The 57,671-nt window shown below is 36.7% G+C and carries 57 protein-coding genes and 1 tRNA gene (1 of these 58 running past the window's edge); 38 read left to right on the forward strand and 20 right to left on the reverse strand.

Going from position 1 to position 57,671, the window contains the following annotated elements; genetic code table 11:
* Positions 1–3,195: hypothetical protein (locus B9N66_RS09630; protein WP_087579369.1), on the forward strand; the 3,195-nt coding region annotated here is incomplete at its 5' end.
* Between the two features lie 464 nt (positions 3,196–3,659).
* Here B9N66_RS09630 and B9N66_RS10025 read toward each other — a convergent pair.
* The 3 genes from B9N66_RS10025 to B9N66_RS00015 all read right to left on the reverse strand — a co-directional run bounded on the left by B9N66_RS10025 (position 3,660) and on the right by B9N66_RS00015 (position 6,504).
* The gene (locus B9N66_RS10025) at positions 3,660–3,956 is read right to left on the reverse strand and encodes an ABC transporter substrate-binding protein (protein ID WP_307772179.1); all 297 of its coding nucleotides are present in this window, start codon (positions 3,954–3,956) and stop codon (positions 3,660–3,662) included.
* Positions 3,950–4,297 carry a hypothetical protein gene (locus B9N66_RS10030; RefSeq protein WP_307772180.1) on the reverse strand — a complete coding sequence of 116 codons (348 nt, stop codon included), beginning with the start codon at positions 4,295–4,297 and terminating at the stop codon, positions 3,950–3,952. The genes B9N66_RS10025 and B9N66_RS10030 overlap by 7 nt, the downstream gene beginning before the upstream one ends.
* 371 nt (positions 4,298–4,668) lie before the next feature.
* Positions 4,669–6,504 (reverse strand): aryl-sulfate sulfotransferase, encoded by a 1,836-nt coding sequence (locus B9N66_RS00015; protein ID WP_087579370.1) that lies wholly within the window; start codon positions 6,502–6,504, stop codon positions 4,669–4,671.
* Between the two features lie 278 nt (positions 6,505–6,782).
* Here B9N66_RS00015 and B9N66_RS00020 point away from each other — a divergent pair, with 278 nt between their 5' ends.
* The 7 genes from B9N66_RS00020 to B9N66_RS00050 all read left to right on the forward strand — a co-directional run bounded on the left by B9N66_RS00020 (position 6,783) and on the right by B9N66_RS00050 (position 12,797).
* Positions 6,783–7,529, forward strand: coding sequence for a carboxymuconolactone decarboxylase family protein (locus B9N66_RS00020; protein ID WP_087579371.1), 747 nt, complete (start codon positions 6,783–6,785; stop codon positions 7,527–7,529).
* A gap of 115 nt (positions 7,530–7,644) precedes the next feature.
* Entirely contained in the window at positions 7,645–8,301 is a 657-nt protein-coding gene (locus tag B9N66_RS00025; RefSeq protein ID WP_087579372.1) for a thiol:disulfide interchange protein DsbA/DsbL, read from the forward strand.
* A gap of 8 nt (positions 8,302–8,309) precedes the next feature.
* Positions 8,310–8,930: a protein-disulfide oxidoreductase DsbI gene (gene dsbI, locus B9N66_RS00030; protein ID WP_087579373.1), complete on the forward strand. Its 621-nt coding sequence runs from the start codon at positions 8,310–8,312 to the stop codon at positions 8,928–8,930.
* Between the two features lie 45 nt (positions 8,931–8,975).
* A complete protein-coding gene (locus B9N66_RS00035) occupies positions 8,976–10,625 on the forward strand; it encodes a sensor histidine kinase (protein WP_087579374.1) in 1,650 nt (549 codons plus the stop codon).
* Between the two features lies 1 nt (position 10,626).
* Complete coding sequence (locus tag B9N66_RS00040) at positions 10,627–11,307, forward strand: response regulator transcription factor (RefSeq protein WP_084109786.1); 681 nt, start codon at positions 10,627–10,629, stop codon at positions 11,305–11,307.
* Between the two features lie 90 nt (positions 11,308–11,397).
* Positions 11,398–11,967 (forward strand): hypothetical protein, encoded by a 570-nt coding sequence (locus tag B9N66_RS00045; RefSeq protein WP_087579375.1) that lies wholly within the window; start codon positions 11,398–11,400, stop codon positions 11,965–11,967.
* 92 nt (positions 11,968–12,059) lie between these two features.
* Entirely contained in the window at positions 12,060–12,797 is a 738-nt protein-coding gene (locus B9N66_RS00050; RefSeq protein ID WP_087579376.1) for a hydroxymethylpyrimidine/phosphomethylpyrimidine kinase, read from the forward strand.
* 3 nt (positions 12,798–12,800) lie between these two features.
* On the opposite strand, the gene B9N66_RS00055 is transcribed toward B9N66_RS00050, so the two are convergent.
* Genes B9N66_RS00055 through purM form a run of 3 tightly spaced genes read right to left on the reverse strand, consistent with a single transcriptional unit; the run spans position 12,801 to position 14,465 of the window.
* The gene (locus B9N66_RS00055) at positions 12,801–13,223 is read right to left on the reverse strand and encodes an RDD family protein (RefSeq protein WP_084109783.1); all 423 of its coding nucleotides are present in this window, start codon (positions 13,221–13,223) and stop codon (positions 12,801–12,803) included.
* Position 13,224: 1 nt separating this feature from the next.
* On the reverse strand, positions 13,225–13,482 hold the full coding sequence (locus B9N66_RS00060; protein WP_084109782.1) for a hypothetical protein: 258 nt from the start codon (positions 13,480–13,482) through the stop codon (positions 13,225–13,227).
* Positions 13,482–14,465 carry a phosphoribosylformylglycinamidine cyclo-ligase gene (gene purM / locus B9N66_RS00065; RefSeq protein ID WP_084109781.1) on the reverse strand — a complete coding sequence of 328 codons (984 nt, stop codon included), beginning with the start codon at positions 14,463–14,465 and terminating at the stop codon, positions 13,482–13,484. Before purM ends, B9N66_RS00060 begins: the two co-directional genes overlap by 1 nt.
* An 80-nt stretch (positions 14,466–14,545) precedes the next feature.
* Here purM and coaE point away from each other — a divergent pair, with 80 nt between their 5' ends.
* Positions 14,546–15,142 carry a dephospho-CoA kinase gene (gene coaE, locus B9N66_RS00070; protein ID WP_084109780.1) on the forward strand — a complete coding sequence of 199 codons (597 nt, stop codon included), beginning with the start codon at positions 14,546–14,548 and terminating at the stop codon, positions 15,140–15,142.
* A gap of 50 nt (positions 15,143–15,192) precedes the next feature.
* Positions 15,193–15,936, forward strand: coding sequence for a diaminopimelate epimerase (dapF, locus tag B9N66_RS00075; RefSeq protein ID WP_087579377.1), 744 nt, complete (start codon positions 15,193–15,195; stop codon positions 15,934–15,936).
* Positions 15,937–16,164: 228 nt separating this feature from the next.
* Here dapF and rplT read toward each other — a convergent pair whose 3' ends face one another.
* Positions 16,165–16,521, reverse strand: a complete 357-nt coding sequence (rplT, locus tag B9N66_RS00080) for a 50S ribosomal protein L20 (RefSeq protein WP_004317321.1) — start codon at positions 16,519–16,521, stop codon at positions 16,165–16,167.
* Positions 16,522–16,620: 99 nt separating this feature from the next.
* Positions 16,621–16,812 carry a 50S ribosomal protein L35 gene (gene rpmI / locus B9N66_RS00085; RefSeq protein ID WP_012000969.1) on the reverse strand — a complete coding sequence of 64 codons (192 nt, stop codon included), beginning with the start codon at positions 16,810–16,812 and terminating at the stop codon, positions 16,621–16,623.
* 202 nt (positions 16,813–17,014) lie between these two features.
* Between rpmI and B9N66_RS00090 the strand changes: the two genes are divergently transcribed.
* The 22 genes from B9N66_RS00090 to B9N66_RS00200 all read left to right on the forward strand — a co-directional run bounded on the left by B9N66_RS00090 (position 17,015) and on the right by B9N66_RS00200 (position 40,638).
* Positions 17,015–18,511: a C69 family dipeptidase gene (locus tag B9N66_RS00090; protein WP_087579378.1), complete on the forward strand. Its 1,497-nt coding sequence runs from the start codon at positions 17,015–17,017 to the stop codon at positions 18,509–18,511.
* Positions 18,512–19,051: 540 nt separating this feature from the next.
* A complete protein-coding gene (gene metE, locus B9N66_RS00100) occupies positions 19,052–21,325 on the forward strand; it encodes a 5-methyltetrahydropteroyltriglutamate--homocysteine S-methyltransferase (protein WP_087579380.1) in 2,274 nt (757 codons plus the stop codon).
* A 64-nt stretch (positions 21,326–21,389) separates the two neighbouring features.
* The gene (locus B9N66_RS00105; protein WP_087579381.1) at positions 21,390–22,277 is read left to right on the forward strand and encodes a DNA-binding protein; all 888 of its coding nucleotides are present in this window, start codon (positions 21,390–21,392) and stop codon (positions 22,275–22,277) included.
* A gap of 111 nt (positions 22,278–22,388) precedes the next feature.
* On the forward strand, positions 22,389–23,759 hold the full coding sequence (locus B9N66_RS00110) for a mannose-1-phosphate guanylyltransferase/mannose-6-phosphate isomerase (RefSeq protein ID WP_087579382.1): 1,371 nt from the start codon (positions 22,389–22,391) through the stop codon (positions 23,757–23,759).
* 3 nt (positions 23,760–23,762) lie between these two features.
* Positions 23,763–24,905, forward strand: coding sequence for a GDP-mannose 4,6-dehydratase (gmd, locus tag B9N66_RS00115; protein WP_087579383.1), 1,143 nt, complete (start codon positions 23,763–23,765; stop codon positions 24,903–24,905).
* A 3-nt stretch (positions 24,906–24,908) separates the two neighbouring features.
* Positions 24,909–25,970, forward strand: coding sequence for a GDP-L-fucose synthase family protein (locus B9N66_RS00120; protein ID WP_087579384.1), 1,062 nt, complete (start codon positions 24,909–24,911; stop codon positions 25,968–25,970).
* A complete protein-coding gene (locus B9N66_RS00125; protein WP_087579385.1) occupies positions 25,970–26,713 on the forward strand; it encodes a cupin domain-containing protein in 744 nt (247 codons plus the stop codon). Before B9N66_RS00120 ends, B9N66_RS00125 begins: the two co-directional genes overlap by 1 nt.
* A 30-nt stretch (positions 26,714–26,743) precedes the next feature.
* Positions 26,744–27,625, forward strand: coding sequence for an N-acetylneuraminate synthase family protein (locus B9N66_RS00130; protein WP_087579386.1), 882 nt, complete (start codon positions 26,744–26,746; stop codon positions 27,623–27,625).
* 2 nt (positions 27,626–27,627) lie between these two features.
* On the forward strand, positions 27,628–28,791 hold the full coding sequence (locus B9N66_RS00135; RefSeq protein WP_087579387.1) for an acylneuraminate cytidylyltransferase: 1,164 nt from the start codon (positions 27,628–27,630) through the stop codon (positions 28,789–28,791).
* Positions 28,792–28,971: 180 nt separating this feature from the next.
* Positions 28,972–30,204 carry a lipopolysaccharide biosynthesis protein gene (locus tag B9N66_RS00140; RefSeq protein ID WP_087579388.1) on the forward strand — a complete coding sequence of 411 codons (1,233 nt, stop codon included), beginning with the start codon at positions 28,972–28,974 and terminating at the stop codon, positions 30,202–30,204.
* A gap of 20 nt (positions 30,205–30,224) precedes the next feature.
* Positions 30,225–31,082, forward strand: coding sequence for a hypothetical protein (locus tag B9N66_RS00145; RefSeq protein WP_087579389.1), 858 nt, complete (start codon positions 30,225–30,227; stop codon positions 31,080–31,082).
* Complete coding sequence (locus B9N66_RS00150; RefSeq protein WP_087579390.1) at positions 31,079–31,879, forward strand: TIGR04325 family methyltransferase; 801 nt, start codon at positions 31,079–31,081, stop codon at positions 31,877–31,879. Before B9N66_RS00145 ends, B9N66_RS00150 begins: the two co-directional genes overlap by 4 nt.
* A complete protein-coding gene (locus B9N66_RS00155; protein ID WP_087579391.1) occupies positions 31,864–32,808 on the forward strand; it encodes a class I SAM-dependent methyltransferase in 945 nt (314 codons plus the stop codon). Before B9N66_RS00150 ends, B9N66_RS00155 begins: the two co-directional genes overlap by 16 nt.
* Complete coding sequence (locus B9N66_RS00160) at positions 32,801–33,748, forward strand: glycosyl transferase (protein ID WP_087579392.1); 948 nt, start codon at positions 32,801–32,803, stop codon at positions 33,746–33,748. The genes B9N66_RS00155 and B9N66_RS00160 overlap by 8 nt, the downstream gene beginning before the upstream one ends.
* On the forward strand, positions 33,749–34,108 hold the full coding sequence (locus tag B9N66_RS00165; RefSeq protein ID WP_087579393.1) for a sugar 3,4-ketoisomerase: 360 nt from the start codon (positions 33,749–33,751) through the stop codon (positions 34,106–34,108).
* Positions 34,109–35,194 carry a DegT/DnrJ/EryC1/StrS family aminotransferase gene (locus B9N66_RS00170; RefSeq protein WP_087579394.1) on the forward strand — a complete coding sequence of 362 codons (1,086 nt, stop codon included), beginning with the start codon at positions 34,109–34,111 and terminating at the stop codon, positions 35,192–35,194.
* Positions 35,191–36,066: a glucose-1-phosphate thymidylyltransferase RfbA gene (gene rfbA, locus B9N66_RS00175; protein ID WP_087579395.1), complete on the forward strand. Its 876-nt coding sequence runs from the start codon at positions 35,191–35,193 to the stop codon at positions 36,064–36,066. The genes B9N66_RS00170 and rfbA overlap by 4 nt, the downstream gene beginning before the upstream one ends.
* A complete protein-coding gene (gene rfbB, locus B9N66_RS00180; protein ID WP_087579396.1) occupies positions 36,063–37,076 on the forward strand; it encodes a dTDP-glucose 4,6-dehydratase in 1,014 nt (337 codons plus the stop codon). The genes rfbA and rfbB overlap by 4 nt, the downstream gene beginning before the upstream one ends.
* A gap of 21 nt (positions 37,077–37,097) precedes the next feature.
* A complete protein-coding gene (locus tag B9N66_RS00185; protein ID WP_180382040.1) occupies positions 37,098–37,850 on the forward strand; it encodes a glycosyltransferase in 753 nt (250 codons plus the stop codon).
* A 10-nt stretch (positions 37,851–37,860) separates the two neighbouring features.
* Positions 37,861–38,841 (forward strand): glycosyltransferase family 2 protein, encoded by a 981-nt coding sequence (locus B9N66_RS00190; protein WP_087579398.1) that lies wholly within the window; start codon positions 37,861–37,863, stop codon positions 38,839–38,841.
* 21 nt (positions 38,842–38,862) lie between these two features.
* Positions 38,863–39,993, forward strand: coding sequence for a glycosyltransferase family 4 protein (locus B9N66_RS00195; RefSeq protein ID WP_087579399.1), 1,131 nt, complete (start codon positions 38,863–38,865; stop codon positions 39,991–39,993).
* 569 nt (positions 39,994–40,562) lie between these two features.
* Positions 40,563–40,638, forward strand: a tRNA-Val gene (locus B9N66_RS00200).
* A gap of 74 nt (positions 40,639–40,712) precedes the next feature.
* Here the strand turns inward: B9N66_RS00200 and B9N66_RS00205 are convergent.
* The 3 genes from B9N66_RS00205 to B9N66_RS00215 all read right to left on the reverse strand — a co-directional run bounded on the left by B9N66_RS00205 (position 40,713) and on the right by B9N66_RS00215 (position 44,476).
* Positions 40,713–42,131: an alanine/glycine:cation symporter family protein gene (locus B9N66_RS00205; protein ID WP_087579400.1), complete on the reverse strand. Its 1,419-nt coding sequence runs from the start codon at positions 42,129–42,131 to the stop codon at positions 40,713–40,715.
* Between the two features lie 627 nt (positions 42,132–42,758).
* Positions 42,759–43,925: a replication-associated recombination protein A gene (locus B9N66_RS00210; RefSeq protein ID WP_257639732.1), complete on the reverse strand. Its 1,167-nt coding sequence runs from the start codon at positions 43,923–43,925 to the stop codon at positions 42,759–42,761.
* A 20-nt stretch (positions 43,926–43,945) separates the two neighbouring features.
* Positions 43,946–44,476 carry a pyridoxamine 5'-phosphate oxidase family protein gene (locus B9N66_RS00215; protein WP_087579402.1) on the reverse strand — a complete coding sequence of 177 codons (531 nt, stop codon included), beginning with the start codon at positions 44,474–44,476 and terminating at the stop codon, positions 43,946–43,948.
* An 80-nt stretch (positions 44,477–44,556) separates the two neighbouring features.
* Here B9N66_RS00215 and B9N66_RS00220 point away from each other — a divergent pair, with 80 nt between their 5' ends.
* Entirely contained in the window at positions 44,557–44,850 is a 294-nt protein-coding gene (locus B9N66_RS00220; RefSeq protein ID WP_087579403.1) for a hypothetical protein, read from the forward strand.
* Position 44,851: 1 nt separating this feature from the next.
* Here B9N66_RS00220 and ung read toward each other — a convergent pair whose 3' ends face one another.
* Complete coding sequence (ung, locus tag B9N66_RS00225) at positions 44,852–45,544, reverse strand: uracil-DNA glycosylase (protein ID WP_087579404.1); 693 nt, start codon at positions 45,542–45,544, stop codon at positions 44,852–44,854.
* 65 nt (positions 45,545–45,609) lie between these two features.
* Here ung and B9N66_RS00230 point away from each other — a divergent pair, with 65 nt between their 5' ends.
* From B9N66_RS00230 to infC, 3 genes are all read left to right on the forward strand, one after another.
* Positions 45,610–46,176, forward strand: a complete 567-nt coding sequence (locus B9N66_RS00230; protein ID WP_087579405.1) for a YbaK/EbsC family protein — start codon at positions 45,610–45,612, stop codon at positions 46,174–46,176.
* A 351-nt stretch (positions 46,177–46,527) separates the two neighbouring features.
* Positions 46,528–48,348 carry a threonine--tRNA ligase gene (gene thrS / locus B9N66_RS00240; RefSeq protein WP_087579407.1) on the forward strand — a complete coding sequence of 607 codons (1,821 nt, stop codon included), beginning with the start codon at positions 46,528–46,530 and terminating at the stop codon, positions 48,346–48,348.
* Positions 48,345–48,863 carry a translation initiation factor IF-3 gene (gene infC / locus B9N66_RS00245; RefSeq protein WP_085657966.1) on the forward strand — a complete coding sequence of 173 codons (519 nt, stop codon included), beginning with the start codon at positions 48,345–48,347 and terminating at the stop codon, positions 48,861–48,863. Before thrS ends, infC begins: the two co-directional genes overlap by 4 nt.
* 1,320 nt (positions 48,864–50,183) lie before the next feature.
* On the opposite strand, the gene gdhA is transcribed toward infC, so the two are convergent.
* Positions 50,184–51,542, reverse strand: a complete 1,359-nt coding sequence (gdhA, locus tag B9N66_RS00250) for an NADP-specific glutamate dehydrogenase (protein WP_087579408.1) — start codon at positions 51,540–51,542, stop codon at positions 50,184–50,186.
* 198 nt (positions 51,543–51,740) lie between these two features.
* Positions 51,741–52,325 (reverse strand): SMI1/KNR4 family protein, encoded by a 585-nt coding sequence (locus tag B9N66_RS00255; protein ID WP_087579409.1) that lies wholly within the window; start codon positions 52,323–52,325, stop codon positions 51,741–51,743.
* 327 nt (positions 52,326–52,652) lie between these two features.
* Here B9N66_RS00255 and B9N66_RS00260 point away from each other — a divergent pair, with 327 nt between their 5' ends.
* Positions 52,653–52,892, forward strand: a complete 240-nt coding sequence (locus tag B9N66_RS00260) for a PQQ-binding-like beta-propeller repeat protein (RefSeq protein ID WP_087579410.1) — start codon at positions 52,653–52,655, stop codon at positions 52,890–52,892.
* 45 nt (positions 52,893–52,937) lie between these two features.
* Entirely contained in the window at positions 52,938–53,120 is a 183-nt protein-coding gene (locus B9N66_RS00265; protein WP_087579411.1) for a hypothetical protein, read from the forward strand.
* 2 nt (positions 53,121–53,122) lie between these two features.
* On the opposite strand, the gene B9N66_RS00270 is transcribed toward B9N66_RS00265, so the two are convergent.
* From B9N66_RS00270 to glmM, 6 genes are all read right to left on the reverse strand, one after another.
* Positions 53,123–54,562, reverse strand: coding sequence for an acetyl-CoA carboxylase subunit A (locus B9N66_RS00270; RefSeq protein ID WP_054195976.1), 1,440 nt, complete (start codon positions 54,560–54,562; stop codon positions 53,123–53,125).
* A gap of 116 nt (positions 54,563–54,678) precedes the next feature.
* A complete protein-coding gene (locus B9N66_RS00275) occupies positions 54,679–55,224 on the reverse strand; it encodes a hypothetical protein (RefSeq protein ID WP_087579412.1) in 546 nt (181 codons plus the stop codon).
* 9 nt (positions 55,225–55,233) lie between these two features.
* Entirely contained in the window at positions 55,234–55,668 is a 435-nt protein-coding gene (locus B9N66_RS00280) for a CopD family protein (protein WP_004317437.1), read from the reverse strand.
* Positions 55,669–55,677: 9 nt separating this feature from the next.
* On the reverse strand, positions 55,678–56,040 hold the full coding sequence (locus B9N66_RS00285) for an NINE protein (protein ID WP_087579413.1): 363 nt from the start codon (positions 56,038–56,040) through the stop codon (positions 55,678–55,680).
* Positions 56,030–56,482: a signal peptidase II gene (gene lspA, locus B9N66_RS00290; protein WP_087579414.1), complete on the reverse strand. Its 453-nt coding sequence runs from the start codon at positions 56,480–56,482 to the stop codon at positions 56,030–56,032. The genes B9N66_RS00285 and lspA overlap by 11 nt, the downstream gene beginning before the upstream one ends.
* Positions 56,475–57,671, reverse strand: the 3' portion of a protein-coding gene (glmM, locus tag B9N66_RS00295; RefSeq protein WP_087579415.1) for a phosphoglucosamine mutase. Its footprint extends 144 nt past the window's final position; 1,197 of the gene's 1,341 nt are visible here — the last part of the coding sequence; its start codon lies off the right edge, out of view; it ends in the stop codon at positions 56,475–56,477. The genes lspA and glmM overlap by 8 nt, the downstream gene beginning before the upstream one ends.

Genomic DNA, 57,671 nt, shown 5'->3' on the forward strand with positions numbered 1-57,671 from the left:
GGAGGCCACATTAGTAACATCAACGCTAATGTAGGAAGCATAGATGCTTTATCTCTAGCAGCAGGTGGAGATAATAACTTTGGTGTAAGTGGAGGAAGTGCTGTTGGGGCTGGAATTGAAGCAACAGGACCTGCTTTACCAGCAGGAAGTATAAAAATTCCATTGTCGGCGTATCTAAACGAAAATATAAACGACGGATTCGTTTTTCATATGCGAAGTCTAGTACATGATATGCCTTATGCCGGATCTACTTTGAATGGATATAGTATAGTTAGATGGATAGACGGTAGGGATTATCTAGTTCCTAACGCTGGAGTAAATACATTTACCCTTCAAGATGGCTGGTTTAAAAGTAATGATGGCAAGTTAGCTATTGGTCAAGATGATGCTAAAGACTTGGTGCTAACAAGTAGTGCTAATTCGGCAAATCATACTGGAGATGTGGCCAAAATAGTAAATCCTTCAAGTGATCTTAGCGTATTTGGCGGAGATAATGGAAGTAAGATTACTTCAGACGGTACTAATATAGATACTAAAATTTATAGCAGCGTAAAGGGTGACGAGATCAATATAACTTCTGACGTAACAGGTACCGGTACTTATGAAATAGATCCGTTTACTCATGAATACATAGGCGGTCAATCTTATATAAGCACCGGTTCAAGTTCGGACAACTTAAATATAGCTCCTGGCGTCACTTTAACTAATACTATAATAAATATGGGTGCTGGAAGCGAAACCGTAAATTTAAAAGGAACCGCTACGGATAAGATTAATTTTAAAGGATCTATCTTGATGACCGGTGCCGATAACGATGTAATAAATATCGAAAACGCTTCGTTTGACGTAACCGATGAGAGAGTTAGTGTGATAGACGGCGGAAGCGGTAATGACATTATAAACGTAAATTCCGGAGCCGAGCTAAAAAAAGGTACCATGATCAAAAGCGGAAGCGGCAATGACACTATAAACGTAAATTCTGGAGCTAATATTCACGGTACCCGACATGAAGGGGCTCTTATACATATGGGTAAGTCTGCTAGTCCTTTAGATAAAGGAGAACAAGGTAATACTTCTGAGCTAAACGTGAAAAACGGAGCATTTATGTCTAATGCTAAAATAGAAGTGGTAGCCAAAGAAAATACGATAAATTTTGAAAAAGGAGCTACTACTACTGGTGTTAACATCATAGCGGAAGATGTTGGTACAAAAAGTACGATCAATATTAAGACCGATCTAAAAAAATCGGTGGAAGGTAGGAGATCTAGTATTAGCACCGGAGCCGGAGACGACATCGTAAATGTGAGTGATAAAGCTGAGCTAACCAGAGTCGAAATGAAATTAGGAGAAGGCCTAAATAAAGTAACTATAAACGATGCTACTATGAAAGGTGGTAGTATAGAAAACGGTAATGGCGGTAACGAAATAACATTAACCAATAATGCGGTATTTAGTGAAGCTTATATAAGCACTGGAGATGGTAAAGATATCATAAATATAAACAACGGTTCAAAATTCGGAGGACTAGGTTCTGGTATAAGTACTAATGCTGGTAAAGACGAGATAAATATAAATAACTCTACAGTAGAAGGCGTAGATGAATACGATACCGTAGAAGTAAATACTGGTGATGATGTCGATATGATAACTATCAAAGACTCTAATATAAAATATACCGATATTAATACCGGAAACGGTGATGATGTCATTCAAGTATTTGATGGATCATCTTTAAATTCTACAAAAATAGAAACCGGAGAAGGCAATGATATAGTTACGTTTGAGCATCATAGTGAGAATTATGATTCAGATCCGACTCAGCCTTATTCAAAGCCTATAGCTACTAAAACCGAGATAAATACGGGCAACGGCCGAGATACTGTACTACTAAGCGGTCTAGGCAATAGCGGTAACTATGCAAATAGAGTAGTATCAGATTTTGACGATGTAAAGATAAATATGGGTGACGGCGATCATAAGCACGTACAGATACACAAAGCTAAAGTCGAAAAGACTACGATAACTACCGGTAGCAAAGACGATTTGGTGCAAATACAAAGTGACTCTTTAATGGAAGGCGAAAATAGCATAAATACCGGTGCAGGAGAAGACGACCTAGAAATTAGGGATTCTAAACTTAATGGTACCGCTACCGCAAAAACAGTTATAAATACCGGTGCCGACAAAGATCACGTGGTGATTAACAATTCTACTTTAACGCATGCGGTAGTTGATGCGGATAAAGGCGACGATGACGTCGATATCGAAGAAGGAACAATATTTAACTATAGTACTATAAATACTTCAGAAGGTAAGGATACTATAACTATTAATCGCGACCCTAGCGATGCTCGCATAACCTTTCAGAGCTCTGCTTTAAATACTGGCGATGGTAACGATACGGTAGAAGTTACAAATACTACGTTCTTAAAACTTGCCGATGGTAACCTATCTGCTATAGATACTGGCAATGGCGACGACACAATCACTATAAAAGACGGCACTATATTCCAAGACTTCTCTTATATAGCTGCTGGAAATGGTGTAGATACTATAAATCTAGAAAGTGGAGCTAAATTTAATCAAGCTAATGTATATGCAGATGCCGGCGACGATATAATAAATGTTAACGGAGCAGAATTTAAAGGCGAAAATGCAGGCAATCATAATGCCGGCGTACACGGCGGAGCAGGAGACGATAGAATTTTCGTTAACTCTGGAAAATTTGATAATGCTAAAGTAGAGGGTGATGCTGGTAATGACACAATCCATATCAAATCTGGAGCTAGATTTGAAAATGCTTCTATATATGGTGATAGCATAGATGGTCTAACGACCGGTAACGATACTATCATAGTTGAAAAAGGCGCAACGCTAATTAATACGACTATCGACGGCGGAGCTGGCTTTGATACATTAAAAGTAGCTGATAATAGCATAGACTTTAGCCATGTTAAAAATATCGAAAAACTAGATATGACTAATGGAGAAAAGACAACCTTATCTCTTACAGCTAGCAATGTTCAAGATATATTACGTGATAGTAACGAGAATAAGCTAAAAATAGATGGTGATAGTAATGATGAGCTTACTCTTGGAAGTAGCTGGACTAAAGGTGCTAGTTCTGGTGGTTATACTACTTATACTAGTGGTACAACTACAATCGAAGTTCAAGATCAAATACACGTACTTTAATATCTATACTTTTAATCCCAAAGGAAATTCCTTTGGGATATTCTTTTATCTCACTAAAATTTATAATTGTTCTAGACTTAAAACCAAAATAAGATCAAGAAATAAATCTATCAAGCCAAAAGAGTTGCTAAGATAGTGCTGTTAGAGACAAGTTTTATAAAAATTCGGAGATAAATAAAAGCCAAGTGATTTAAAATTTAGCGAGCAAGAGCTTTTTAAAACCCACACTCGCTATAAAATTTTTATTTTCCCTCTGGGTCTAGACCATTTAGGATATAGTTAACTTCATCATCGCTTAGCTCGTAGTGTAAAAATTCTTATAAAATTTCTTCGTTTCGGCTGCTATATCTATATCTTTAAAAATTTCAGGATGTAATATCTTAGCTGCCCATAAAATTTGCAATGCCCCCTCGGCGCCGTATCTATCCCAGCTAAAAACGCCGGTAGGATTTACGTAAACTCTTTTATTTTTTTACAGCGTTAGTGTCTGCGTAGATAGGGTTTTCATATATTTTTTTCAAAATTTCTGGAGCTTTAGCTCTGCCTATGATGATCACATCAGGGTTCATATTTGGTATCTCTTCAGCATTGATTTCAAGCATATTTCCAGCTTTTTGAACCGCGTTTTGGCCGCCTGCGACACTTATCCACTCGTCTATGATCGTATTTGCGCCGTCAACCTTAAATAAATTCTTGCCATCTGCTATGTGAAGCACTTTTGGTCTATCTGACGCAGTGATCTTATCCGTTTTACTTAGCACTTTTTTAGGTTGCCGTCAAAATACTTATTAAATTTCTCCGCGATCTTCGGCGCGTCGCCTCCTATGGCTTCTGCCATTATAGATACGCTTCTTTTCATATCCGCATGATTCGTAAATGACGGATAAAGGACGTTAAAGCCATTTTTTGTTAGTTCCTCTTTGTTCTTTTTGTCTGCGGCTATGACTATATCAGGGCTTAGTTTGACCAGCTCTTCTACTTGCAGGCTCTTGCCGTTTACGCCATTTGGAATGCTTGAAATTCTAGGGTATATATGTGCGAACCATTTGTTGTTTTTTATGAGATCGGTTGTTGCGACTATTTTGTCAGCACCACCTAGCATCAAGACGATTTGGTTATTTGCATACCAAAGCGTAGCGATCTTTTCTACATTTACAGGGACTTTGACGATGTCGCCAGATATGTCTTTAATCTCTCTAAACTAAGCCGCATTAAGCAAAAGGCCTGTAAACAGCACCATTAAAGCCATGAAAATTTTTTCATTTTTTCTCCTTATGTTAAATATATATTTTTATATATAAGTGCTAATCCTATACGTTATCGCCTTAATAAACAATATCCTTACAATATAGATTTCTAATTTAGAGCTTTAAAATTTATGAGTGAATGTGAATTTGTATCTATTATTGATAGATTAAATTTATAGCAAAGACTCCCCTTCTTGCACTTGGCAAAAAGGGAAGAAAAGAGAGATTATTTCTCAAAAGCTTTTTGCAAGCTAAATGGAAACGCCTGATAGCCCATAGCATTTGTCATCTTTATCTCGATGCTAGGCTCTTTTGCGCCCCACTCAAACTCATCGATGTGTGGGCTAGGAAGTCCTACTGGGCGACCTTTTGCGATGTCAAACTGCATGCCAGCAACGGCTGAATAGACCATCACGCTATCAAGGTCATCTTGATACTGCGTAAGGCTAGTAACCGAGCTATACCACTCTTTGCCACGCTCTTTGCCGTACTCCCAAATTTGCTCAACAGTCTTTTTCTTTTCATCTATTTTATAAACGACCGCGCGAGAGTACTTCATGCCAGCGATGGCTGGTTGCTCCATGCCCCTTGTGTCGCCGTTGTCAAAGACACTTAGGTAAATTTCGCCTTTTTTAGACTTGCTATCTATCCTAAATGCTGTGTGTTGCGTCCATTGCCAGTCAAAGCCACCTTTGTCGCTCTCGTATCCTGGGCATTTTGAGTATTCATCTTCGCAGACTATTTTGTTGCCTTTGCTATCAACTGGCTGGAGGAGTTTATCTTTAAATTTATCGCTCCAACCCTTGTGAGCACCCATGATCCATTTTACTTGTTTATCGCGGCCGATCTTGATGACTGCGTCTTGGTGGCGGCTTGAGATGATGATGCTATCGTCACTTGGGTCATAATCCACGCTATTTACGTGAGCCCAGTTACGTCCAGGACCTGCTCCAACTATATCGCCCCATTTATCGTGTGTATCCATAGACTGAAGCTCATCAGAGCTTGCTGTGTGGCCTGCTTTTTTAGCATCTATGTTTAAGCAAACTGCGCCTTGATCAAGCGTTTTTAGCACGATATCGCGGTAAGGATCAAGAATTTCATAAAGCCTAAAGTCATCAACTACGTTGCCATCTCTGTCAAGCTCAACGATCACGTCGCGCACTGTTCTTACGTTTTTGCCATCAGCCCTTTTGTAGTCGGCATTTGCCACTCGCAAGAAGTAGTGTCCGTTTTGTGCTACGTCCATTGAGTGAGAGAAGTCGTTGTAGCTAGCTGGTAGCTCGCGGTTAAAAATTTCTCTACCCATGATGTCGTATTTTGCGTATCTTTGGCCATATCCCCAAGTCATCGCACCATCGTCATTTTGCTTAAAGCCCATCATAACGCCAGCGTGAAATGGCTGTTTTAGGTCGTAAATTTTGCTTGGTTCAAGATACCATCTTACCTCGCCTTTTGTATCAAGGATGAAGTTATTTGGGCTATAGTTCCACTCGATCGCACCGCCAGCTGGGTTGTTCCAAACGACTTTTGTACCCTTGCCGGTTTTATTTACAAAGTTATTTACATAATAAAGCCTGTTTGCAAATTTAGCAGTCGCAGGCTTGGTAACCTCGATCTTGTCAAATAGCGCACCCTTTTGATTTGGCGTGCCAGCACTTTCTAGGTAGATGGCTGGAGCGTAAATTTTATAGCTCTCTTTTATATGCTCAGTCTTGCCCTTGTAGCTCTTGTCGTATTCGACCTCAACGGTGTTTTGATAGTCAGGATACATACCAAAAACTGGGATGCCACCATGTGTGCGAAGATGTTTGTCGGCCACTTTATAGCTTATTACTTGACCGCCTTGTTTTGGCACGATGGTTACTTTGGCGTTGCTTAGTGTGTAGCCACCATTTTTGATAACTGCGGTAAGTGGGGCAGTGTCGTAAGGATTTACTACTACTTCGCCGATTTGCCCAGTTATAGCGTAGTCTAGTTTAGCCCCGCTTGGGCCGCCTATTGCAAAAGCGCTTGAGCAAAGCACAGAAGCTAGCGCAACACAACTCAAAGTCTTTTTCATAACATCTCCTTTGGATAAATTTTATAAACTCTACTCATAAAGCTTATAAAATTTAGAAAAAGCCTTGGAACGCCCAAGGCTTAAAATAGGTAAAAGGAGTAATAAAAAATATTGCGTCTTTCGTAATTATAATAAAACCTTATAACATAAAAATCACGATAAACTTTATAATGGCTTAAAATCTAAATTTATATTAAAAATTTTTGTCTTTTTGGATCTTAAGCTAGCATTTACGCTTTAGCACTTATAATCAGCCCCAAAACAATGGAGCAAAACTTATGACACTAACTTACAATGCAAAGAAAATTTATGAAATTTGGTTTGAATCAAAAAGTGAGCTTGAAGAGAGCAATGCTAGCTTTTTAGAGGATTATTTAAATTTTTTAGGCGATATTAGTGAAGTGATAAATATTGATGAAAAAACAAGACTTTCGGTTATCATCGCCTCTCTTTGCGTGAGTAAAGGCGCAAAAAGCTCATTTAAAAGCTTCGTTAGGGCTGCTTTAAATGTAGGCATATCAGCAAAAGAGATAAGAGAAATTTTATATCAAGCAGTGCCTTATGCTGGGCTTGGCAAGGTAGAAGATTGTATATTTTTAGCTGATGAAATTTTTAATGAGCGCTATATAGAGCTCGAAAATATGCCTAAAAAATCAAGAGAGGGCAGAGGTGAGCGAGGCCTTGAGATACAAAGAAAACTTTTCCCAGCGGTTGATAAATTTATCGCATCAATGCCAAATGATCAAAAACATATAATGGAGTTTTTATCGCAAAACTGCTTTGGCGATTTTTATGCAAGAGATGGGCTTAGTTTAGAGCTTAGGGAGCTTTTGACATTTGTCTATATCACGACTCTTGGCTTTGCAAAGCCACAGCTTTTAGGACACATTGCCGCAAATTTTGGTATCGGTAACGATAGAGCTAAGCTAATAAGCGTTGTTACAACTCTTATACCATTTATAGGCTATCCAAGTGCTTTAAACGCATTATCAGCAATAAATGAGATAAGTTCTAGTAAAAATTAAATTTTTAATCAATGCGATATCTTGAAAATTTCAGCCAAAATTTATTCTAGCGTTAAATTTGCGGTTGAGCTTGGTTGTAGAATAACTCAAAATAAATCATCTAAAGGAGATTATCATGAGTTTTCTATCTAAATTTAGTAAGGCTATCTTTGCCGTTGCAGTTGCTGGAGCGATCAGTGCTAGTGCATTTAGCGAGGGTGAGGACTATGTCAAGCTTGAAAAGCCACTAAGCGCGGGACAAAATACGCTAGTTAAAATTTTTAGCTACGCTTGCCCATTTTGCTACAAGTACGACAAGAGCGTCACTCCAAAGGTAGTTGAGAAAATTCCTGGACTAAAATACGAACCATTTCACCTAAAGACAAAGGGCGATTATGGCGAGGTTGCGAGCAAGGTTTTTGCCGTGCTTATCGTTATGGACGAGGCAAAGGGAGTGAGCTTGTTTGATGAAAATTCGCTATTTAAAAAGGCTAAATTTGCCTACTATAAGGCTTATCACGACAAAAAAGAGCGCTGGAGCGATGGCAAAGACGCTGAGGGTTTTTTAAAGACTGGACTTGAGGCTGCTGGCGTTAGTAAGGCTGATTATGAAAAAGAGCTAGCTAATCCAAAAGTGACTGAGCTACTTAAAAAGTGGGATGAGAGCTATGACGTGGCTAAAATTCAAGGCGTGCCAGCATTTGTCGTAAATGGCAAATATCTCATCATGACAAAATCAATTAGCTCGCTTGACGGCATGGCAGCACTCATCGAAGAGCTTCTTAAAAAATAAGGCGTCACATGAGCTTTTTTAAAAAAATGGCTAAATTTCAAGACTCACGCATCTCTTGGGCGATCTTAGTCTTTGTAAGCGTTGCACTTGTCGTTATTGCGCACTCGCTCTTTCAAAACTACGCTTATATGCCTCCTTGCGAGCAGTGCGTCTATATACGTTTTGCATTTTTATGTATGGCGCTTGGCGGCGTGATCGCTATGATAAATCCTAAAAATTTACTATTTGCTCTAATTGGCTATGTCTTCGCCTTTTGGGGAGCGGTACAGGGCATAATGTATAGCGTAAAGCTAGCTAAAATCCACGATGCGGTGCATGGTGATGATCCTTTTGGCGTGCAGGGCTGCTCTACTGAGCCACACTATCCATTTGGTTTGCCGCTTGAAAAGTGGGCTCCTGACTGGTTTATGCCAACGGGAGACTGCGGATATGACAGCCCTATGGTGCCTGATGGCGTGGTGCTAAGTGATTTGCAAAAGAGCATAGTTGATCTTTATGCGGACGGCTGGTATCTTGTGCCTTCATCTAAATTTATGTCGATGGCTGATTGCACGCTGCTTGGATTTGGCATTTGTTTTATAGTGCTTGCACTTATGCTTGTTTCAAAGCTTTTATCCTTTTTAAAATGAATTTAGTTAGCCCAAATTTGGGCTAACTTAGGATATACTGCACGCATGGGTATTAATTTAAAATCACAAAATATTAAAATCTACGCCATCATCTTGCTTGCTAGCCTTTTTGTGATATTTCTTGGGCTAAATATTTATAGCAATGCAAAAGAGAAAATCATAGAACTATCTGATAAAAATAACATAGCAGTTAGCAAAAATATCGTAAATAACTTTCAAATTTGGCTTGATGAACGTATAAATTCACTCATTCGTGCGTCAAAATTTATACAAAATGCAGACATTGTAGATGACGATGAAAAGACAGCTGGCTTTATAAAGCTCTTTAAGCAAAACGCAAAAGAATTTGATCTAATGCAGCTTTTAAGGGATGATGGAGAAATTTTTGTAGATGGAGAGAAAATTTTAGAAGAAGTTATGCCAAAGAGCGAAAGAGCAGGGCTTATCTGGTATGTCGAGACAAAAAATACAAATGCCCCAAGCGTAAATTTCATGCAAAAACATAAAATTTTAAAAGGCTCAACTCTAAATTTATGCGTTCCAGTCACAAAACAAGCGAAATTTAAAGCAGCGCTTTGTGGCGTCGTGCGTATAGAAAATATCTTTAACAGCATTAAAAATTTTAGCCTTGCGCCAAATTCTTACTCATTTTTAGTGACTCATAGCGGTGAAATTTTAACATCGATACCTGATCTTGCTTTAAAAAAAGAGATCGAGGAGAAATTTAAAGAGTTGTTTTTAAAAGACGAAGACATTACAAGCTTAAAAATAGGACAAAATTTAATCCAAGTAGCTGAGATACCAACGATAAATTGGTTTATAGGAGCTGGCACAAATAACGAAGAAGAAATTTCAGCTTTAACAAAAGAAGCTTTAAAAAATGCTCTAAGCTTGCTCTTTGCCTTCGTTGCGCTCACATTTTTAGCAAATATTCTTCATAATTTTATGTATAACAAGATAAAAAAGATACAAGATGAGTATGAGACATTGCTGACTCATAGAGCCAAAATGAGTAAGGCTGGCGAGCTAATAAGTGGTATCAATCATCAATTCATTCAGCCAGTAAATTCGCTAAAACTAATGCTAAGCTCGTGCATAATGTTAAAAAAAGAAGGCAAATTAAGCGACGAGGAGCTAATAAATTTGCTTGAAAAAGGACAAAGCTCGGTCAAACTTCTTTCAAGTACTATTGAAATTTTTAGAAATTTTTACAAAAGCGCTGAAAATGTGAGCGAATTTGAGGTGCAAACAAGCGTTAAAAATCTAATAACTCTCATGCACACAGAGCTAAGCCGTGCAAATGTTAGTGTAAAATTTAGCGGCTTTAACGAACAAAAAGTTCGTCAGATAGAAAATATAATCCAACAAATTTTACTAATCCTAATACACAACGCAAAAGACTCACTTGTCGAAAGCTACAAAGATGAGCCACTAAAACGTATCATCGAGATAAAATTTAGAAGCTTTGAAGATAAATGCTACATCGGAGTTTATGACAATGGAAATGGCGTAAACGAGCAAATGAGCGAGAAAATTTTTACTTGGCTAAATACTACCAAAAAGCAAGGAAATGGCATAGGACTTTATTTTGCTAAAAAGCTAGCACAAGAAAAGTTAAATGGTGACGTAAGACTCGTAAATAACGCAAAGCCAACGGTGTTTGAGTTAAGTTTTGATATAAATTTAAAGGACTAAAATGCAAGAAGTCTTAGAAATTTTAAAAAAGACGTCCGTCTTGGTAGTTGAAGATGACGATATGGCAAGAGAGCTTATTATTAGCGGGCTTAAACCTTATTGCGAGCAGGTAATCGGTGCTTGCAATGGGCAAGATGGTGTGGAGAAATTTAAAAAGCAAGGCTTTGATATTGTGATGAGCGATATTCATATGCCAGTGCTTAATGGCTTTGAAATGATGAATGAGATGAAGCGCACAAAACCGCACCAAAAATTTATCGTCTTTACCTCTTATGATAGCGATGAAAATTTGATAAAAAGCATGGAGGAAGGGGCGATGCTTTTTTTAAAAAAGCCTATTGATATGAAGGATCTTAGATCAATGCTTATTAGTTTAAGTTTTGAACGAGATGAAAAGCTAGTTTATTTAAGCGATGAGGTGAGTATAAATTTAAAAAGAGAGAAAATTTATAAAAACGGCATTGAAATTTATCTTAGCTTCTTGCAAAATAAGATATTTTGGCTCTTTGCTTATAATCTAAATAAGCTAGTTACTTATGAGATGATAGAAGAATTTGTCTATGAAAGCGATGTTAGCAAGGCAGCTATCCAAAATGTGATACTTCGTCTAAAGCGTGAGCTTGGTGTGAAATTTAAAAATATCAGTGAGAGTGGATATATTTTAATCACAAAATCTGAATGATTTGGAATTATCGCCACCTTGTACCATAGTACAATATACAAAAGTAATTAAATATACTAAAATACCGACAAATAAAAATAAGGAATAAAGATGGCAGCAGTAGCTGGTATAGTTAAAAGTGTTTCATCTGATGTTATAGCGATAGACCAAAATGATCATGTAAGAGTTTTAGACGTAAATGATAAAGTATATATCGGAGAGGCTATAAAGGGCGAGAGCGAAAGCTCAAGCATTACAATCACTGCAAATGATGGACAAGATATATCAATAAACGGATACGATACTCTTTGGCTAGATAGTAGCGTGGTAAGCGATGATATTGGTGAGTCTAGTATAGATACTGACGCATTGTTTAAAGCACTTCTTGGCAATGATTATATATCGATTTTAGATCATATAAATGAAAAAGTAGATGATATCCTTAGCGCAACCAATTTAGAGCAAGAAGAGCTAAATGATGAGGCTAGCGTAAATATTAGTTTTAATGAAATAGATCCAAATTTAGCAAATGAGCATGGATTAAGAGAAGATGATCTTTTAGCTAAAATAAACGAACATAAAGAGAGTGATAAGCAGGTAGATCCTAGCTTTGAGCATACAAATCTTAATGCAACTACGATATATATAGATATCGATAACGACTTAAATAAACTTTCATAAATTTGAGCTCTTTGCTCAAATTTCTTCTGTTTTAAAAAACTCAAATTTATATAATATCCTCTATAATAAGCCAAAAATTTCAAAGGAAAACGATGAAAAAAATTCTAATCATCGCAGGCTCTTGTAATAGCGGCACAGCTGGGCTTCAAGCAGATATAAAAACATGTGCTAGGCTTAATTGTTATAGTGCAACAGCAGTAACTTCTTTGGTCGCTGAGACTACGGATGCTGTAAAGAGTGTAGTTTGCTTAGGACCTAGCTTTGTCAAAGATCAGCTAAATACGCTTGCGGAAGAATTTAGCTTTGATGCGATTAAGATAGGCATGCTATTTAGTGAAGAGATCATGGAAGTAGTGCGTGAGTTTTTACTAACTCAAAATACCAAAGTAGTAGTGCTTGATCCAGTTTGCGTCTCAAAAAGTGGACACAAGCTTATAAAAGATAGTGCGGTGACAAAGCTAAAAGAGCTAATGAGTTTAGCTACGGTAACTACTCCAAATTTAGATGAGGCAAATTTGCTTTTTGGTGATAATTATAAAGATCTGCCTTGTGACGTCATCGTAAAAAAACATATCAGTGAAGATAGCAGTATAGACACACTTTATAAAAAAGATGGCTCACTAAGAAATTTTAAAACCCCACTTGTTAATCCGCTTGTAATGAGTGGAACTGGTTGTAGCTTCTCAACTGCACTTGCTTGCTTTTTAGCAAAGGGCAAGAGCTTAGAGGAGTCTATACAACTTTCAAAAGAGTATGTTTGCTCTATCATAAAAGAGAGCATAGATACAAAACTTGGTAAAAATCGCCTACTTTGGCATGGAGCGAAGTAAAATTTACCCCTCTGATCTTTGCACGGCAGCTGAGTGAGTGATGATGTCGTGCAGATTTAGTTTATCTTTTCTAAAGAAACAAAGGCAAAGTCCAAGTATGCTAAAGCCAGCAAAGGCAAAGCAAATTTGGCGCAAGATGGTGTGAAAAAAGCTTAGTTTTCTACCGGTTTTTAGGTTTATTAGATAAATTTCTTGTGCTTTGTAGCCTGGAGTTTGTGCTTTTATGCTAAAAAAAAGGCACATTATAAGTGAGATCAAGCTATTTGCACTAAAAATAGCAATTTGGTTATGCAAAAACGCCTCTTTGCCATCAAGCACAAGATATGTTATCGCATAAAATATCGGCATACCGATGATAAAAAGATCGATAACGAAGGCCTTTGCTCTAGCCCAAATAGGTGCGATTTTTGCCTTTTGCTTTGCCAACTCAATTTCCTGTATTTATGTAGATACGGCTAAATTTCTCCCAGTCATATAGATAGACTAGGTTGTCACTCTCGCCGCTATCATGCGTGACGCAGAGCATAGTAGAGGCGCGTGAGATCTTGCACCAGTGATTATAGAGATCAAGTTTTTTGATATCGCTTTCTAGTACACCAGAACAGCCTATATACTCATAAATGCTAAGATCAAAAAAGCTCTTATTTTCGGTTTTTAGTAAGCGTTTTTTGCTATTTTCTTGCATTAAACTAGCTCTACGCCTTTGCCATTTACTACTTCACCGATCACGTAGCCATCGCTGCTAGCTAGGACAGCGTCAACGTTTTCTTTTGACACAACTAATATCATGCCAACGCCCATGTTAAAGGTTCTCATCATCTCGCTATCTTCTACTTTTTGAGCGATGATTTTAAAAATTTCAGGCGTTTTTATAGCGCTTTTTTGCACCTTTGCGCCAAGTCCAGCAGGGAAGACGCGAGGCAAGTTTTCAACTATGCCACCACCGGTGATGTGAGCCATTGCCGTAATCTTATCCTTTAATCTTAAAAAGTCGCTCACGTAAATTCTAGTTGGCTCAAGAAGTACGTCGATGAGCTTTTTATCGCCTACTTTTTCATCAAATTTTAGTCCAAGCTCGCTAACTACTTTTCTTGCAAGAGAGAAGCCATTTGAGTGCAGGCCACTACTAGGAAGTGCGACTAAAACGTCACCAGCTTTTACAAATTTGCTTCTGTCGATCTCATCAGCCTCAGCGATACCAACGGCAAATCCAGCAAGATCGAAGTCGCCTTTTTCATACATCGACGGCATCTCCGCTGTCTCGCCGCCGATAAGTGCGCATTGCGCCTTTTTGCAGCCATTTGCGATGCTTTTTACAACCTCTTTGGCACTCTCTATCTCAAGCTTTGCCGTTGCGTAGTAATCGAGAAAAAAGAGTGGTGTGGCGAAGTTACAGATGAGGTCGTTTACGCACATTGCGACTAGATCCTCGCCCACGCTGTCAAATTTCTTAGCGTCGATAGCTAGGCGAAGCTTTGTGCCGACACCGTCAGTCGCGCCTAGAATGGCTGGATTTTTATACCCGCTTGGTAGTCTGACCGCTCCTGAAAATGACCCAATGCCACCTATAACGTTTGGTGTTTGTGTAGATTTTACGAAAGGCTTTATCGCCTCAACAAAGCTATTTCCAGCATCTATATCCACTCCAGCATCTTTATAGCTTATCATCTTTACCCTTTTTTGTAATTTTTTAAAACTTTAGCCAAAAGTTGCTAAAATTGTCATCAATTTTCAAAAATGGAGCGAGTTTGCAGAAATTTCCAAACGCTTATGTCGTCACAGGCTCGATCGCTAGCGGTAAAAGCACGGCTATAAATTTGCTAAAAAAACGAGGCTTTAGTGTGATTGATGCGGACGTGATCGCTCATGAACAGCTTGAAATTTGTAAATGTGAGATAGTAGAATTTTTTGGCGAGCAAATTTTAGACGAAGTTGGCAAGATCGATCGTCAAAAACTTGGTGCCATTGTTTTTAATGATCCAAAAAAATTAAAAATTTTAGAGCAAATTTTGCATCCAAAGATAAAGGAAGAAATTTTATCTCGTGCTACGAATCTTGAGTGCTTGGGGCAGGTTTATTTTGTCGATATTCCTTTGTTTTTTGAAAAAGAGGATCGATACGCTGAGTTTAAAAATATAGCTGTGATCTATGCGCCAAAAGAGCTTTTGCTAAGCCGCTTAATGAGCCGAAATGGTCTAAGTTTAGAGGACGCAAAAGCAAGAGTGGAGCTTCAGATGGATATCGAGCAAAAGCGAAAAAGGGCAAATTTTATCATAGATAATAGTGATGATAAAAAAAATTTAGAGCAAGAACTAGAGAAATTTCTAAGGCAAATTTGCGGCTAGTTTTATATAAATTTGGCAAAAATAAGTAGAGTAATGTTAAAGGAAAAATAATGCAAGTTTCAAAGTACAACGCTAGTGGCAACGATTTTGTAATATTTCATACATTTTTGAGTAAAGATAGAAGTGAACTAGCAAGGCAAATTTGCAGCAGAACGAACGGTGTGGGAGCTGATGGGCTCATCGTGCTTTTGCCTTACGAAAAGGGCGTGAAATGGGAGTTTTACAACAGCGACGGAAGCTACGCTGCGATGTGTGGCAACGGCTCGCGCGCGGCTGCTAGATATGCCTATCTAAATGGTCTTGTTAGTTCAAACGAATTTGTCTTGCTAACTGGTAGTGGCGAGGTTATGGCAAGTGTGAAAAACGAGTGTGTCGAGGTTGTGCTAACAAGTCCAAAGATTTTAAGCGAGCCGCTAAATGAAAACGGCAAAACTTGGTATTTTTATGATACTGGCGTGCCTCACCTTGTAAATTTTACACAAAATTTAGAGGAATTTGACGTCAAAGAGTGCAGGGCGCTTCGTCAAAAATACAATGCAAATGTAAATTTGGCCAAATTTGAGGGTGGAGCTTTAAAGGTGAGAACCTACGAAAGGGGCGTAGAGGACGAGACGCTAGCTTGTGGCACTGGTATGGCGGCTTGCTTTTACGGCGCTACTTTAAATTTAAACGCAGCGCAATGCATAAAAGTCTATCCAAAAAGCGGCGAGGAGCTTGGACTTAGGCTAGAAAACGGCAAAATCTTATTTAGTGGAGCGGTGAAACACTGTTTTAATACGAGTATTGAAATTTAGCTTTTAGAACGAGTTTTAGGGCCTACTCTTAGCTAGTTATGGTAAGCAAATTTTTCAAATTTACATCACTAAATTTGTACTCGGCTGATGAAGTAAAATTTTATATGTGGTTTTAATTTGAAATTTGAATACAAAATAACTAAGTTAAAATCTCGAAAAATAAATTTTAATAAAAATTTGATAGGAATTTAAAAAAAAGAAAATCTCCGCCGAAGCGGAGAAAAGGTGTTATTTCAAAGCATCTTTTGCTTGTTTTGCAAGTGCCGCAAATGCCTTCGCGTCATTCATAGCTAGATCAGCTAAAATTTTTCTATCAAGTTCGATCTTAGCTTTGTTTAAGCCGTTGATAAATCTTGAATAGCTAATGTCGTTTAGTCTGCAAGCTGCATTGATACGAACGATCCATAAACGTCTGAAATCACGTTTTTTCTGGCGTCTGTCGCGGTATGCGTAAACTAAACTTCTCTCTAGTTGCTCTTTAGCTTTTCTAAAGTGTTTATGTCTAGCACTAAAAAAGCCACGTGCTAGCTTTAAAACTTTCTTATGGCGTCTTCTTCTAACTACGCCTGTTTTTACTCTTGCCATATTTATCCTTTTACAAATTGGCGCTCACGAAGTGAGTCTTGCCCCTAAATTTGGGGGAGTTTGAATGACTTTTTGTCAAAAACTTAAATCTACAGCTGCTTATACGCCGAGCATTTTGCGAACGGCTGGGACATTTGTGCTGTCCACGTATTGTGGGCCACGCAAATCTCTCATACGCTTACTAGGTTTTTTTGTTAAGATATGGCTTCTAAAAGCAGAGCCTCTTTTTATCTTATTTTTACCTACTTTAAAGCGCTTAGCAGCACCGCGAACGGTTTTCATCTTTGGCATGCTAATCCTTTTTGAAATTTTATACGCAATTGCGTAAGTTTTGGATTATAGCGAAAATACCTTTAGAAAATTTAAATTTCACTTAGACAAAATTTGCAATAAATTTACATTAAACTTAAAAGAATTTTAAAATTTATAATTAAATTATTAAAAATTGCATATAATCACATGAAGAAATTTTATTTCACTAAAGGAGTAAAGAATGAAAGGCAAAATTCTTGCATCAATTGTTGCTATGAGTGCGATTTTAGGCACAAGTAGCTTGGCATGCACTACCATTTTAGTAGGAGATAAAGCTTCAAACGACGGCTCCATGCTGGTTGCTAGGAGTGCGGATAGTAAGGCTGTAAAGGCACAAGTCTTTTTGATCCATCCGGCCACAAAAAATCAAACTGGCATGCACAGTTCAAAGGCACATGATGGCGCAAATGACTTTACATATCCGCTTCCAAAAGATGGTATGAGATACACAACCATCGCGAACTCTCACACAAAACTTCACGGAGCGGTCGGCTACAATGAAGCTGGCGTTGGACTAAGTGGCACCGAGACCATTTACGCAAAAGACGAGCTTTTAAAGATCGACCCATATAACGAAGAGAGTGGCATCACAGAAGATGACATCCCAGACGTGCTTTTGCCACGTATGAAGAGTGCAAAAGAGGGTGTTAAGCTCCTTGGCGAGATAGTGGAGACTAAGGGCGCTGGAGAGGGCTTTGGCGTGGTATTTATCGACGCAAACGAGCTTTGGTATTTTGAGACTGGTACAGGCCACAAATGGATCGCTACAAAGATCGCTCCAGATGAGTATTTCGTTACTGCAAACCAAGGCAGACTTCAAAACTATAAAGAGAATGATCCAAATTTCATGGGAGCAAAAGATGTCATTAAATTTGCGATCGATAACAAGACTTATGACCCTGCAAAAGACGGAGAATTTAACTTTACAAAAGCCTATACAAGGGACGATGAGAGGGATATGACCTACAACTACCCACGTGTTTGCTGGGTGCAAAGCATGTTTAACCCAAGCCTAAAACAAGACTTCGCCGATGGTCAGAAATTTCCAGTATTTTTAAAACCAGAGAAAAAACTAAGTGTTGAAGACCTAAAAGCTGCGATGAGAGCTCACTACGACGGCACTGCGTTTGATAACTATGCTAGCAAAGACGAAGATAAGAAAAATGTCTACCGCGCTATAAGCGTCTTTAGAACGTATGAGTCTCACGTCATGCAGGTACGCCCGTGGCTACCAAAAGATATCGGCCGTGTGACCTACGTCGCTCTTGGCATGGCTGATCTTAGCGTTTATTTGCCGTATTACGAGGGGCTTGATGGCTTTATAAAAGGCTACTCAGACGGCTCATACGACGCTGATGATACTTCGATATACTGGGTTTATAGAAAGCTTCAAACCCTTGTGATGACTGACTATGAGAAGTATTCGCCAGTGGTTAAAGAGGCCTACGCTAAATTTGAAAAAGAGTTGGCGGTAAAACAGGCTAAATTTGAAGATGAATACGTCAAACTTTACAAAAAAGATAAGAAAAAAGCAGACAAACTCTTAAATGATTTTAGTAAAAAGACAATGCAAGAGGCCAAGGATTTAACTCAGGAGCTTACAAACAAAGTCTTTACTATGCTTACAGCTGATATGGATGCTAAGCTAAAATCCCTAAATAAAGGCAAAAAAGACTAAAAACTCTGGGCGTGAAATTTAGTAGCGCCCAAGCTTTAAACAAAAATTTGGCAAAGAGCGTTTATAATGCGACAAAAATTCACTACAAAGGAAAAACGCTGATGCCTTGTCCCATGCATAAAGCTCGTTAATCTCGGCAAAAAACATATCAGCGATTTTCAAAAAACACGCAAATTTTTAAACAATTTTACATTTTTTCATATTGATATAAATCCATTTTTGCTAGCAGGTCCACTGTATTGTAACTGCATTTTTAAAAATAAAACTAAGCAGTGTTTGAAATTTGGCAAGGATCTTTTTGGTAGGATTTTTTATAAATTTTACTTTAGTTTAAGAAGAAGTGGGTGTCATCCACCGCAGGTGATGTGACCTAAACTTGTGCGCAGCGCAACAACATTGAACGTGCTGGGGGGTTTGGGTCACAGGGATAAGGGGGCGGTTTTGTAATTCTAGACCCCTTGTACCTGCATAAAAATATTCAAGGTTGCTGTGCAGGGCACAGATTTAATTTAAAAAAATAGAAATTTAAAAAGGATAAAAATGATAAAAAGTTATGTTTTAGGTTTTCCAAGAATTGGAGAGAAAAGAGAGTTAAAGCGTGTATTAGAGGGCTTTTGGGCTGGCAAAGAGGGCTTTAGTGAAGAGAATTTGCAAGAGACTGCAAAGACACTTCGCCAAAGACACTGGAAATATCAACAAGACGCTGGAATTTCGGCAATTAGTGTCAATGATTTTTCATTTTATGACTTAATGCTTGATAACATCATCGCTTTTGGTGCTACACCTCCAAGATTTGCAAATTTAAGCGGCTTGGAGCAATATTTTGCTTGCTCAAGAGGCAACAAAAGTGGCGTTGCGATGGAGATGACAAAGTGGTTTAACACAAACTACCACTACATCGTGCCAGAGCTTAGCAGCGAGAGCAAATTTAGCCTAAAAGCAGACAAAATTTTAAATGAGTACAAAGAGGCAAAGGCTAACGGAGTAAAAGGCAAGGTAAATTTGATCGGCCCTATCACATTTTTGGCCCTTTCAAAGACGACTGACGGCAGCTGCCCATTTAAGCATCTTGACGCACTTGTAGGCGAGTACAAAAAGCTACTTGAGCAAATTTCTAAGCTTGATGATGAAATTTTAGTGCAGTTTGACGAGCCGATCTTTGTAACTGACAAAAACGAAAGCGACCTTTTGCCACTTATCACAAAGGTTTATAACGAGCTAACAGGCGTTGCAAATAACATCAAGATCGTATTTGCGACATATTTTGAGCATGCGATCAAGGCAGTTAGCGAAGTGGCTAAAACTAAAATTTATGGCATCGCACTTGACTTCATCCACGGCAAGAGAAATTTTGAGGCACTTGAGACTATCAAAAAGAGCCATTTGACACTATTTGCAGGCGTGATCGACGGTAGAAATATCTGGAAAAGTAACATCGATGAAAAAGTAAAACTTGTAGGTGAAATTTCAGAAAAAATAGGCGGCAAAGACTTTTATATCGGCACTTCATGCTCGCTTCTTCACGTGCCATACACTCTAAAATATGAAGAGAATTTAAACCCTGAGATCAAAAGCTGGCTAAGCTTTGCGGTCGAGAAGCTTGATGAGATCAAGATCATCACAAAACTGGCAAACGGCGAGAAGCTAAATGAGGCTGAAACTAAAATTTACGAAGAGAACAAAAATGCCGTTAAAACCCGTGCTACTTCAAAGCTCATCCACTCTGAAAGCGTTCAAAAACGCATCAAAAATTTAAGCAAATTTGAGCGTGATGAGAAATTTGAAGATCGCATCAAAATTCAACGCGAAACACTAAAATACGGCATCTTGCCAACAACAACGATAGGTAGCTTCCCTCAAACGGTTGATCTTCGTGTACTTCGCCAAAATTTCAAAAAAGGCGAGATCGACGCAGCTGCTTATGAAGCAGGCATCAAAAAATACATCGATCACTGCGTGAAATTCCAAGAAGATATCGGCCTAGACGTGCTAGTACACGGCGAGCCGGAGAGAAACGACATGGTCGAGTACTTTGGCGAGCAGATTAGCGGATATGCATTTAGTCAAAATGGCTGGGTGCAAAGCTACGGTAGCCGCTGCGTCAAGCCACCACTTCTCTTTGGTGACGTGAGCCGCCCAGAGCCGATGACTGTTAAGTGGATGAAATACGCTCAAAGCATCACAAAACACGTAATGAAGGGCATGCTAACAGGTCCTGTGACTATGCTAAACTGGAGCTTTGTGCGTGATGATCTGCCAAGAAGTGAGGTAGCAAAGCAACTTGCACTTTGTATCTATGACGAGATCGCAGACCTTCAAAATGCAGGCATCAGAGTGATCCAAGTCGATGAAGCGGCGTTTAAAGAAGGCTATCCGCTAAGAGCTGAAAACATCCCAGCTTATGAGAAATTTGCGGTTGATTGCTTCAAGCTTTCAGTAAGCTCAGCCGAGGCAAAAACTCAGATCCACACACATATGTGCTACTCTGAATTCAACGATATTATTAAGACTATTGAAGCTATGGACGCTGATGTTATTAGTATCGAGACTGCAAGAAGTGGTAACGAGCTACTTAAAATTTTTAAAGCCGTTGGCTACAAACAAGAGGTCGGACCTGGCGTTTACGACATCCACAGCCCACGTGTACCAAGTATCGAGGAGATCGTCGCTCAGATCAAAGCTCTGCTTGAAGTCTTGCCAAAAGAGCAGCTCTGGATCAACCCAGATTGTGGCCTAAAAACAAGAAAATGGGAAGAGGTCGAGCCAAGTCTTAAAAACATGGTCGAAGCTGTCAAGATCGTAAGAGCTCTATAATCCAAATTTAGCGTCTAGCAAGCCTGGGCGCTAAACTCCGTTTAAATTTCAAAAAAGTTAGAAAATGTTAAAAGATAAGATCATAAACAATGAAAGTGGCATAGTGCTTTATGGCTTAACGCCTCCAAAGGCTGAATTTGACGAGGCAAAGCTTAAAGAGATTGCTGCTAAATGGGATAAGAGGATCACAGATGTGCAGGCTGATGGTTTGGTGCTTTATGAGATCCAAGATGAAAGTAGCCGTATAAAAAGCGAGCGAACTTTTGAATTTAGCGATACATTAAGCCCTGAAATTTACTACTCAAAGTATCTAAATTTAAAGACACCAAGCATCTTTTATAGAGTCGCGAACAAATATAATGAGAGCAAATTTAGAGCAAATTTAGCCAAAAGTAGCAGCGATATAAATGTCTTTGTCGGTGTTGCTTCTGGCAAAGTAGAGCCTAAAATGAGCTTAGAGCGTGCTTATGAGATCGCTAGAGACGAGTTTAAAGAGATTGTAGTGGGCGGTGTTTGTATAGCTGAGAGGCACGCAAAAAAGGGCGATGAAGAGCAAAGGATGAGCCAAAAGGCCAAAATGGGGGCGAAATTTTTCATCTCGCAGGCGGTTTTTGACATAAATTTGGCTAAAAATTTACTAACAAGCGTGGCAAAAAGTGGGTTAAATTTGCCTATTATTTTGACATTTACTACTTGCGGCACGCCAAAAACGCTAGAGTTTATCAAGTGGCTTGGTATAAGTGTTGATGAAAAGAGCGAAAAAAGGATGCTTGAAAGTGATGATTTTTTAGCCACGGCATCGCAAATTTGCCTTGAAAATTTCGCAGAGCTTTATGAATTTGCCAAAAAGATTGGTATAAACGTCGGCGTCAATGTTGAAAGTGTAATGGCAAAAAGAGCCGAAATAGAAGCGAGCTTGGAGCTAACACATAAGATGAGAGAGGTGTTTTGATAGTTTAAAAGCTATCAAAACTTATATTTTATATGGTTTTAGTAAGTTCTTAGTCTTTTTTAGCTTTAATTATATAAGATTTTTAAGCTCATTTTAAAGTAGATAAAATTTATGACAAATATATTATTATGTGGTGGTTCTGGTATGAGGTTGTGGCCTATTAGCAGGACTTTGATGCCAAAACAATTTATTAAATTATTTGACGATAGGTCACTTTTTCAGCTAACTGCACTACGAAATAGCGAAATTTGTGACAATACATTTGTGATTACAAATATAGATCACTACTACTTGGCGATGGATCAGATAGAAAATTTAAATATCACAAATTTTAAATATCTTCTCGAGCCAGTTGGTAGAAATACCGCACCAGCGATCACATTAGCTTGCCTTGCACTTGATCCAAATGAGATTGTTTTAGTAACCCCTTCAGATCATTTGATAAAGGACATTAAAGAATATCACACAAGCGTAAAAGCTGCAAAAGAGCTGGCAGAGCAAAATTTCTTAGTTACTTTTGGTATAAAGCCAAGGTCACCTGAGACGGGATTTGGATATATAGAGAGCTATAATGGCGATGTAAAGGCCTTTTATGAAAAGCCAGACTATGAAAGAGCGGTGAAATTTCTAAAAGATCAAAATTTCTACTGGAATTCAGGCATGTTTGTCTTTAAGGCAGGCGTTTTCTTGGATCAGATGAAAATTTTTGCTCCTGAGATACTTGAAGTATGCAAAGTAGCTTTTGATAACGCAAAAAAAGACGAAATTGATATCAAAATAGACACTACCGATATGCAAAATATTCCGCAAAATAGCATAGACTATGCTGTGATGGAAAAGTCTGGTATCGTAAAAATGGTAGTACTAGATGCGCCTTGGAGTGATCTTGGAAGCTTTGATAGTTTGGATGAACAGCTACCAAAAGATGCCAATGGTAATACAATAAATAGCGATCTGGTGCAGATAAATTCTCACAATAATCTAGTCCTATCTAGTGGCAAAAAAATAGCTTTAATAGATGTCGATGATCTAACTGTGGTTGATACAAAAGATGCTCTTTTAATATCTAAAAAATCATCTAGTCAAAAAGTAAAAAATGTGGTGGAAATTTTAAAAGAGGATAGCTCTGAGCTTTGTAATGCTCATGTTACGACAAATAGGCCTTGGGGAAACTATACTGTCCTTGAAAATCAAGATGGTTATAAGATAAAGATAATAGAGGTAAAACCTGGCAAAAGACTATCTTTGCAAAAGCATTTTCATAGAAACGAGCATTGGATAGTGCTGTCAGGTAGCGCCACCGTTACGATAGGTGAGACAACTAGACTCGTTTGTCCTAATGAGTCTATCTATATAAAAATGGGCGAAGTTCATAGGCTGTCTAATGAAGGAAAAATTCCTGTGGTTTTGATAGAAGCTCAGGTCGGTGAATACACAGGTGAAGATGATATAATTCGCCTAGATGATGATTTTAAAAGGTGATTTATGGATAAAAAAGTAGCATTAATAACTGGTATAACTGGTCAAGATGGATCGTATCTGGCGGAATTTTTACTAAAAAAAGGCTATATAGTCCATGGTGTAAAAAGGCGAACGAGCCTTTTTAATACAGATAGAATAGACCATCTTTATCAAGATCCGCATGTTGATAATAGAAATTTTTTCTTGCATTATGGTGATATGACAGACTCTATGAACTTAACAAGGATCATCCAAGAAGTACAGCCAGATGAAATTTACAACCTAGCTGCCATGAGCCATGTGCATGTTAGCTTTGAGACACCAGAATATGTCGCAAATGCTGATGGTACAGGCACTCTTAGATTGCTTGAAGCTATAAGGATATTAGGGCTTGAGAAAAAGACTAAAATTTATCAAGCCTCTACATCTGAGCTTTACGGAAAAGTGCAAGAGACGCCGCAAAGCGAAACGACTCCATTTTATCCAAGAAGTCCTTATGCGGTCGCAAAGATGTATGCGTACTGGATAACTGTTAATTATAGAGAGGCTTATGGCATTTTTGCTTGTAATGGCATATTGTTTAATCACGAATCACCAGTTAGAGGCGAGACATTCGTAACCAGAAAGATCACAAGAGCAGCTAGTAAGATAGCGCTTGGGCTTCAAGACAAGCTTTATCTTGGAAATTTAGACGCCAAAAGAGACTGGGGCCATGCAAAAGACTATGTGAAGATGATGTGGATGATACTGCAAGCCCCAGAGCCAGAAGACTGGGTGATAGCGACTGGCCAAACAACAGCGGTTAGAGATTTTGTAAAATTTGCATTTGCTTATGCTGGTATAAATTTGAGATTTGAAGGGGCTGGCGTAGATGAGGTAGGAGTCGTGGACTCACTAAATTTTGAAAAAGCAAAAGAGTTAAATTTAAATTTGTCCCATTTAAGTATCGGGCAAACTGTGGTTTGTGTGGATCCAAGATATTTTAGGCCAACAGAGGTTGACTTACTGCTTGGAGATCCTAGTAAAGCAGAGAAAAAACTAGGCTGGAAGAGAGAATTTAACCTTCAAGATCTAGTAAACGATATGATGAAGTCGGACTTAAAGCTCATGACAAAAGATGTCTATCTAAAAGATGGCGGATATGAGACAATGAGCTATTTCGAGTAAGAAATGGATAAGAATAGCAAAATTTATGTAGCAGGACACAAGGGTCTGGTAGGCTCTGCTATAGTGAAAAATTTACGATCAAAGGGCTATGAAAATATAATCACAAGAACTCATGGCGAGCTTGATCTAATGGATCAAAAAGCTGTTTATGAATTTTTTGAAAAAGAAAAGCCTGAGTATGTGGTGCTAGCTGCTGCAAAGGTCGGTGGAATAGTGGCCAATAGCACTTATAGGGCTGATTTTATCTATGAAAACTTACAAATTCAAAATAATGTGATCCATCAAAGTTATGTGCATAAGGTAAAAAAACTATTATTTTTGGGAAGCACTTGCATATATCCTAAAAATGCCCCACAGCCAATGAGCGAAGATGTGCTTTTGACATCTCCACTTGAATACACAAATGAGCCATACGCAATAGCTAAAATAGCTGGCATGAAGATGTGTGAGAGCTATAATTTACAGTACGGCACAAATTTTATATCTGTTATGCCTACAAATTTATATGGTCCAAACGACAACTTTGATCTAGAAACCTCGCATGTTTTGCCGGCGCTTATAAGAAAGATACACCTAGCAAAACTTTTAAGCGAAGAAAAATTTGATGAAGTGGTAAAAGATATAAAAGCAAAAGATACAAACGAAGGCATAACTTGTCTTAGTAAATTTGGCATTTCAAAAGAGCGAGTAGAAATTTGGGGCACAGGAAAACCTAGACGAGAGTTTCTGCACTCAGAAGATATGGCTGATGCTTGTGTATTTTTATTGGAAAATAGAGATTTTAAAGATACTTATGATAAAAATAGCAAAGAGATAAGAAATACTCATGTAAATATAGGTACGGGCAAAGATATCTCTATAAAAGAGCTAGCAAATTTAGTTAAAAATATAGTTGGTTTTAAAGGTGAGCTATGCTTTAATGATAGCAAGCCCGATGGTACGATACTAAAACTAACAGACCCATCTAAGCTCCACTCTCTTGGTTGGAAACATAAAATAGAGCTTGAAGATGGGATAAAGACACTTTATAAGTGGTATTTAGGAAATATGGGGATAGATTTTTAATGAATAATTTGGTGATATATTGTAATGAAAACATTAAATTCGCACTTTTGAAACTTCAAAAAAATAAAAAAAGATTTTTAATTTGTCTTAACAATAGTAATTCTGTTATAGGAGTCCTAACTGACGGTGATATAAGAAAGGGTTTCTTGAATGAACTTACTATATATGATACAGTTAATATGGTTATAAATGTTGATTTTGAATATTTGTCTTTAGAATCAACTTTTAGTGATGTATGTGAGAAATTTAAATCTGATAAGATAGATTTTTTGCCGATAGTGGATGAAAATATGGGACTTCTTAATGTGATTACAAAAAAACAATTTCATATTATGCTTTTAGAGAACATAAGCTTTGATTTAAAGTATGATTTTTCAGCATTTGACCACTATGTTTTGGAACATGAAATCTATAATCGCCCTTGGGGTTTTTATAAGAGTGTAATTTTAACGTCAAATGCACAAGCCAAGATAATCACAGTATTTCCTGGAGAGGAGTTAAGCCTCCAAGAGCATAAAAAAAGAGAAGAACACTGGATTATAATAAAAGGTAGAGGTAAGTTAGTATTAGACGAATCTTTATCTGACATTTTTCCTGGAAAATATATTTATATACCAAGAGGATGCAAGCATCAGATTATTAATGATAGTGATGAAAATATTGTTCTATCTGAAATTCAGCTAGGGGAATATTTTGGTGAGGATGATATTATTAGATATGCTGATAAATATGGAAGAAAATAAAAAATAATATAAAATAGGAGAAAGATGTAAATGGCATTTAAATTTGACTACATAGAACCAAAAGTGGTAGCAGAAATTGGTTGTAATCATATGGGACAACTTAACATAGCGAAGGAGCTTATATCTTTAGCAAAACAAGCGGGGGCTCATTATGTAAAATTTCAAAAAAGAAATAATAAAGAGTTGCTTACAAAAGAACAATACAATGCTCCACATCCTGTTCCAGAGAATTCGTATGGTGCTACTTATGGTGAACATAGAGAGTATTTAGAATTTAATTTAGAGCAGCATAAAATTTTAAAAGAATACTGTGATAATATTGGAATAGTTTATTCTACTTCAGTTTGGGATACAACTAGTGCAAGAGAGATGATATCTCTTGATCCACAATTCTTAAAAGTTCCGTCAGCTTGTAATAACAACTTTGAAATGTTAAAAATTCTTCGAGATGAGTTTAATGGGCAAGTCCAGCTTTCTATTGGTATGACTTCAAAAAATGAAATTGAACAAATAGTGAATTTTTTTGAAGAAACAAATCAGGCAAAATCTAGATTGCTCATTTATTCTTGTACTTCAGGTTATCCTGTACCAGCAAAAGATGTTTCTTTGCTTGAGATTAATTGGCTTTACGAAGAGTATGAACATAGAATAAATGAAATAGGATTTTCTGGACATCATTTGGGTATTGCGCTTGATGTAGCGGCTTATACTTTAGGTGCTAGATGGATAGAAAGACATTTTACAAAGGATAGGACTTGGAAAGGAACCGATCATGCGGCTTCGCTTGAGCCAGATGGTCTAAGAAAACTTATAAGAGATCTTAATGCCACATATGAAGCATTGCACTACAAAAAAGAAGAAATTTTATTTATAGAACAAATTCAAAGAGAAAAATTAAAAAATAGGAAATAAGAATGAACATAGCGTTTATTCCAGTAAGAGGTGGGAGTAAATCCATACCACTTAAAAATATTAAAGCATTCTGTGGCAAACCACTTGTTTACTGGACTATTTTATCGCTTCAAAATTCAATTAATATCGATAGAATATTTGTGGCTACTGATTGTAATAAAATAAAAGAAATCGTAAATAATTTTAATTTCACGAAAGTCGAAGTATATGATAGAGATCCTAAAAATGCTGAAGATACATCTAGCACAGAATCTGTAATGCTCGAATTTATTTATAAAAATAATTTTAGAGAGGATGATTTATTTTTTTTGGTACAAGCAACTTCTCCTCTTACGCAGACAGAGGATTTTGATGAAGCATTAAAGTTGTTTAAAAAAAATAAAGCCGATTCATTGCTTACTTGCGTTAGGACAAAAAGATTTTTTTGGGATGGTGACGCGAACCCCATAAATTATGATTTCAAAAATCGTCCACGTAGGCAAGATTTTTATGGTCTCTTTATGGAGAATGGATCGTTTTATATAAATAGTATAGGCAATATAAAAAAATATAAAAATCGTTTAAGCGGCAAGGTATCTATTTATGAGATGAAAGAATTTACAGCTATAGAAATAGATGAGGAAGATGATTGGATAATAGCTGAGAGAATGATGTATAAATATATTTTGTTAAAAAGAGCAAAACCAATTATAAAGCTTTTCCTATCTGATGTCGATGGAACTTTAACAGATGCTGGAATGTATTATGGTGAAAATGGTAATGAACTGAAGAAATTTAATACTCGTGATGGAAAAGGGTTTGAGCTATTGCGCCGTGCCGGTATAAAAACAGGAATAATTACAAGCGAAAATACAAAAATAGTGGAGAATCGTGCAAAAAAGTTAAAAGTAGATTTTTTACGTCAAGGAATGGAGCATAATGGTAAGTTAGAAGCAGTTAAAAGAATATGTCAAAATGAAAATATTTTACTTAGTGAAGTAGCATATATTGGAGACGATATAAACTGTAAAGAACTATTACAAAGCGTCGGATTAGCTGCTTGTCCTTTAGATGCTACACAAGAGATTAAAGACATCTTAAATATTATCGTACTTTCAAAAAAAGGTGGAGATGGTGCTGTCAGAGAATTCGCTGAGTATGTCTTGGGAAATTACCATGATAAATAATCTTATACAATTCCTAATTTGGAGAAATGATTATAAAGCAATCGTGCCTTTAAATGGGCTACAAAAAGACACTATACTAATTTTAAAGTTGAATCCCTTATTATATTAAGGTGGCAATTATAAAATTATTAGATAAACTAGGTATTAAAGAATTTGTAAAAAGTATATTGGGTAGATAAGTTGCAAAAAGTTATTTTACAGAATTTACTAATAGCTATATGTTCAAAAGGATTATCTTTTTTATCTTTTATATATATAGCCAAGAGTCTTTCAGAAAGAGACTATGGTACTTTTGTTTATATAACGATGGTATTGTCTTTATTGCCGTTATTGCAATTTGGCTCTATGCATGGTACGGTTATTTTATTACCAAAATATATAGTAGACAAAAAAAACGGGAATGAATTATTTTTATATAGTAACATTATTTCTCATATTATTCAGTTTATAGGTGCGAGTATACTTTTTCTATTAAATATTAAGCTTAGTTCATTAGTACTTCTTATAATAGCTGCAAATTTCTTTTTTTCACATTACGCAGAAAATGTTAAGATCTTTTTAAATTCTAAACACGAATTTGAAAAAGTTAATTTTTTAAAAAGTTTAGATGAAATACTTAGACCATTTGTAACAGTATTAATGTTTTATTACTATCAAAATATTGAGTCTATATTTATTGCTCAGTTTATAGTAACATCCATAACTTTTTTAGTGTCTTTTTGCTTAGTCCCATTAGTATTTAATAATATTAAATTTTATAGTTTAAAAAAAAAGGTTTTTGAGATATATAAGATAGGTTTTTTTGTCTATTTGACCTGGGCGATAGACATACTCTTTAGAACTGCAGATAGATGGTTTATATCTACCTTTTATCCTTCTGAAGAACTTGCCACATATGGTTTTACATCTTCGTTAGCTATGAACATATGGCTGTTATCGATGAGTTTTTTTGGGCCATATTCTCAACTATTATATACATACGTAGCACAAAAAGATTTCATTTCTGTAAAAAATATCGTGGAGACTACCAATAAAAAAGTATACGTTTTTTTGGCAGTAGTCTCTATAATTGCAGTAATAACATATCCATTATTCTTAGAATTTATTGTTAAAAGATATCTTGGTACAGAATTTCTATTTTTTGTTCTGATTTTATCTGCAATATTTTTGTCGATTAATAATATGTATATTTATTATATGATTAGTGATAATCATCATTTTGTATTATTAAAATATCAATTTATAATTTTGGCTTTAAATTTAATTTTAAATAGTATTTTTGTTTTTTATCATACTGATATTTTATATTATAGTTATTCAACAATTTTTTCTTTGGGTGTTTATTTTATTTTAGTAAAAAGATATTTTTATGCTGATATACTTAGAAAAATATATTTGCAGTGTGTTAGTTGAGCTTAGGTTGGAGTGTAGTAATGAAACGTTTAGTAAAAAAAATAATACCACCAATACTACTAGATGGATTAAGATATGTAAGAAGCTATATTTACTTTTTAAAATATAAAGAAGTAGTATTAAAGAATATTAACTTAAAAGACAAACATAAAGGCAAAAGATGCTTCATCCTTGGTAGTGGACCGTCAATAAAAAGCGAGGATCTAAAACCATTAAAAAATGAAATCGTGTTCGCACTTAATAACTTTTATGTACATAACGATTTTGATGAGATTGTAAGCGGAGATATACAAAAATATTATTTAGTCGCTCCTATTCACCCACCACAAACGGAAGATGAATGGAAGCGATGGCTTGAAGATATGGAAAAGCATGTACCTATAAATGTTAATATGATTTTTGGGCTTGACATGTATGATTATAATATAAGATATATTCTTGAAAAATATGGAATATTTAAAAAACATAATATTAATTGGTATTTTGCTGGAATCAATGTAGACAAAGAATATAAGTTTAGTGAGAAAGATATAAGTATTGAAAATCAAATTTGGGCTGCAAATACTGCTAGCACATATGCTCTCATGGTTGCTATTTATATGGGATTTAAAGAAATATATTTATTGGGCATTGATTGTAATTATATATGCATAAAAAAAGAAGAAGATTTTAGATTTTATAAAAATGCTATTCATCAGCAAAATGAAAGTGAACGTATGAAAATTAAAAAATCAGATGAATTCTTTTCTAGTTGTAAGATATTTTTAGAAAAAGAGCTAATTGCAGAAAATTTTAAAAAAGGTAGAATCTTTAATTGTTCGGCCGAAAGCCTATTGAACATGTTTGAGTATAAGAAATTAGGAGAAATAAAAATATGAAAAAATTTATTAAAGAAATTATGCCTCCAATTATATTAAAGATTTTTAAAAGATTAAAAATAAACAAATACGATTGGAAAGGTAGTTATAATACTTGGGAAGAAGCAAAAAAGGTATCCATTGGCTATGATAGCAAAGAAATACTCCAAAAGGTTAGAACCTCTCTTTTAAAGGTTAAAAACAAAGAAGCTATTTTTGAGAGAGACAGCGTAATATTTGATAAAATCCAATATTCTTGGCCTCTACTAGCTGGGCTGATGTATGCTTGTGTAAAATCTAAAGGAAAGCTTAGGGTACTTGACTTTGGCGGAAGTTTAGGGAGTACATATTTTCAAAATAAAAAATTCTTGGATTGCTTTGATGAAGTTTCTTGGAGTGTTGTTGAACAAAAGCACTTTGTTGATATAGGTAAAATAGATTTTCAAGATGATAGGTTAAAATTTTATTATGATATTGAAACTTGCAAGAAAGAACAAAGTCCAAATGTTTTATTGCTTTCAAGTGTATTACAATATATTGAGAGGCCTTATGATTTATTAGATAAAATACTAAAAGATAATTTTGAATTTATTTTATTGGATAGAACAATTTTTTCTAAAAAATACAAAAAGGACCTTATAACTATACAACACACAGGAGATATATACGGGAATACTACCATTCCTTGTTGGATATTTTACGAATATAATTTTGAAAAATATTTCTCTAAAAATTTTACTTTAATTGAGTCTTTTGATTTAGAAGATGAAGAAAATGAATATAAATATGAAAAAGGTTTTATATGGCAAAAGAAATAAAATGCCCATTATGTAGTAATAATGTGGAAAATATTGAAAAGATAAATGTTAGAGATATTATTAATTTGTGGAAAAAAAGAGGTATTGATACAGAAAAACTATTTGAAGAAAATTTATATCTATACAAAAATTTATGTCCACATTGTAAACTGGAATTTTTTTATCCATTTGTCCCCGGAGATAATAAATTTTATAGTTTATTAGGTAGAGAAGAATGGTATTATTTACATGAAGATAAAACAGAATTTTTATACTCATGTAAATTTATAAAAGAGAATGACCATGTATTGGACGTTGGTTCCGGTAGAGGAGCCTTTTTGAAATATATTGATAAAAAAGTAGAATATACTGGTCTTGAGCTTAGCTCTCAGGCTGTAGAATTCGCAAAAAAAGAAAAAATTAATGTCATGGAAAAAACAATTGAAGAATTTGCACAAAATAATCAGAATACTCAAGATGTGGTTGTTACATTTCAAGTTCTTGAGCATATTGTAAGTTTAGATAGTTTTATAAAATCATCTTTAACTGCTTTAAAGAAAAACGGCTATTTTATTATTGCTGTTCCTAATAATTATTCTTTTATCCGTTATACACAAAATAATATATTAAATTTACCACCACATCATTTATTTCACTGGAATGAGTATGCATTAGAGTATATTGCAAAAAAATATAATTTGGAAATTGTAGATATTTATAAAGAAAAAGTTACAAATGTTCATAAGACCTGGTTTTATACAACTAAGATTTCTAAATTTATAAGAGGGCTACTTGGCGTTGGTACAAAAACTATCAATGTATCTTTTTTGAGTAGAGTAATTCAAAAAATTTCTTTCTTATTGAGTAAATTTATGAGAAACTCATGTTCTCATTTGAGAGAAGATGGACATACGATAGCAATAGTTTTTAGAAAGATACATGATGTATAATTACTGCACTCTTTTTGATAGCAATTATCTAACTCGTGGCTTAGCTATGTATGAGTCTCTTAAAAAGAATAGCGATAAATTTCATCTATATATTTTTTCTTTTGATGATAGAAGCTACAAAGTTTTAAAAGAGTTAAAGTTGGAATCAGCAACAATAATTCAGCTTGAAGAATTTGAAGATGATGAACTTTTAAATATAAAAAAAAGTAGAACACCAGGCGAATATTGCTGGACTTGTACACCCTCAATTATTAAGTACTGCATAGAAAAATATAATCTTAATAGTTGTACGTATCTTGATGCAGATTTATATTTTTTCTCAAATCCGGCCGTGCTTATTAAGGAGCTGGGTGAAAAGTCCGTTTTAATAACAGAGCATAGATATACTAAGGAATATGATCAAAGTAAAACTAGCGGGATATATTGCGTACAGTTTATGACTTTTAAAAATGATAAAAATGGAATAGAAGTACTAAACTGGTGGAGAAACGCTTGTAATGAGTGGTGTTATGCTAGATTTGAAGATGGCAAATTCGGCGATCAAAAATATTTAGATGATTGGTTAAATAGATTTAATGGGGTCTACTCTTTAAAAAATTTAGGCGGCGGAGTTGCACCTTGGAATATCCAACAATATGATCTTTCTAAAAAAGAATTTGAGCTAATTTTTTATCATTTTCATGGTTTTAAATTTTTAGAAAATAACAAGTTAGAATTTGGAAATTATAAACTAAGAAAATTCGATTTAAAAAATTTATATAAGCCATATATATCTCACTTGGAAGATATAAAAATACGGTTAGAAGAGTTAGGGTATAAATATGATTTTCATGGAACGATAAAACTTAAAAAAAGTTGGAAGACGCCACTTATAAAAATTAAAAGATGGATAAGAAATACTTATAACGTTTACGATAAAAATTATATTTTAGGACTATGAATGGCTTATATTATCGATTTGCCGACATTTAAAGATGAAAGAGGCGGGCTTACAGTCATGGAAAAGCTGCTTCCATTTGAGATAAAGAGATTTTATTGCATATATGGCGTGACTCAAAAAAGGGGCGGCCATAGGCATAAAAAGACTATCCAAGCTTTAATATGTCTTGATGGAAGTTGTGAAGTATATGTAAATGACGGGCAAAAAAAAGAAATATTTTTACTAGATAGCCCTTCAAAGTGCTTGTTACTCAAGCCAGAAGATTGGCATACTATGGATAAATTTACGAAAGGCTCTACTCTATTAGTTTTTGCCTCAGAGTTTTATAATAAAGATGATTATATTAGCGAGGAGTATTGAATGATTGAGTACGAAAATTTAAAACTAGCAAATGAAAAGTTATTTAATAAGTATAAAGAGAGCTTTAACGATTTCCTAAATAGCGGTTGGTTTATTCTAGGAGATCAAGTAAAAAAATTTGAAGAAAGTTTTGCCTCTTTTTGTAATGTAAAACACTGCATAGGGGTTGCAAGCGGCCTTGATGCTCTAATCTTGGCAATAGACGCATGCGATTTTCCTAAAAATAGTGAGATAATAGTACCGTCTAATACGTATATAGCAACCATTTTAGCAATTGTTAGAAATGGATTTAAACCTATTTTGGTTGAGCCCGATATAAATACATACAATATAGATCCAAATAGAATTGAAGAAAAAATAACTAAAAATACAAGAGCGATTATAGTTGTACATCTATATGGCAAAGCTTGTGATATGGATAAAATTTGCTCTATTGCAAATCAATATGATTTAAAGATAATTGAAGATGTAGCGCAGGCACATGGAGCTAAATTCAAAGACAAAATGGTTGGTGGCTTTGGCATAGGATGTTTTAGTTTTTATCCAACAAAAAATTTAGGAGCATTGGGTGATGCCGGAGCTATTACTACAAATGATGAGAATTTGGCAAAGATATTTCGATCTCTTAGAAACTACGGCTCTGCTATAAAATATTACAATGATGAGCTAGGCTATAACTCAAGATTGGATGAAATTCAAGCTGGGTTTTTATCAGCCAAGCTTGAAATTTTAGATGACATTACAAATCATAAAAGAGAGTTGGCTAAGATCTATTTAGAAAATTTGGATAATAGGTTTGTAAAACCTGTTGTGGATAGGGATTATTTTGATGTTTATCATATATTTAACATTAGGCATAAAAACAGAGATGAACTAAAAAATTATCTTTTTGAAAATGAAATAAAAACCGAAATACATTATCCATTGCCTCCACATAGACAAAAATCTATGCAAGGCATAATAGAGGGACGGTATCCGATAAGCGAAGAGATACATAATACGACCTTAAGTTTACCTATATCTTATTTCCACAAGGAAGAAGATATATTAAAAATTTGCGATATTATGAATAGGTGGCATAAATGAAAGGAATAATTTTAGCCGGCGGAAGCGGGACCAGGCTTTATCCAATTACAAAGGGTATAGTTAAGCAGTTGTTGCCAATTTACAATAAGCCAATGATCTATTATCCATTGTCAGTACTTATGCTTGCTAATATCAAAGAAATTTTGATCATTTCTACTCCAAAAGATATAGATAGATTTAAGGATATATTCGGAGATGGAAGCGGTTTAGGATTAGATATCCAGTATGCCATACAAAATCATCCAAATGGACTCGCAGAAGCTTTTATAATAGGTGAAAAATTTATAGGAAATGATGACGTTTGTTTAGTGCTTGGCGATAATCTCATATATGGCGAAGGGCTAATAAAACTACTTGAAAATAGCAAACAAAAAGTGGAAAATGACAAAAAGGGGGTTGTGTTTGGTTATTACGTCGATGATGCATCGGCTTATGGCGTTGTTGAATTTGATAAAAATAAAAAGGCTATAAGTATCGAGGAAAAACCAAAAAAACCAAAGAGTAACTATGCTGTAATAGGTCTATATTTTTATCCAAATGACGTCGTACAAATAGCTAAAAATGTTAAGCCGTCAGATAGAGGCGAGCTGGAAATAACGACTATAAATCAAGAGTATCTAAGCCAAGAAAAACTATATGTTGAGGTTTTGGGTAGAGGGTATGCGTGGCTTGATACCGGTACACATGAAAGTTTGCTGGAAGCTAGTAATTTTATAGAGGTAATAGAAAAAAGACAAGGGCTGAAAATAGCTTGTATAGAAGAGATAGCCTATAAAAAGGGGTATATTTCAAAAGAACGGCTAATAGCGTTAGGAAATGAGTTATCTAAAAATAGCTATGGAAAATATCTTCTAAAGGTAGCTAATACATGAAAACCATTTTAGTAACTGGCGGCGCCGGCTTCATAGGGTCAAACTTCGTACCGTATTTTTTAGAAAAGCATCCATACTATCGATTGGTAATTTTGGATCTTCTGACATATGCGGGGAATTTAGAAAATTTAAAAGAGTGTGAAAAAAATCAAAATTATAAATTTATCAAAGGAGATATTTGTAATAGAGAATTGGTAGAATTTATATTTAAAGAATATGATGTGAAGAGTGTTATTCATTTCGCTGCTGAGTCTCATGTGGACAACTCAATAAAAAGTCCAGACGTATTTATACAGACAAATATAAATGGAACTTTTACCTTGGTAGATGTGGCTTATAAGCATTGGATGAAAGGCCCGTTTAGCTATAAGGAGGAGTATAAAAACTCGAGATTTCATCATATTAGCACAGATGAGGTTTATGGAACCCTTGGCCTTGATCCAGATGAACTATTTACCGAAAGAACACCGTATGCACCGAATTCTCCGTATTCAGCATCTAAGGCCTCATCTGATATGATAGTTAGATCATATCATGAGACATATGGACTAAATACGGTAATTACAAATTGTTCAAATAACTATGGTCCAAAACAACACAACGAGAAATTTATACCGACAATTATAAAAAATGCCCTTGAAAAAAAGCCAATACCAGTCTATGGTGACGGCAAAAATATAAGGGATTGGTTATATGTACTTGATCACTGCAAAGGAATAGATGCCGTATTTCATAGCGGAAAAAGTGGTGAAACATATAATATTGGAGGAAGAAACGAAAAGACTAATATAGAAATAGTTAATGCCATTACAACTATTTTGGACAAAGAGGTGCCGATTTCAAATTTCTCATATAAGGATTTAGTCGTATTTGTGAAAGATAGAGCAGGACACGATAGGAGATATGCTATTGATGCGAGTAAGATAGAAAATGAGCTAGGATGGAGAGCGGATGAGAATTTTGATAGCGGAATAGTGAAAACTATCAAGTGGTATTTAAGAAAGTATTAATGTGTATATTAAGGCTTATTGGTGTTGCAAGAAATTTATTATAAAAACTATAATGAAAAACCAACTAAACTTAGCGTAATTACCGCAACTTATAATGCGGATAAATTCTTGCCTAGATTGATAAAAAGTCTAAAAGAGCAAGTCGATAAAGATTTTGAGTGGATCATTTCTGATGGAGCGTCTAGCGATAAGACTTTAGAAATTTTAAAAAATATTGGTGGGATAAATATAAAAGTAATTTCGGGCGAAGACTTTGGGATTTATGATGCTTTAAATAGAGGCATAAAAGCTTGCAATGGAGAATTCTATCTTGTTATCGGTGCTGATGATGAGCTTTATCAAAATGCTATTAAAGATTATAAGAAAGCTATGGAAGATGGTGTAGACATAATAACAGCTTGTATTGATACTGATAATGGCAAAATTGAGCCAAATGGCGGACCAAGATGGCTAAAGGCACAAGCTCACTACATCTCTGGACATGCTGTAGGCTCAATATACCGCACAAGTCTTCATCAAAAACTTGGTTACTATTCAAGAAAATTTCCAATAGCGGCAGATCAGCTATTTGTATTGACTGCTGCAAATTATGGAGCAAAGATAAAAGTTGTAAAAAGTATTGTCGGTAAATTTTCAAATGATGGAGTTAGTAGTATTGATATGTTAGGAACTCTTTGTGAATTTTACAGAGTTCAGGTGGTGATGGGCGAAAATAAATTTTTACAAACCGTCCTATTTATTTTAAGACTTATTAAAAATTTTAGAAAATTATAAAGATGTATAAATGAAAGACTACGATGTTTCTATAATAGTTCCCATATATAATGTGGAGAAATATATAGAAAAATGTGCAACTACGCTTTTAGAGCAAAACTATAACAATATAGAGTATATTTTTGTAAATGATTGCACTCCAGATAGTTCTATGAAAATTTTGAAGGATATTATTGAAAGATACCCAAATAGAAAAAACCATGTAAAAATTATTAATAAAATAAAAAATGAGGGCTTACCGCAAGCTAGAAAAAGTGGGTTGAAAATATCAAGTGGCAAATACATTTTACATGTAGATAGTGACGACTGGGTCGATAAAGATATGGTAAGTTCTTTGATTAATGAAGCTAGAAAAAGTTATGCAGACATAGTTTGTTTTGACTATATTAAAGAATTTAATAAAAAAAGCGTTGTAAAAAGTTTTTTTTATACAAAAAATCATCCAAAGTCTAATTTGAACTTCGTAAAAGCTATTTTATCTCATGAAATTTCTGTTTCCATGTGTGATAAATTGGTTAAAAGAGAGCTTTATGAAAATGTTGAATTTCCACATTTTTCGCACTGTGAAGATAGTTTTGTAAATTTACAACTTTTTTATGAAGCAAAAAAAATTACTCATATTACAAAACCATTTTATCACTACAGGACAAATCCTAATTCGCTTTCTAGTAGTTTTTCAAATAATAAAAAAGCCCTTGGTGATTTTGCTGATTTTAGCATAGCTGTAAAGAAATTTTTGATACAAAAAGATCTTTTTGATGAATATTTTAAATTTCACATTCCTACTATTTTAAAATTTACTTTGGATTATTCTGAAAGCGATTTTAAAAAACAAATAATTGCTATATGCCCGGAAGCAAATAATATAAAATACGTTTTTCAAATCAATAGAAATATAATCTATAAAATTTTATATAGCACAGTCTTTATAGGGTTCCCGCAAATTTTTGTTTTTGCAAAAAAAGTATTTATTAAGCTTAGAAATTTTTAGATTCATATGATCGGAGTTGCTATGAAAATTTTTATAATCGGTAATGTCTCGTCTATGATGATAAATTTTAGAGAAGAACTCATAAAACTACTTGTATCAAAAGGGCATGATGTCTACTGTTTAGTTAGTGACTACAATGAAAAAAGTAGAAAAAAAATAATCTCATTGGGTGCAAAACCGCTTGACCATACTTTAAATACAAAAGGGCTAAATCCATTTAAAGATCTTATTGCGACATATGATTTGGTTAAACTATTTAGGCAATATAGGCCAGATGCGATTTTTTCTTTTTTTGTTAAGCCAGTCATTTTTACAACTATAGCCGCAAAAATAGCAAGAGTGCCAAGAATAGTAGGCATGATAGAAGGGCTCGGCGGGGCTTTTACAGTTCATAAAAATGGGCAAACAAAAAAGGCGAAAATCATCAAAACTATACAAGTTCTTTTGTATAAAATTTCACTACCATCTCTTGACGAGCTTATATTTTTAAATAATGACGATAAAAAGGATTTGATTGATAGATTTGATATAAAAGTAAAGTCCATAAATATATTAGGCGGTATAGGTGTTGATCTTGATAAATTCTCATATACTAAAGCACCTATTGATCCTATAAATTTTATTTTTATAGCAAGGCTTCTTGCAGAAAAAGGAATATTTGAGTATTTAGAGGCAGCTAAAATCGTAAAAGAAAAATATAAAGATGTAAAGTTTTATATATTTGGTAGTTTTGATGAGCACAATCCGTTTGGATTAACGCAAGAAGAGCTAAAACCTTATCTTGATAGTGACGTAGTTATATATCCTGGCTTCGTAAATGATATAAAAGAACGGATAGTAAATAGTTCCATTTTTGTCTTGCCCTCGTATTACAGAGAAGGTGTACCAAGAAGTACGCAGGAAGCCATGGCGATAGGAAGGGCAGTAATAACCACAAATAGTGTAGGATGTAGAGAAACTGTTGAAGATGGAGTAAATGGATTCTTGGTGCCACCATTCGATAGTAAAATTTTGGCACAAAAGATGACTTATTTTATACAAAATCCAGATATGATAGTCCAAATGGGTATAGAAAGCAGAAAAATAGCTGAAGTAAAATTTAATATAAATGAAAAGAATGAAAGACTTGCAAAGATTATTATTGGAAAATAGCACATTACTATTTTTAACTTTTTTAATTTATAGTATTAAAGATTTTAATTTAAAAATTTAGGCTTATCTTTAGCGGGCTTATCATAATTTAAATAATAAAACCAAGACAAGCTCGCTAGTTTTCTAAGCTAGACTTCTATCCCGTTAGTCCATTAACTAGTTTTTATATTGTTCTTATTGGCCTTTTGTTTTAAAAATTCCTATTCATCTTTTGTAGGTTTATACTCACCTTTGAAGAATTTTTAGCATCAATCTTTTACTCTAGATATTCTCTTTGTAAATTTTTATATGTTAGCTTCCAGTATTCAAGATAATTTCTAAAGCTAGTGCTATATCCTACATCATAGTGATAGCTTGCACATTTTGGCTCTTTATCGCTATCAAGGAGTTTTTATGACGACATGTGAGTTACCGATATTGACCGGGTAGTTTTCATTTTTACCTATAACTGCGAAGCAAGCGTTAGCTAATTCTAATTTTATCCATTACATTTACTGCTTATAAATAAATTTAATTACTAAAGAATTAAGCTAAATAAAATAGAAAATAAAATATAATCCCAAATCTTTGGTCCCGTAGCTCAGTTGGTAGAGCACTACCTTGACATGGTAGTGGTCGATGGTTCGAGTCCATTCGGGGCCACCACTTCTAATAAAATATCCTAAACAAGAGATTAAAAAATTAATTATTAGTAAATTTTCTAAAGATGCGGTAAAGATTTATTTCAAATAATCTTTCACATCATACTCTTTGCCAGCATCGTGATCTTTTAAAAGCTTTGCCACGATAGGGCTTAAAATGATGATGGCAATTAAATTTGGTACGACCATCAAGCCATTAAACATATCTGCTAGGCTCCAGACAAAATCAACCTTTTGTAAGCTTCCCAAAAATACAAAAACGACTACTAAAATTTGAAAAGCTCTGACCGCCTTTGCGCCAAAAAGGTAGCGCACATTGATCTCAGCAAAGTAGTACCATCCAAGAATCGTTGTAAATGCAAAGAAAAATAGGCAAACAGCTACAAAACTATATCCGCCAACCTTACCAAAGATATGCGATGAGAAAGCCTCTTGTACTAAGGTTATCCCTGTAAAGACTGCTTTGCCATTTTCAAAGCTAATAACATTTGCAGTAAGCACTACAAAAACGGTGATATTTAAAACAATAAAAGTATCTACAAATACACTCATTATGCCAAGCACTGCTTGATCGACTGGGTGTTTGACGTTAGCTGCAGCGTGTGCGTGTGGAGTTGAGCCCATGCCAGCTTCGTTGCTAAAAAGACCCCTTGCTATGCCGTATCTCATCGCAGCTGCTATGCTAGCTCCAGTCGCTCCACCCCACGCAGCTGAAGGATCAAATGCTGCTTTGTAGATAAGCAAAACTGCATCTGGAATTTCGTGAAAATTTAAAGCGATAATGATTAGTCCAACACCTACATAAAGTAAAGCCATCAAAGGCACGATCTTTTCAGCCACTCTTGCGATCGCCTTTACGCCACCTATAAAGATGACCGCGCAGACAATTGCTAAAAAAGCTCCAGTTATCCACTGAGGTATACCAAAGGCACCTTTAAAGCCGTCTGAGATCGAGTTTGCTTGCACCATATTGCCGATAAAGCCAAGTGCGATAATGATAGCGATAGCGAAAAATCCAGCTAAAATTTTTGCCCATTTTCCCTTTAATCCACGACTTATATAAAATGCCGGACCGCCTATCGTGTGACCGCTATCGTCTTTTGTACGGTAAATTTGAGCTAGGCAAATTTCAGCAAAATTTGTAGCCATGCCTAAAAATGCAGCGCACCACATCCAAAATATCGCTCCAGGACCACCCATGATAAGAGCTGTTGTCGCACCTACTAGATTGCCAGTGCCAACTTGTGCGGCGATCGCAGTTGCAACTGCTTGAAACTGGCTCATACCGGCTTTGCCAGCAGCTTCGCCGTGAAGTGAGAAATTCCCAAAAAGCTCTTTTAGACCCATTTTAAACTTAAAAATTTGAACAAACCCAAGCCTAATAGTAAAAAATAGTCCAGTGCCGCAAAGTAGGGTAATAAGGAAGTATGGTCCCCAAAGAAATGAATTTATACTTTCAACACAATTATTTAAAATTTCAGCAAAATTTGTAGGCATTTTCTTGACTTTCATTGGTGTAGTTTAGAGAGCGAGTATATTTAAAAAAATATAAAATTAGAATAAATAAGAAAAATTTTTTAGCTTGGCTTAAAATTTTGTACTAGTTTTCGGCTTACTCGCGATGAACTTGCTTTTACTAGCAAGATTTTACGACCAATATTTTTACGCTCTAAGGCGTTTTTTGATTGATAATTTCTAAATTTATTTCACAATGAAGGTTTAGAATGGCTAAAATTATTTCTTGATTTTTGGATTTTAAAATTAGGTTTTTATGCGTTTTAGACAGCTTTTAAGAGAAATTTGCAATCTTTATTGCGTGGATATAACTTGGCAAAACGTATTTAGCTCTTAGTTTTGCTAAAAATTTTTTCAAAAGCGTTTAAAAGGCTTTGACGCTAAATTTTACTTCATTGTTATTTGCTGATTTGCCATATTTTGTCCGCTGCTTGGCCTACCGATAGCCACGCTCTACGCTAAATTTTTCTAGCCGATCGCCGCCCAAAGCTGTTTAAAAATTTCTGGAAATCTGCTTGCTCTGCCATAAGCTGTCGTTAATCTGCTCCAACGTCTTCTATCTTTAAATTTAAAACAGACCTTTCAACTTGACAGAGTAAAGCCTAATATTTAACCCTTGAATTTTATTTTCTCTAGCCACTCATTTAGCGTTTTTTCAAAGCCTATGCCTTTGCTTTTGTAAAAAACGAGCGGTTTCTCTAGATATTTTTGCTCGACCCAGCCGCCAAAATCATGCGGATAAAGGTAGTCTTTGCTCTCTTTTGTGTGATTTTTTAGATATGGCGGGATCTTTAAAATTTCCTCGCTTTGCACGTATTTTAGGGCAGCATTTATTGCATTGTAGCTGGAGTTTGACTTTGGCGAGCTGGCTAGATAGATGGCGCACTGAGCCAGTATGATCCTAGCCTCTGGAAAGCCTATCTCTTTTACCGTACTAAGCGTGCTGGCGGCTAAATTTAGTGCATTTGGGTTTGCATTGCCGATGTCTTCGCTGGCAAATATCGCCATCCTTCTAGCGATGAAGTCCGCACTCTCGCCAGAGTCTATGAGCCTTGCGAGATAGTATATGACGGCATTTTCGTCGCTTCCACGCAGGCTTTTTATAAAAGCACTTGCTAGCTCGTAGTGCGTGTCATCCTCTTTTGCTCCCTCTTTTAGGGCATTTTGACGTAGTGTTTTTAAATTTTCTAGGCTCACGTTTTCATCAAGTGTGACGGCAAATTCAAGTAAATTTAGCATAGCTCTTGCGTCGCCGCCACTACTTTTAAATAAATATTCCTTGGCTTCATCATCTATGCTAAAAGAAATTTGCTCCCTGATCTTGCCAAGAAGCTCCTCAAAGTCGCTACTACTAAGCGGTCTAAACTCAAAGAGCATAGAGCGACTTCTGATGCCTGAGCTTAGTGTGAAAAAAGGATTTTCCGTGCTAGCGCCGATGACTAGGGCTTTGTAGTTTTCCATGGGGATTAGCAGTGCTTCTTGTTGGGTTTTGCTAAGCCTGTGGATCTCGTCTATGAAAAAGAGTGGCTTATTTAGGGCATTTTCGTAGTTTTTTAAAATTTTGCGAAAGTCATCTATCTTTAAATTTCCGCCGTCAAACTCATAAAAGTCGTAGTTTGCGCCGCTTGCCACAGCCCTTGCAAAGCTCGTCTTGCCACAGCCTGCTGGACCATAAAAGATGGAGTGCGGGATCTTGCCGGCGGCTATAAATTTTAAAAAAGCTGCTTTAACCGCCTTTTGTCCGCAAATTTCATCCAAGTTTTTTGGTCTAAACATCAGTGCAAGTGAGTTCAAATTTATTCCTTTACCGCTTTTGGCAAAATTTTGGCCTTAGCGCTAAGGCTCTCTATCTTTAGCTCGTAAATTTTTATGATTTTTAGCCCATACTGCGCCGCTGTTTCAAAGGTGTTCATCGCATAAGCTGTGTACTTTAGGCTGAGAATTTTTAAAATTTCATATTTTTTAGCTTCGTCTGTGATCTCGTAAACTTTAGTTTTTGCGATGGCACTTTTGTACTCAGTCGTAAAAACCTTGCCTCCAAGTACCTTGCCATCGTCTTTTATTGCATCTAGCTCGCTTTCGCTTAGATGCGGGACTTTGTTAAAACTAACGCAGACAAACTCCACTTTTCGTCCATCTTGAAGTAGTTTTGCCTTACAGCCAGCGGTAGCTCCGTGTATAAAAATGCTTTCACCAACTCTAACAGGCGAGATCGGTACGCTAAAAATTTCTCCCTCATCATCCACACATGAAATTACTGCATATTCACATTCATCTATGATTTTTAAGCCATCTTCACGGCTCAGCTCTCTATCTTTTCGTCTCATTTTTTATCCTTTTTTTGAAAGAGCATTTTAAAATTTAAGTGCTTAAAGGCTAGTATAACGCAAAAATTTCAAGGAAAAACATGAGAAAAATAGCTATTTTTGCCATTTTGCTTGGCGTAAATTTAGTCCATGCAAACGATGTTTGCAATGAATATATCAAGCAAAGTAGGCTCTATCTTGATGAGCTTTATGCCAAAGAGAGCAAGCGACTTGCAAATGACGAAAAGGCGTTAAGGCTTTTTGAGCTTAAATTTGATGAGTTTAAACAAAGACAAAGCGGCCAAGAAGCCATAATTTTACAAAACAAAGATGAGAAATTTTGCAAAAGAAAGCTTGAAGAGACAAATAAACTTTTAAATGATCTAAAAAAATAGATCAAATTTTTACGTTTAGATCCCAGTCTATTGGCGTTTTGCCGTGGTTTGCTAGGTAGATATTTGCCTTTGAAAAGTGCCTGCAGCCAAAAAATGCTCCACGAGCCAGCGGACTTGGGTGGGCTGCCTCTAAGATGAGGTGCTTGCTAGCGTCTATAAGTGGTGCTTTTGCCTTGGCTGGGTTGCCCCAAAGCATAAAAACTACGTTTTGTAAATTTTCGCTTATCTTTTTTATGACGGCGTCTGTAAAGCCCTGCCAGCCAAAGCTAGCGTGAGAATTTGCCACTCCAGCGCTAACGCTTAAAGTTGAGTTTAGTAGTAGTACGCCTTGCTTTGCCCACTTTGTAAGATCGCCGCTATTTGGCTCTTTTATGCCAAGATCAGCGTAAATTTCTTTATAAATATTTACAAGACTTGGTGGGACTTTTACGCCACTAGGCACTGAAAAGCTTAGCCCCATGGCTTGATTTGCGCCGTGGTATGGATCTTGGCCTAGGATGACGACTTTGACAGAGCGAAATGGCGTTAGGTTAAATGCATTAAATATAAGCGCACTTGGTGGATAGACGGTGCCAGTGCTCTTTGCTTTTAAGAAATTTTCTTTGATACGCGCGAAATTTTCACTCAAAAACTCATCTTTTAGCACTTCTTTCCAGCCTGGCTCGATCTTTATACCATCTAAATTTATCTGCATTTTCCTGCCTTTTGTAAGTTTTAGCAGTATAATTTTAACTAAAAATTTATCCAAAGGAAAGAGCTGTGTCTGAGCAAATTTTTAATAAGATCCACGATCTTCTTAGCAATAATGAAGCTAAATTTAAAGTTCTAAACCATGAGAGTGCGACCACTTCAGAAGAGGTAGCAAAACTTAGGGGAACAAAGATGAGCCAAGGCGCAAAGGCTCTAGTTTGCTCTATAAAAGGAGTAGATGAGGAAAAATTTAGGCAAATTTTTAAAGATGAAAATGTGCTAAATGATTATTTGCTAAGCGATGAAAAGCCAGCGATGAAGGCTGGTAAAACTTATATTTTGGCTATTTTGCCAGCCGATATGCAAGCAAATCTTGATAGCTTGACACAAAAATTTGACGGCAAAAGGGCAAGCCTAGCTAGTCCAGATGAAGTTTTGGCATTGACAGACTGTGTTTTTGGTTCAGTGCCACCATTTAGCTTTCATAAAAATTTACACATTGTAGTTGATGAAAGGTTGCTACAAAGAAACGATGAGATCGCATTTAATGCGGGACTACTTGATAGATCGATCATTTTAAATACAAAAGATTATAAGAAGATAGTACGACCAACGCTAATAAATTTTGCAGAATAAAAAAAGTGCTAGGCTAACCACTTCCTAGCACTAAATATTGTCGGGAGAAAAATGAATTTAAATAATGCAAAGACGAGAAATTGCTAAATTCATTTCAAGAACAAATATTATCAGGCATAATCTTAAAGTATAATAAATTATATAAATAAAAAGCTTTAAATTTAGGGATTTATATATTTAAATATAAATATATATATTTCATAAATAAATTTATATATCAAAGCTTGTGGATTTAAAAAGAATTTATAAAAATTTGCTTAGTAAATATTAAGTTTAGCTTAAAGCCCATTTCGATAAAATCCTTAATCGTTCTTTTATCGTAAAAAAGACAATTTGATATAAGGAAAAACAATGAGCGATATCATCGCATACAAACTAAATGGCGAAATAGTCGATACACAAAGTATCGCAGGGCGTGAAAGTGGTGCTGAGCCTATCTATTTTGACAACTCAAAAGAAGCACTACACGTTATCAGACACTCCTGTGCACACCTCATGGCACAAGCTATCAAATCACTCTATCCAAAGGCGAAATTCTTTGTCGGACCAAACGTAGAAGATGGATTTTATTATGATTTTAGAGTTGATGATGAGGGCACGAAGCTAGGCGAGAGCGATCTAGCAGCGATCGAAGAAAAAATGAAAGAGCTTGCTGAGAAGAAATTTGACATAGTCAAAACTTGCTCGACCAAAGCTAATATGAGTGAAAAATTTAAAGACGACGATCTAAAACAAGAGGTCTTAAAAAGAATTCCAGATGGCGAAGTGAGTAGCTATTCGCAAGGCGATTTTGAAGATCTTTGCCGTGGACCACACGTACCAAATACTAAATTTTTAAAATTTTTCAAGCTTACACGCGTGGCTGGAGCTTATCTTGGAGGCGATGAGAGCCGTGAGATGCTAACTAGAATTTATGGCACAGCTTATGCAGATAAAGAGAGTTTAAAAGAGCACATCCGCATCATCGAAGAGGCCAAAAAGCGTGACCATAGAAAGCTTGGTACCGAGATGAAACTATTTACTTTTGATGAAGAAGTGGGTGGTGGCTTGCCGATCTGGTTACCAAATGGTGGACGCTTGCGCTCTAAGTTAGAGCAAATTTTATACAAAGCCCATCGCGACCGTGGCTACGAGCCAGTGCGTGGGCCAGAGCTTTTAAAAGCTGACGTGTGGAGAAGAAGCGGTCACTACGCAAACTATAAAGAAAATATGTACTTTACGACGATCGATGAGGCAGAATACGGCATCAAGCCAATGAACTGCGTTGGTCACATCAAAGTTTATCAAAGTGATATCAGGTCTTACCGCGATCTACCGCTTAAATTTTTCGAATACGGCGTCGTGCATCGCCACGAAAAAAGCGGCGTTTTACACGGACTTTTCAGGGTACGTGAATTTGCCCAGGATGACTCACATATCTTTTGTATGCCGAGCCAAATCAAAGAAAATATCCTAGAAATTTTAAAATTCGCTGGCAAAATAATGGAAAATTTCGGCTTTCATTACGAGATGGAAATTTCAACTAAGCCTGCAAAAGCGATCGGCGGAGATGAAATTTGGGAAACTGCGACCAAAGCACTAAAAGAAGCGCTTGATGAAAACGGTTTTAAATACGGTATCGACGAGGGCGGTGGTGCATTTTATGGACCAAAGATCGACATCAAAATCACCGATGCACTTAAAAGAAAATGGCAGTGCGGCACGATCCAGGTTGATTTTAACTTGCCAGAGCGCTTTGATCTAGGCTACATCGACGCAAATAACGAAAGACAACGCCCCGTAATGCTACATAGAGCCTTACTCGGTAGTTTTGAGAGATTTATAGGAATTTTACTTGAGCACACTGCTGGTGAGCTACCATTTTTCATAGCTCCAACGCAGGTTGTCATCGTACCTATTAGTGACGCGCATTTAGACTACGCAAAAGAAATTTCACGTGAGCTAAGAAAGATCAACGTCGATAGTGAGATCGCAAGTAAAAATGAGAGTTTAAATAAGAGAATAAGAACGGCAGAAAAACAAAGGGTGCCTATGATAGTCGTGCTAGGAGACAACGAAGTAGCGAATAAAAGCGTTGCATTGCGCGACAGACAGGCTAGGACGCAGAGTGATATGAGCTTGGCGGAATTTATAAATTTAACGAAGGAGAAACTTAGTGAGGTACATTTTTGAGTAAGGAAAATGAAGTATTGCTCAATGAGGACATAAGGGCGAGAGAGGTAAGATGTGTAGGGGATGATGGCACGGCATACGGTGTCATCTCAAGAGATGAGGCTTTAGAGATCTCAAATAAGCTTGGGCTTGATCTAGTGCTTATAGCGCCAGATGCGAAGCCGCCAGTTTGCAAGATAATGGACTATGGTAAATTCCGTTATCAGCAAGAGAAAAAGCAAAAAGAAGCCAAGAAAAAGCAAAAAACCATCGAGATAAAAGAGATAAAACTCTCTGTCAAGATCGCCCAAAACGATATAAACTACAAGGTTAAACACGCAAGCGAGTTTTTGCAAGATGGCAAACACGTTAAATTTCGTGTCTTTTTAAAGGGTCGCGAGATGAGCACACCAGAAGCTGGCGTAGCTATGCTTGAGAAGGTCTGGGAAATGATAAAAAATGAAGCTGATCGCGATAAAGAACCTATGATAGAAGGTCGTTATGTAAATATGCTTGTAACTCCAAAAAAGGGTTAAATTTTCACAAAGAGCAGGCTCTAGGGCTTACTCTTTGTTACATTAAATTTTTTTAATACAAAAACTTACAAATAATTATTTTCTAAAAATCCTCTCATTTTATATTTGCTGAATTTACGCAAAGGCGTTTGCAGGGTTGATACGGCTTACGGTTAAATTTTGTAGAATAAATTTAGGAGTGAATTAATTTAGTAAATTTCGATCTTTGTTTGCTGGAGTTTACCCGCTTTGTTATCGCTCGCATGAGTATTATGCTGAAAATAATCTAGGCAAATCGACTTTCTTTGCGAGCTTACAAATTTTTAGTGCTTACGTGAGTGTTTTTAAGCTAAATTTTGCCTAATATCTAGCTAAATTTGGCAATGAGATATCGCTTTAATAATGCTTTTTACAAAAAGCTTTGGCTACTCTTGGTTTTATGTGACGACCAAATTTGATGAGAAATTTGCTTGTTCATGGATTAAATGTAGCAAATTTTAATTTTTGCTTACTAGAATTTGCTCCATCCTCTTTCTGCCAACCATTACATAGACACTTTGCTGAAATTCGACTAGGTAAGAGCTCGCTTGAAAGAGTAAATTTGATAACTTTTTTCGAGTTGTAAATTAATGGTGCCTGTGCGAGAGTTATAAGCTAAATTTCGCCTAGCAGCTGTATAAATTTGCTAAAAAATTCGCTTGTTTATAGTTTAAATTTATAAAAGAGAATTTAGGCTGGGTGAGCATAAATTTATTAAATTTTATAAGCCATTTCTTGGCAAAAATCAAATGTCCTATAATCTGCTTGGATAAAATTTAGTATTTGCTCATTCTCTGTAAGGACTTCTTCATTTTGCCTTGTTATATCGATGCCAGCTAACACTATAAAAATTTCTTGCTCGCAACGCGCTTGCTACAAATTTCTTCATCTTTAAACAGCCACACATAAACATACCACTCGTGCAATCAAGCAAAAGCATCCATGGCAAAAACTTTCAAATTTGTTGCACAAACCTCGCCACTCCACCATTTGCCACCACGCCAGCTTTTTTGACAAAATTTCTATTAAATGCTCTAAAAATAGTGATCTGCTCGCCACCTTAGTATCAATATTTTAAATTTAGGCGAGCTTCAAATCCACATCTATCACACCACCACGAATTTGTCAAAACGAACGCTGCATAAAATACTTCAAACTAGCGTAAATTTGATAGTTTGTCAGTAAAATTTGCTATACAAAAGGCAAACTCTCTTTTAGCTAAAAGCCCAAACTTATTTCATATTGATTTACGTCCAAATTTAACTTGGACGTAAATTTATAGAGCCAAGAGTAAAATCAGCCCTACACATACCCTTGATCTATCATCGCATCGGCCACTTTTCTAAAGCCCGCGATATTTGAGCCAAGCACCAGATTTCCCTCGTCGCCAAACTCCTTGCTAGTCTCGTAGCTAAGCTCAAAGATATGATTCATGATGCCGTGTAGTCTGCGATCGACCTCCTCAAAGCTCCACGAAGTCATACCAGCGTTTTGCATCATCTCAAGGCCCGACGTGCCCACGCCGCCCGCGTTTGCCGCCTTTGCCGGAGCGAAGTAAAAATCCTTTTGCACTAGCATAAAATTTATCGCATCAAGCGTGCTTGGCATATTTGCGCCCTCAGCCACGAAGCGACAGCCGTTAGCGTAGAGCGTCTTGATGTCGGCTAGGTGAAGCTCGTTTTGCGTCGCGCACGGAAACGCTCCATCGCACGGCACGTCCCACACGCCGTTTCTACCCTCTTTGTACTCGCTCACGCTTACGTATTTTGCGCTCGGTCTAAATTTAACGTATTCGCTAAGGCGCGCGCGTTTTACTTCTTTTAGCTCTTTAAGTACCGCTAGATCTATGCCCTCTGCGTCGTAAACGTATCCGTTTGAATCAGAAACCGTTATAGGCAGCGCGCCTACTTGATAGAGCTTTTCTACCGTGTAGATGGCGACGTTTCCGCTACCGCTTATGCTGCACTTTTTGCCCTCTAGCCCAAGGCCTGCTTTTTGCAGCATGTTTTGCGTAAAATAAACTAACCCGTATCCGGTCGCCTCCGTGCGCACTAGGCTGCCGCCCCAGTTTAGGCCTTTGCCAGTTAGGATGCCGTCAAATCTGCCCGTGAGCTTTTTATACTGCCCAAACATATAGCCTATCTCGCGCGCGCCCACACCGATGTCGCCTGCGGGCACGTCCACGGTGTTGCCGATGTGGCGGTATAGCTCGCTCATAAACGCTTGGCAAAAGCGCATTATCTCGCCCTCGCTCTTGCCTTTTGGATCAAAGGTGCTGCCGCCTTTTGCGCCGCCGATATTTACGCCCGTGAGCGAGTTTTTAAAAATTTGCTCAAATCCTAGAAATTTTAGCACGCCAAGATCCACGCTAGGATGCAGTCTGATGCCGCCTTTATAGGGGCCGACGGCTGAGTTAAACTGCACGCGGTAGCCGTTATTTACCTGCGGTCTGCCGTCATCGCCCGTGTACGTGACGCGAAAGATCACCGTGCGCTCAGGGATGACGATGCGTTCTAGGATCGCGTGTTTTTGGTACTTGCTCTCTCTTTTTATAAGCGGCTCGAGGCTGTTTAAAACCTCGGTCGCAGCCTGGACAAAGACGCCTTGACCCGGATTGGTCTTTTTTATCCACTCCATCGTTTTTTCGATGTACTCGCTCATTTTGGCTCCTATTCGTCAAATTTTCGTAGTTGAATATTAACTCTCCTAGAAAAAATTTTTATTTAAATTTATTTTTATATTTTTATTTTAGGCAATGAGCGTTACATATCGAAACTAAATTTATAAAAAGTGGTTTTTGTTTCGATCGCTGGGATAAATTTATAAAAGAGAATTTAGGCTGAGTGGAGCCTAAATTTACTAAATTTGCGCCATCTCTTGCCAAAGATCAAGTGCTGTGTCGTCTGCTTGGACAAATTTTAGGATTTGCTCGGTTGATGGCAGGGTTTCTTCACTTAGCCTTGCTATATCGATGCTAGCAAGTGCTATGAAAAATTTCTCAAAGTCGTTTGCGACGCACCTGCTGCAAAGCTCCTCATCTCCAAAGAGCCATGCATAGACCGCGCCACTCGTGCAATCAAGCAAAAATATCCACGGATCACCCACGGCAAAGACTATTAAATTTAAAGGGCGAGCTTCACCTTGCCACCATTTGCCACCAAACTCATCTACGCTATTTAGTCGTACTATCTCGCTTGCATAGTCGCCTCTAGAGCCAAATTTGACATTGCAAATTTCAAAATTTCCAAGGTCAAATTTGCTTAAAAGCTTTATAAATTTAGCTGGGAAATTTACGCCAAGAGCTTCTTGTGCGTTTTTAAGTGCTTGTGTGGTAGCTTGAACATCATTTTGAAGCAAGAGCCTCATGCCAGTCATACCCTCTTGCTCTAGTGGCAAAAAAATTTGATCTAACTTTTGAGCGATTTCATCTAGCTTTAAAAACATATCAGTCCTTTAATTTGCTAAATTTTGGCAAATTTTATCAAATTTATTTCAGCGTGCTTTTAATTTTGGCTCATTTGTTACCAAATTTAGACCATGATCTTCATAAATTTAAGAAGCTGGCATAGATAACTAAAAAACTAGCAATCACTAAATGTGAGATGTTACAAAGGGTTAATGATGAGGTAAATTGGCTTGGTAAAGCCGTGTAGCCCATAAAAGAGATTTATGACGATGCTAAAATATACGAACTTGAGCGCTTTTGCGTACGAATTAGCTCGCCGCTTATAGTGGAGTGTAAAGAAATTTTGGACGGCGCATCGTTCAAAAGTGGAGCAAAAGATAAAAAACTTAAATGGGGGTGTGCCGCCTAAAGATCAGGGCACAAGGATAGGCAAAACCGTCTGGTGGCTAAAGCTTGGCGCATATCTCTACACGCTAGTTTTTCTATGTGAGGGAGTGCTTTGCTTTGGCACTGCTGACAAGGGCGGACATCTCTATGCTATCGAGGCAAAAAGTGGCGAGGTGATGTTTAAATTTAAAACAAGTGGCGCGGAGCATTTTCCTTGAGTCGATAGTTAAATTCTACTCGCAAACAACAAAAATAAGCCAATTTTGATAAGCGCTAGAAATGGCTTGCTACTAAAAAAGATAGAGTTTGAAAATTTTGGCTTAGTTACAGATCAGATCATGTCAGTAGACTCTACGTTATGGCAAATGATAAAGCTAAGACGTACGCAGTTTGCGCGAGGATTTAGCCTTGGCGAAATTTATCGCCAAAGCCGTAGTGTGAGATAAAATTATCTCTTCTTTTTATATCTTTTTATCGCCTCTACGATGACTTCTTCTAGGTCGTCGTTTGGCTCTTTGTTCATATCATCATAGGTGTTTTCAAGGATAGTTTTTAAGTTTTTCTCAACGTAGCTAGTATCGAAAAATCCCCTTCTAAACTCCTTGCTTTTGCTGATCGTTAGCAAAAATGGGATGATAGTTCGTACGCCTTCTATGGTAAATTCTTCAAGTGCTCTTTCAAGCTTATTTACCGCCAGATCGTAGTCGGTCGCCTTTACGATCAGCTTTGCGATTAGTGAGTCATAAAATGGCGGTATGGTGTAGTCTTTATAGACGTGGCTATCGACGCGCACAGATGGGCCAAGAGCTGGGTAGTAGCCCTCGATCGTGCCTGGTGCTGGTATGAAATTTTCCCAGACATTTTCAGCCGTGATCCTAGCCTCTATCGCGTAGCCACGTGGTTTGATATCGCTTTGCTCTATCTCTAAAATTTCACCCGCAGCGATTCTTATTTGTCTAACAACTAGGTCATGGCCTGTGATCTCTTCGGTGATGCCGTGCTCCACCTGGATACGAGTGTTCATCTCCATGAAGTAAAAGTTATTGTAGTCATCTAGCAAAAACTCGATAGTTCCTACGTTTGAGTAGCCCACAGCCTTTGCAGCAGCCACTGCGGTTACACCCATGATCTTTCTTAAATTTTCGCTGATAGATGGGCAAGGTGCGATCTCGATGATCTTTTGGTGGCGCCTTTGGATAGAGCAGTCACGCTCGCAAAGGTGGATGATATTGCCGTAGTTATCGCCTAAAATTTGAAACTCAATGTGACGAGGATTTACGACAAGCTTCTCCATAAAAACTTCATCGTTGTTAAAGTAGGTCTTTGCCTCTCTGGTACAAGACTCAAAGGCATCTTGCATATCTTCTTCCTGCCAAACTTCTCTGATGCCACGGCCACCACCACCACCGCTTGCTTTTAAGATGACTGGGTAGCCGATGCGTCTAGCGTGCTCTTTTATAGCGTCCATGCTCTCGTCATTTAGCTTTTCTGTGCCTGGAACGATTGGTATGCCGTTTCTCTTCATCAGGTATCTTGCGATATTTTTATCACCCATTTTTCTGATCACTTCAGCCTTTGGACCGATAAAGATAAGCCCAGCGTCCTCGACCGCCTTTGCAAATTCGTAGTTTTCGCTTAAAAAGCCGTATCCTGGGTGTATCGCGTCAGCCCCGCACTCTTTAGCAAGCTTTACGATCGCTTTGGCGTCAAGATAGCCTTTGATCGGATCTTCGCCCACTTGATAGGCCTCATCAGCGATCCTCACATGTAAGCACTCGCTATCTGGCGCTGTGTAAATTCCTACGCTTTGAATGTGTAAATCCCTACAAGCTCTGACTATCCTAACTGCGATCTCACCACGATTTGCGATAAGAATTTTATGTATCATAGGCTATCCTTTTTGAGTTTTGCTTATCATATAACTATTCGTTTTATTTTTAGATAAATTTATTAAGTGTAGTTTTAAAATTTGAGTGCAAAGGCTAAATTTACACTCAAATTTGTCTATCTATTGATGATTTGTGGAAAAGGCGTGGCTAGGGCTTTTTTACTAAAATCTTGAGACTCGATCGTGAAATTTGTAGCAAATCTTTGAATGCCCTCTTTTTTATAAGCACGCCTTTGAATGGTAAAAAGGACTAAATTTCCGCCCTGTTTGGTGTAGCGATATATCGAGTGCTCCGCTGTTGGCATACCATTTAGATTTGAAAATATCGTGATATCAAGATAAATTTCATTTGCCAGTGAACCCTTTTTATAAGCCACTTTTAGCCCTTTTGCTTTTAGCTCTTTTAGATCATTTATCTTTTGCTCGACTGCTTGCTCTGGCGTAGCGTCAAATTTAAGGGTATTTAGCGATAGCATATAGCTAAAACTATCTAGTTTCTCACCAGGAAGCAAATACTCCTGCGTGAATAAATTTGGCACAGGTTTGGCTGAACTTGCTAGCGAGTAGAGTCTGTTGTCAAATTTTATCTGCATTGGCTCAAAATACTGAGTAGCTGCGAGCAAGAGGGCTGGCAAAGCGATAAATGCTAAAATTTTCTTCATCAAATTCCTTTAAAATGGATTTACTATCATGACCCAGATGATGATGAGCATCGCGATAGTTGGCACTTCGTTGTAAGCTCTAAAGAAGATGCCACTTTTGTTACAGCGCTTTTCTTTGAGCTGCTTCATGTAGCGTCCAAGGTCTAGGTGATAGATAGCCATTAAGATGACAACTAAAATTTTGACATGGATGTGACCAGTTTTTATAAGATCAGGCATCGCTATAAGTATCAATATACCAGTTACAAATGAGCCAATCAGTGCGACCCAACCGATGTAGTGATACATCTTGTACTCCATCACTTCGACCACTTTTACAAAGTCTGGCTTGTCCATGTTTTCTACGTGATAAACGTAGAGCCTTGGCTGATAAAACAGTACTGCCATCCACGAGATGAAAAACAAATAGTGGAGGTATTTTAAGTAAAGATAATATTCTGCCATAACGTCTCCTTATCTAAAAAGTATCTCTTTTCTAGCTTCAAATTCAGCCTTGCTGATCGCACCATTCTCAAAAAGTTCGTAAAGTCTTTTTAAGTCCTCTTCTTTATCTTTTAGTTTTAGTCTCTCTTTTAGCTCGATCTTTTGTAAATTTTTATCAACATAAGCGCCAACTAAAAATGCATCGATGATCCACCAAATACCCCAAATAGCCAAAAATAAGTAGCCAATGAGGATGATTTGCAAAGAGCAACCGATAAAAAATAGTCCCATCATTAAAAAGCCAGTGATAAATTTACCAAGGTAAATTCTATGCGCTCCAAGCCAGCCAGTAAGTAGCCAAAGCGCGTATGCGACGTAGATATTATTTCCCACTCTCTCTCCTTTTTCTAAAACTTTGCCAAAGTATCATCACGACGCAAAGATCGATCATCACATCGGCGAAGTTAAAGACCGCAAAGTTAAACCACTTGTGCCAAAAGACGTAATCCACGACGCCGCCATGGACAAATCTATCTGTGATATTTGAGCTGCCAGCTCCTAGCAAAGCTCCAAGCCAAATAGCATGCGAGCAAAGCAGCTTTTTCTCAACGACTAGATAGACAAAAACGCCTAAAATAAGGGCTATCTGGATAAATTTAAGCCACTCATCTAAAAAGGCGAACATCGAAAATGCAACGCCCTTATTATATGTAAGAACTAGCGAGAAAAACTCGCCCTCCCACGAAAAACCATCTATAAATATCATTTTTATCGCTTGATCAACAATAAAAATTATAAAAAACGCTATGAAAAATTTAACTAAGTTTTTACGCATTTAAGGCTTTTACAAAAAATTTCTCAACTTCATCCATGCGTTTTTCAACTAAAGTTTGATTTTTGCCCTCAAGCAAAAGTCTGATCAAATTCTCAGTGCCAGAGTATCTAAAGAGCGACCTTATGCCATCTTTTGCAAGGCTAGCCTCAAGCTCTTTTAGCCCCTCTATCTTATCAAGCGGCTTTTTCTCCGTGATCTTTAAATTTAACAAAATTTGCGGATACGGCTTTAGCTCACCAAAAATTTCACTAGCCTTTTTGCCTTTTTTTAGCATCATCGCAACGACTTGCATCGAGGTTACAAGGCCGTCGCCAGTCTTAGCGTAGTCGTTAAATATCACGTGGCCGCTTTGCTCGCCACCAAAATTTATGCCATTTTCTTTCATCATCTCAAGCACGTATTTATCGCCTACGTTTGAGCGAAGTAGCTTGATCTTGTGAGCTTTTAGATAGTCATCAAGTGCGGCGTTACTCATCACCGTAGCCACGATGGCTCCACCTTTTAGCGCCTTTTGCTCGTGCAAAAATGCAGCTAGTGAGCCAAGTATCGCATCGCCATGCACAACTTCGCCGTTTTCGTCAACTACTACAAGCCTATCAGCATCGCCGTCAAATGCAAAGCCGATGTCGGCACGAAGCCTTTTTACTTCGCTTGCTAGATCCTCTGGATGAAGCGCGCCACAGTTTTGGTTGATATTGCTACCATTTGGTTCGTCGTTTATGACGATGACGTCGGCTCCAAGCTCGCTAAATACAGTTGGTGCGACCTTGTAAGCAGCTCCGTTTGCCACGTCTAAAACTACTCGTAAATTCTTTAAATTTAGCTCTTTTGGGAATGAATTTTTGATCTGCACGATATATCTGCCGATAACATCATCGATCCTCTTGTTTGCACCGATCTCTGTCATCGTCTTTTGAGCGTTTGCAATGAGTTCATCGTCGTAGAAAATTTTCTCTATCTCGGCTTCTATTTTTTCATCTAGTTTGTTGCCAAAGCTATCAAAAAATTTAATGCCGTTATCGTAGTATGGATTGTGCGATGCACTTATCATGATACCAGCATCACAGCGCATATTTTCTGTTAAAAATGCGATCGCAGGCGTTGGCATAGGACCTATTTGAAGGACGTTGTAGCCAACCGCAGTTAGCCCTGCAACTATGGCGGTTTCTATCATATAGCCGCTTTTTCT

Origin of the sequence: Campylobacter concisus (genome assembly GCF_002165775.1) — a bacterium.
Taxonomy (GTDB): Bacteria; Campylobacterota; Campylobacteria; order Campylobacterales; family Campylobacteraceae; genus Campylobacter_A; species Campylobacter_A concisus_E.

Coding starts and splice junctions, on each gene's coding strand:
- B9N66_RS10030 (WP_307772180.1), bottom strand. CDS start 4,297: ATGCTAGGTGGTGCTGACAAAATAGTCGCAACAACCGATCTCATAAAA.
- B9N66_RS00015 (WP_087579370.1), bottom strand. CDS start 6,504: ATGAAAAAGACTTTGAGTTGTGTTGCGCTAGCTTCTGTGCTTTGCTCA.
- B9N66_RS00020 (WP_087579371.1), top strand. CDS start 6,783: ATGACACTAACTTACAATGCAAAGAAAATTTATGAAATTTGGTTTGAA.
- B9N66_RS00025 (WP_087579372.1), top strand. CDS start 7,645: ATGAGTTTTCTATCTAAATTTAGTAAGGCTATCTTTGCCGTTGCAGTT.
- dsbI (WP_087579373.1), top strand. CDS start 8,310: ATGAGCTTTTTTAAAAAAATGGCTAAATTTCAAGACTCACGCATCTCT.
- B9N66_RS00035 (WP_087579374.1), top strand. CDS start 8,976: ATGGGTATTAATTTAAAATCACAAAATATTAAAATCTACGCCATCATC.
- B9N66_RS00040 (WP_084109786.1), top strand. CDS start 10,627: ATGCAAGAAGTCTTAGAAATTTTAAAAAAGACGTCCGTCTTGGTAGTT.
- B9N66_RS00045 (WP_087579375.1), top strand. CDS start 11,398: ATGGCAGCAGTAGCTGGTATAGTTAAAAGTGTTTCATCTGATGTTATA.
- B9N66_RS00050 (WP_087579376.1), top strand. CDS start 12,060: ATGAAAAAAATTCTAATCATCGCAGGCTCTTGTAATAGCGGCACAGCT.
- B9N66_RS00060 (WP_084109782.1), bottom strand. CDS start 13,482: ATGCAAGAAAATAGCAAAAAACGCTTACTAAAAACCGAAAATAAGAGC.
- purM (WP_084109781.1), bottom strand. CDS start 14,465: ATGATAAGCTATAAAGATGCTGGAGTGGATATAGATGCTGGAAATAGC.
- dapF (WP_087579377.1), top strand. CDS start 15,193: ATGCAAGTTTCAAAGTACAACGCTAGTGGCAACGATTTTGTAATATTT.
- rplT (WP_004317321.1), bottom strand. CDS start 16,521: ATGGCAAGAGTAAAAACAGGCGTAGTTAGAAGAAGACGCCATAAGAAA.
- rpmI (WP_012000969.1), bottom strand. CDS start 16,812: ATGCCAAAGATGAAAACCGTTCGCGGTGCTGCTAAGCGCTTTAAAGTA.
- B9N66_RS00090 (WP_087579378.1), top strand. CDS start 17,015: ATGAAAGGCAAAATTCTTGCATCAATTGTTGCTATGAGTGCGATTTTA.
- metE (WP_087579380.1), top strand. CDS start 19,052: ATGATAAAAAGTTATGTTTTAGGTTTTCCAAGAATTGGAGAGAAAAGA.
- B9N66_RS00105 (WP_087579381.1), top strand. CDS start 21,390: ATGTTAAAAGATAAGATCATAAACAATGAAAGTGGCATAGTGCTTTAT.
- B9N66_RS00110 (WP_087579382.1), top strand. CDS start 22,389: ATGACAAATATATTATTATGTGGTGGTTCTGGTATGAGGTTGTGGCCT.
- gmd (WP_087579383.1), top strand. CDS start 23,763: ATGGATAAAAAAGTAGCATTAATAACTGGTATAACTGGTCAAGATGGA.
- B9N66_RS00120 (WP_087579384.1), top strand. CDS start 24,909: ATGGATAAGAATAGCAAAATTTATGTAGCAGGACACAAGGGTCTGGTA.
- B9N66_RS00125 (WP_087579385.1), top strand. CDS start 25,970: ATGAATAATTTGGTGATATATTGTAATGAAAACATTAAATTCGCACTT.
- B9N66_RS00130 (WP_087579386.1), top strand. CDS start 26,744: ATGGCATTTAAATTTGACTACATAGAACCAAAAGTGGTAGCAGAAATT.
- B9N66_RS00135 (WP_087579387.1), top strand. CDS start 27,628: ATGAACATAGCGTTTATTCCAGTAAGAGGTGGGAGTAAATCCATACCA.
- B9N66_RS00145 (WP_087579389.1), top strand. CDS start 30,225: ATGAAACGTTTAGTAAAAAAAATAATACCACCAATACTACTAGATGGA.
- B9N66_RS00150 (WP_087579390.1), top strand. CDS start 31,079: ATGAAAAAATTTATTAAAGAAATTATGCCTCCAATTATATTAAAGATT.
- B9N66_RS00155 (WP_087579391.1), top strand. CDS start 31,864: ATGGCAAAAGAAATAAAATGCCCATTATGTAGTAATAATGTGGAAAAT.
- B9N66_RS00160 (WP_087579392.1), top strand. CDS start 32,801: ATGTATAATTACTGCACTCTTTTTGATAGCAATTATCTAACTCGTGGC.
- B9N66_RS00165 (WP_087579393.1), top strand. CDS start 33,749: ATGGCTTATATTATCGATTTGCCGACATTTAAAGATGAAAGAGGCGGG.
- B9N66_RS00170 (WP_087579394.1), top strand. CDS start 34,109: ATGATTGAGTACGAAAATTTAAAACTAGCAAATGAAAAGTTATTTAAT.
- rfbA (WP_087579395.1), top strand. CDS start 35,191: ATGAAAGGAATAATTTTAGCCGGCGGAAGCGGGACCAGGCTTTATCCA.
- rfbB (WP_087579396.1), top strand. CDS start 36,063: ATGAAAACCATTTTAGTAACTGGCGGCGCCGGCTTCATAGGGTCAAAC.
- B9N66_RS00190 (WP_087579398.1), top strand. CDS start 37,861: ATGAAAGACTACGATGTTTCTATAATAGTTCCCATATATAATGTGGAG.
- B9N66_RS00195 (WP_087579399.1), top strand. CDS start 38,863: ATGAAAATTTTTATAATCGGTAATGTCTCGTCTATGATGATAAATTTT.
- B9N66_RS00205 (WP_087579400.1), bottom strand. CDS start 42,131: ATGCCTACAAATTTTGCTGAAATTTTAAATAATTGTGTTGAAAGTATA.
- B9N66_RS00210 (WP_257639732.1), bottom strand. CDS start 43,925: ATGTTTAGACCAAAAAACTTGGATGAAATTTGCGGACAAAAGGCGGTT.
- B9N66_RS00215 (WP_087579402.1), bottom strand. CDS start 44,476: ATGAGACGAAAAGATAGAGAGCTGAGCCGTGAAGATGGCTTAAAAATC.
- B9N66_RS00220 (WP_087579403.1), top strand. CDS start 44,557: ATGAGAAAAATAGCTATTTTTGCCATTTTGCTTGGCGTAAATTTAGTC.
- ung (WP_087579404.1), bottom strand. CDS start 45,544: ATGCAGATAAATTTAGATGGTATAAAGATCGAGCCAGGCTGGAAAGAA.
- thrS (WP_087579407.1), top strand. CDS start 46,528: ATGAGCGATATCATCGCATACAAACTAAATGGCGAAATAGTCGATACA.
- gdhA (WP_087579408.1), bottom strand. CDS start 51,542: ATGAGCGAGTACATCGAAAAAACGATGGAGTGGATAAAAAAGACCAAT.
- B9N66_RS00255 (WP_087579409.1), bottom strand. CDS start 52,325: ATGTTTTTAAAGCTAGATGAAATCGCTCAAAAGTTAGATCAAATTTTT.
- B9N66_RS00270 (WP_054195976.1), bottom strand. CDS start 54,562: ATGATACATAAAATTCTTATCGCAAATCGTGGTGAGATCGCAGTTAGG.
- B9N66_RS00275 (WP_087579412.1), bottom strand. CDS start 55,224: ATGAAGAAAATTTTAGCATTTATCGCTTTGCCAGCCCTCTTGCTCGCA.
- B9N66_RS00280 (WP_004317437.1), bottom strand. CDS start 55,668: ATGGCAGAATATTATCTTTACTTAAAATACCTCCACTATTTGTTTTTC.
- lspA (WP_087579414.1), bottom strand. CDS start 56,482: ATGCGTAAAAACTTAGTTAAATTTTTCATAGCGTTTTTTATAATTTTT.